This is a genomic window from Gemmatimonadaceae bacterium (assembly GCA_019752115.1).
Taxonomy (GTDB): Bacteria; Gemmatimonadota; Gemmatimonadetes; order Gemmatimonadales; family Gemmatimonadaceae; genus Gemmatimonas.
The window spans coordinates 57,672-112,986 of record JAIEMN010000023.1 but is presented as its reverse complement, the minus strand read 5'-3'; the positions used below and the strand labels follow the sequence as shown (position 1 = coordinate 112,986).

Genomic DNA, 55,315 nt, shown 5'->3' with positions numbered 1-55,315 from the left:
CTGGTGTAGCCCTCGCCGGGCGTGAACGTGGCGGCGTGGTCGCCCTGGGTGATGCGCATCGTGGTCTCCGGAGATGGTTACGCGGGAAGGAGCAACACGTCCTGGCCGGGTGCCGGACGCTGGCGAACGCCGGGGCGCACGTGACGGATGAACGTCACGCATCGGCAGTTCGGGTGAAGCGGGGGCGAGGGGACCGCCCCGAGCGGCGTGATGAACTCGCCATCGAGCTCGATCCCATCGCGGTTGAGGTCCGGCACCGGCGCGCAAATCGGGCAGAGTCGCTCGTCGCGCGCGACCACCCAGAACTGGCGCAGCTCGGTGGCGGGCACCGTGCCTTGCTCGATCGCGGCGCGCCAGCTGGCCTTCGTCGCCTCGTTGACCGCTTGGATGGCGTTGGTGCGCGCGAAGGTCTCGGCGCGCCACGCGGCGAGCTTCCGCTGATACGCTTGCACCATCTTCTCGATCTGCGCCGGCGTCAGCGTGCCGCCATCGCGCAGCAGCCGCTCGAGCGTGCGGTCCGAGCGCAGATCGCGGAGGGTGCGGCCCAGCGCGTCGCGGAAGCGACCCTCCTCAAGCGCCGCGCGAAAGCTGCGGATGATCTTGAGGTCGTAGGGCGTGAGCCCACCACCCGCCACGCCGGCCTTGAGGCGTACGGCGACCTGTCGCGGGCCGACGCCCCGCGTGAGCTCCTCGGCCACGATGTCGCGCAGGCCCCCTTGCACGTCGAGCTTCACGCGCGCGAAGGCGCCGTTCTCCCACCGGCGCACGGCCTCGATCAGCGGCGGCGAGACCACCGGGGCGGCCACGCGGATGCGGAGGGTCGCGCTGAGGCTTGCCGCCTCGGAGGCCGCCAGCCGTACCACTCCCTCGGCATATAGTCCGCGGACGGCGGCCAGCGCCGCGGTCACGGCGGGTTGGGCCATCAGCCAGCCCGCGACCTCCTCGGGCGACCCGCTGGTGAGCCGGCGCACGAGCTCGGCGGCGTCCGCCGCGCCGAGGGCGGCCACGGCCGCGAGGAAGGCCGCCCGCAGGCGGGGCTCAAGGCGCGCCGCGAGCGCGTCCAGACGGGCTTGGGCCAGCTCGGCGGAGGTCACGAGGCCCCCACGCGGGCCCTATTCGCCCAACGTGGCCCGGATGTCGCCCAAGAGGACCCGGAGGAACTCGCCGGTGAGGCCCCGCGCCTCGTCGGGCGTGAGGCCTTCTTCGCGCAGGGCGCGGTAGAAGGTGGCCGCCGGATGGGCGGCACTGCGCGCGACGCCGCCAAGGATCTCGACGGCGTTCCGGCGCTGGCCCTCATTGGGGCCGATGGGACGGGGCATGGGTTCACGGTGTCACGCCCCGCCCGAATGCGCAACCACGCGGACCGCGGCGTTTCACGCGGCCGCCGCCGTCGGTACGCTGTCCGCCCCATCGGCGGCCAACTGGCCTGCGTTCCCCGTCTGCGCAGCCTGCTCGGCCGCGGCCGCGGCATCGGCTTCTGCCGCTGCCAGCAGGGCGCTCGAGGTCATCGCCATCGAGGCGCTGTCGGGCAGCTTGCCGGTGCGGAGATACGCGACCCAGTCCGACACCTCGAGCACGCCCTTGAGCACCGCCTGCCACACAAGCGCGGCGAGCTGCGGGTCGACGTCCGGCGAGGCGTAGGCGGTGTGCATCTCGATCTCCGGTGGCTGGACGCCGCGGTAGGCCGCGTGGAACGTGAACGCCTGCTCGAGCAGGTCCTGCAGCCCACGCGCAACGCTCGCGTGCGACTGGTTCTCGGCTGCCATGTCGAGCGACCTCCCCTTCGCCGTCTCGGTGCTCGTGCGTCGGTCCTTGGCGAGGAACGAGAGGCCGAGCGCGGCGATCTGGCGGACGATCTCGTCGCGTTCCTGGCGGCTCTCGGCGAGCGCGTTCGGATCGGCCGCAACCCACGACATCTTCGCCTGAGCGTCCGTGGCGCGGACCACCGAATTGGGGCCCACCTCGAGCGGCCGCTCGTTGCCGTCGTCGTCGCGGTCCACGCCCACGCCGGCGAGGAAGAGCGTCGGCGCGTGCGTGAGGCGCATGAGGTAGCGGCGGTCCGCCGTGAGCACGTAGTGGTCGAGGTTGAGCTCGGCGATCGCGAGCAGCTTGGGCTCCGACACGAACGGCGCCGACGGCCGCCCGGGATAGCCGATGGCGAGCGGGATCGCGGTGAGCGGCGCGTTCTTCGCGCCGCGCATCGCGCCGGTGCTGATCAGTGCGAAGTGCTCGCCCGACGCGCCTTCGGCCTCCCGATGCTCCCACACCGCGAAGGTGACGCCGGCGGCGGTGAGCTGCAGCACGCGATAGCGATCTGCCGTGCGCATTCCGAACGTGCCGGCGGCGACATCGGTCGGCTCGTGAATCACGACCTGCCGCACGATCGCCTGCTTGGCGAGCGCCTTCACCTGGTCGGCCGTGAGCGTCCCCGCCGCGTAGGCTTGGATCAGCTCCGGCCACTGCGGCGCCTCGACCACCCAGCTCAGGATCTGGTCCGCCGTGACGAGCACCCAGTACGGACGCAGACCGAGCGCCTGCTCGCTCGCGAGCGTGAGCCGGACGCCGTCGGGCACCGGTGGCGCGTCGACGAGGATCCCGACGAAGCCGCCGACGAGCAGCTCCTCGGTGAGCTGGCGCGCGAACACCTCGCCGTGCGTGCCGCGCCCGTCGATGTCCTCCCAGTCCTGCTCGATCACCGGATCGACCGTGTCCGACAACGTCGGTGGCGTGCCGGCGATCATGCCGACCGTCGCCTCGACCGTGCGCGCGTAGTAGCGCGTGACCTGCGCGATCGTCGAGCGCAGCTTGTAAAACGCGGGTCGTTCGGCGGGCCAGCGCGGCAGCGCCGTCTCACCCAGGGAGCGCACGCCGCGCGTGCCGGCCATGAAGGCGCGGGAGAGGGCGCGAGCCCACTCACCCGCTTTGTACTCCGGGCGCTTGAAGTCGGGGCGCTGGTCAGCCGGGGCCTTGCCCGGAATGGTCTGCGAGACAGAGTCGGCCATGCCGGGTTACCCAATCGCAAAGGTGGAGACGCGCATGGCGCCGTGCCCGAGCCGGTTGAACTCCTGCCAGAGCAGGTAGCCCAGCGCGTCGTTCGGGTGGTCGTAGCCGTCCGTCTTGTCCGGAATGTTCGTGTCCGGCTTGTAGGTCTGGCCCCCGAGCGCCTCGATGAGGTGCTTGGCGCGCGGGTGAATGCGGAGCCGTCGGCGGTCGCCGTCGTGCAGCATGGCGTTCACGTTGTTGACGCGATCCACCACCGGCGGATGCGCCGAGGGCGCGCGCACTTCGAAGCCGAACGAGCGGATGATGGTGAAGTCGGTCTGTCCCGCGCGCGCGTTGGTGTGTCGCGCGTTGCCCGCCGGATCGGGGCAGAAGACCACGCGCCGGTTTGGGTAGCGGCGCCGCACCTCCTGGCAGACCTCCTCGGTGTTCGAGGTCGGGACCAGCAGGCAGTCGAGCACATGGCACTCGTCCACGGCGCGCACCGCGATGACCGTCGCCATCGGGTTGATGTTGAAGTCCTGCCCGATGAGGATCTCGCCGCCCAGGTCCTTCACGCTCGGATCGACGTTGCCCTCGGGGAACGGCTTCTCAAGGAACTTCGGATAGACCCGCCCCTTCCCGCCGAGATCGTAGGCGCCCTCCCACACGTGCGCGTACTTGTCCGGGTCGGCGCGCCGCAGCTTCTCCGCTTCGCGCCGAAGCGTGGACGGCAGGAACGGGTTGTCGCGGTAAGTCGAATGCACCCGGATGCGGTCGTCGTCTGGCGTCGAGAACATCACGTCGACCGGATCGGTGCGCTTCTGCGGGTTCCAGCTGAACCAAAGCTCGGAGCCTTCGACGCGGATGGTTGGCGTGAGCAGGTCAAGCGAGCGCTGCGAGATGCTTTGCGCCTCCTCGACCCACGCCAGCTCGAACCCTTCCAGCGACTTGATCGAGTCGGCCGTGTGGTCCTGCATCCCTTCGAAGATGCAGATGCCCGATCCGCCGAGCCGTCGGATTTCCGTCGCCGTGGGGTCGAACAGCCCAGCGACGCCAAGTTCCTCGATCTTCGATTCGATCAGCGCCTTGGCCGAGAACTTGAGCGAGCGCTGCACCTCGCGGATGCACACCACGCGCGCCGAGGGTCGCCGCACCATGTGCTCGACGATCTCCTCGGCGAAGAAGTGCGACTTCCCCGACCCGCGGCCACCGCTGGCGCCCTTGAAGCGGCATGGCCGCTGCAGCGGACGCGCCCAGCGCGGGATCCGCCGGCGGATCTCACGCGTCGTCGCCATCGGCCTCACTGGGGTCGATCACCTCATGCACGATGCGCAGCTCCATCGGTCCGCCGCCGTGCCCCGCATGCTCCACCGCCTGCACTGCGCGGCCGTAGCCGAACTCGCACGCCATCTTGTAGGCCGCCATGAAGTGCGGATGCGTGGGCGACTTGAGCACGGCCTCCAACGCCTTGGTCACGTCCGCGCGCGACACCAACGCGCGCATGTGCTCGCGAAACTCGTTAGGCGGCCGACCGGCATTCGGCGCGCCCTTTTTCGGGCCGCGCCCACGCTTCGCCGGATCCGCGGCCGCCCCGCGCAACGGGCGACCGCTTGCGGACTTGCGCACAGACTTTTCCACAGGCGACAACGGCGTGATGGGCATAGTCCGACCCTAGGCCACCGACGGCATCGCCGACACTCCGCGCGCGTGGGAATGTGGTGCCCATGTCCCCACATCAGCGCCCACCGGCGTCGCCAACGCCATCGCCCGCACGCCCTTGAGGTCCGCGTCGCCCTCGAGGACATAGCCCCACTTCACCAGGGCCCGCATCGCCCGGCGTACGGTCTTGCGATCCAGATGCAGCGTCAGCGCGATCGAGGCCTGATAGACCGGCCGGTACGTGCGATCGGCGGGCAATAGCTCCACCAGCTGCACGAGCACGTGAAACGCGTGATGATGGCGGAGGCGCGGATCCGCGATGCCCGCCCGGAGCAGCGGATGAATCAACGGGGAACTCATTGCGGCCTCCGGAGCGCGCGGTGCAGCAGATCAAGCGTCGCGAGGCGCGTCTCTTCGCCGGCGAGCACACGGAGCACACACCACCCCAGCACCGCGGCGGTGTTGAGCTTCTCGTGATCGGCGCGCATGCCGCCCGGGCGGGAGTGGCGACCGTACGACCCCGACGCGCCGTCGACTTCCAACGCCACTTTGCACCGGGGCCACGCATAGTCGAAGCGCCACCGGCGCGGCGGGGCAAAGCAGTGTTCCCGCTCAAAGGCGGGGACATCGAACGCCGACGGATCAGCGATCCACTCCGCCCGCGGGTGCGTGAGCGGGCGGCCGTTCTTGCCGGTGGTGATCACCGGCCACTTCGCATGCAGGCGGCGGTTCATGGGTAAGTCCGCCGCAAGTCGTTGTGCTGCGCGGTAGTGGCAGTTCGGGCAGAAAAAACATAGGCCTTCTCCAGCCCCTTTTCCCCCCCGCACGCGTACGCGGGTGATGTGTGTGCAGTAATGTGTATGGATAGATTCTTTGTCTTTACTGCTATAACTCTGTAAGGCATGGGGTTACGCGGCCTCCTCGGCAGGCTGAATGGTCGTTACTACCAGCGCGTGACGGGGTCTCCCGCCCGTCGGACTGCTGCCGAGCTCGAGCCACCCGGCAAATCCTGCCTCCTGCACCCACTGCACGGTCTCTTCGCGATCGCGCTTGACCACGCCGCGGAACACGCGATGCCGCGTGATCTCCTTGATTGTGAGGCCCCGTTCGCCGGCCTCGCGCAGCGCCTCGAGGAAGCGATTGCGGAGCGCGTGGACCGGGCTGTCGGACAGACGCTCTTGCACGGCGGGGATCAGCTGCTGCAGCTGGTAGCCCGCGACGGCGATGCCCCAGCGCGCATGCGGCTCGTCGACCGTGACCGCGTCGGGATCTTCCGCGAGCGCCGCCAGCAACGCCAAGCGCATGGCCTGCTCCCCAGCGCGCATCGGCAGTTCGCCGAGCTTCTCGGCTTCCAACACGTCGGCGCGCGCGTTGCACTCGCGCTTGAAGGCGCGAAACGCCGCCATCGCCGGATCGGTGATCGCCAGCCGCTGCGCCGGCGGCAGCTCCGTCACTCGTCCAATGACGTCCAGATTGCCCCGAGGCGCGAGCACGCGCCGGATCCAGCCCACGACCTGGGCGGGCGGCTCTTCGTCGCTCCCATCGGCCAAATCGCCGCGCGGCACGGTCGCCTCGAGCACGAGGAAGCGATTGAGAAACCCGCTGCTGATGCGGTTCCCCTTCAGCGACTCATACCACTCGTTCGGCGTGGTCAGCCCGATCACGCTCTTCCCCGGCCGCTCGATTGCCTTCCGCTCGGCGTTCTTCCGCTGCTTCGCCGACAGCGTCAACGTCGAGAACTGCGGGGTGATCGCGACGTCGTCCACACGGGAGAAGAGCTCCATCAGCGCGGTGAGCACGCCGTTCTTCATCGTGGCCCCATCGCTCCCGCCTGACGCCGCGCCCAGGAACTGCCCGAACTCGTCGACGATGGCGAGCGACTGCGGCTGGGAATACAGCGACGACCAGACGGCCGAGCGGGACGTCCACTCGTTCGGGCCGATGAGCGTTGCCGCATCTCCAGCGCGCAGCAGCGCATGCGCCGAGCGGCGGACGTGTTCCTTCCCGGTGCCCGACTTGCCGATCACCAGCAGATAGAGCGTGCTGTAGTTCTGCCGCGACGTCGTGTACCGCCGGGCGCAGACCGTTGACGCGACGCCCAGGGCCGCCGCGACGGAATACATGCGCACCGGGTGCGGGGCCGTGCGCATTGACCACGCGACCATCTCCTCGAGGATGCCGGGGAGCGGCTGCTCGAAGGGATTGGCGAGTGGCACCGGCCGCGTTGGTCGGATCACGCGGGGCGTCACCTGGGCGATCATGAGATGGCGCGCGATCTCGGCGTGCTTGCCTTTCTCTTCCTGGTACGCGTACTCAACGAGCCGCTTGACCTCGTCGGGGTCCTTTGGCGGATCGCACTGCACGGCGTTGGTGTTCAACACCATCCGCAGCGCCATCTCCGGGTCGACCTGCGACGACGCAAGACTGCCGGCGAGCGCGAGCAGGGCGCCATGGCGTTCCCCGGGGCCAATCCGGTCCTGCGTGACCGACAGCCGCACACGCGCGCGGCTGGCTGGTCGCTCGTTCGCTGCCGCGACGGCCGCCAGGGCGATTGGTGGCAACGGGATTGCGGGTGCGTCGTCGGACACCTCATACCGGCTACCCAACGCGTGGAGCGATGGCGGCAGCATGACATGGCCGAGCGCCGAGCGCACAACGATCCCGTGCACCGACGCGCCCGAGGGCAGCGGCGGGTGCGTGTAGTACCGGTGCACGCCCTTGCCGGTGCGCACTTCGAAGGTGGGCTCCGCGAACAGACCGAGCCCGCGGGCCGCCGCGACGGCGTCCTCCGAGTCGATGTCGAACGCGAGCAGCCCGGCTGACGCCGGCACGCCGCCGATGTTGGCATCGGGGAAAACCTTCCACCACGCGCGGATCTGCTCCGGGTTCGTGCTGGCGTCGTCCTTGCCGTTCTTCACAATCGGATGCTTCCCGATCGCGGGGCATTCGTCCTTCTTCACGCACGAACAGCGCACCGGGCGACCCGGCTCCACGATCGGATGATGACAGGGAAAGACCGCCCAGCCCTTCGCCACCCACCCCAACGCTGCGGCGAGCATGTCAGCCACGCGGCTTCCTCCATTGCGTGATGTTGCCGGCTTCCTTCCACAGCGCGTCCCAGTTGTGCACCCAGCCCATGACGGACTCGATGCCGCCGCCGGAGCCGTGCACGAGCTCGAACTCCGTGACGACGGGCGACACGCCGAACAGCGCGGGCGCCGGATCGTAGATGACGGCCAAGCCGGTCATCATCGAGGCGGCGACATGGTCACGAAACTCCTCGAGGCTCGTGTACGGCTTCACCTCGACGTAGAGATCGTGCGTCGGCGGGCATTCGGAATGCCCGCACGGGATCTGCACCAAGAAGTCCGGTGACCAACCGGCGAGGTCGATCGGTTCGTACTGCCACTTCCACTGCGCGAGGTCGAAGAACGCGGCCCAGCGCGCCTCCAGTCGAGAGCGGAAGCGCACGCCGGCGTAGGTCGTAGGATGAGCCTTGATGGTGTAGGGGCGTGGCATGATTAGTCGGCTGGTTTCCATGAGTACCACGCGGGCTCCTCGTAGTGGATCGAGGGATCCTCACGTAGCTTGGTCAGTAGAGATTGCGTCGACCCGCCTTTGCTGAGACCAGTCAGCGTGATCAGGTCGCGCGTCCGAATTCGTTTGTGTGTTCTCACTGCCTCGCGTAACAGGCATAGGCGATCGCTGTTTCGCTGCTTGCCCGCGATCGGATCTCGAAGCACCGTGGTGGGCATGGAGAAGTCTTCGTCTCCGATGTACTGCCGTACCCACCTGTCGAAGCGCATCGCTTGCAACTCTGCGTACTGGCGCCGAAGCAGCTCGATCTGCGCTACTGCCTGCTGATGCAGTGATTGGTAGTACTCTGCGGTCTCCCGCCAACCGCCTCCGTTGATCATGATGTGCCACGGGAGGCGATTAACCGTACTCTGCTCTGCTTGATCACCACGAATCCACGCTTCTGCAGACGCTCTATCCAAAAACGACTTCTGCTTCTGCACGCGTTTCCCATCCTCAACCCACGACCGACGGGCGACATACTTTCCGTCGCGAAACACAACGCTGCCGTCGCCCTTCTTCGCTCGCGTGCGCTGCGGCTCCTGTGAACTCCGCGCCATCGTCAGAAGGGGAGGGGTTCGTCAGCAAGGGACTGGAACGCCTCACACCCGACCGCCCGGACATCGTCCGGCGGCGTGGCATTCCAGTGGGCACAGGTCTGCAGCAGGTCATCCCAGCGCGCGCAAAACACACAGTTCCGATCCGCAGACGGCGCGGCGGGCGCCTCGACGTAGCGCCAATTCACCACGCGCTCGTAGCGCCCATCGCGCTCCAGCGCGATCGCGATCGGGACTTCCAACCCCGGCGCGGCCTCAAGGGCCTCCGCCACCGTGCGCGGGCACGGGCCGCCCAGATGGTCGGCCCACCATGCCGCAGCCTTGTCGCGCGCGAAGCCGACGTGCTCGACGCAGATGTACTCGGACGCGACGAGCTGGAAGTGGAAGAAGTAGTCCACCCGGAGCGTCGGGATCGTCTTCGCGGGATCCTTGGAGCGGTGCAACGCATACTCGACGCGCGTGACGTCGACCCAGCGCGGCGGGAGCTTCTCCGTCGACATCACCGGCGCGAGTAACGCCGCCGGCGCGAGCTGGGGGGGCGCCGGGGGCGGAAACGCGTGGCCACACCGGGGACACGTCCGCGTCGCGGTGCCAACGATCTCCTGGCACGTCGGGCATTCCTTGGCCGGCGCCTCCTGCTTGCCGCGTTTCTTGGGATCGCGGACACGCACGGCATCGACCGGCCCGTGCGTGAGGCAGTTGCCGCTAAAGTCCAAAACCAAGCAGTTGTGCACGAGCAGCCCCGCCGCAGTGAAGCGACGGCGCGGTCCACAGTTCAGGATGTCGTAGACGCGCGCGTAGCGGCCCGCGACTGCTTGCGTGTGTTCCGCTGATTCTGTTCTGGCGTCGCCCACCGGAGATTGCCTGGACCGTATGGCCCTTCGTTGTTGATCCGATCCAGCTGCAAATCCGGATGCAAGCCAAGGTGATCCATCACCCATCGACCCATCGCCGTCGGCGACGCAAACTCGAATCGAATCCCACGTCCCCCATAGTCCGCGAACCGCCGATCCTTTGGATTGGTGCACCGCTGCTTTGCGGCGATCGCTCGCATGAGAAGCCACTTCGGAACGACTCGGGGCTTCGCGCACGACCGACATCCCGCGGTTCCACGCATCAGGCTCGTGTACTCCTTCGTCGCTTCCGTGCCGCATACGGCACATCGAGTGTGCAAGCGTGCCTTCGTCGACTCGCGCAACACCTCTCCGGAAGACACGATCAACTTCCCGAACTGGCGTCCGACCAATTCCGGTAACAGCGATGGCAACTTGTTCGATGGCACACTGCCCAAGGCTCTTCCAGCCTTCCGTCGTCCAGACGCGGTGATCCGGGGTTGCGGTAAGTCCGGCATACTCGATGACCTCCTGTTCGCCGCGAGCGATAACGCCCGCATGGGTGACAAATTCGACGCCATCCCACACCCGCATCTGCGGCGTCACCTGTTCGATGGGTACAAGGCCGCTGTCCGTGAGGATGAGCTGGCCTTCTGCAATGCAGTCCGTCTTCCCCGGCGCGGTGCGAAATCCGCGGCCGAGCATCTGCACGTGCAGGCCCGTCGACGCCGTTGGCCGGCAGAGGGCGAGGAGGTCGATGCTGGGTTCATCATACCCCGTGGTGAGCACGTCGCAGTTCGTGAGCACGCGGAGCGTGCCGTTGCGCAGCGCCCCGAGCCGGGCACTGCGCTCGTGCGCCGAGAGCCCGCCGTGGACGGCGGCCGCGGGGAAGCCCGCCGCGGTAAGCGCCTCCGCCATGTGCTCGGCATGCGCGACGCCGACACAGAACACGAGCCAGCGGCGGCGATCCGCGCCCAGGCGCGCGAGCTCCTCGACGATGGCGGCCGTCGTCGCGGGATCGTCGACGGCCGACTGCAACGCCTCCGCCACGTACTCCCCGCCGCGCATCGCGACGCCGGTGACGTCGTAGCGGGTGAGCGTGGCCTTGGAGATCAGCGGCGCCAGATACCCGCCATCGAGCAGGGTCTGGATGCTGATCTCGTACGCGACCTCGTGGAAGACGCGGCCCTCGCCGGTGTCCAACCGCCCGCTATCCAAGCGGTACGGCGTGGCGGTGAGCCCGATGGTGCGGACGTTCGGGTTCTTCGTGCGGAAGGCCTCGAGCACCTTGCGGTACGCGGTGTCCTCGGAGCGGGGCACGAGATGCGCCTCATCGATCAGCAGTAGGTCAAACGGGCCGTAGTTGAACGGCGCGCGCGCGAGGGTCTGGATCGACGCGACGGTCGCCGGCGTGGCGCGATCTTTCCGGCCGAGCTGGCCGGAAATGATCCCGCAGTCGAGCGCCTTCAGGCCGGCGTGCTGCAGCGCCTTCCAGTTCTGCTCGATGAGTTCCTTGCGGTGCGCGATGACACAGACGCGCGCGCCGCCGCTCACGGCTTCGGCCGCGAGCGTGCCCATGATGAGCGACTTGCCGCCGCCGGTGGGGACCACGAGGAGACAGTTGCCCTCGTTGGTGGCGTGCCACTGGTAGGCGGCGTCGATGGCCAAGCGCTGGTACGGTCGCAGGGCGAGCCGGGGGCGCGTCGGCGCGTCCGCGTCGAGCAACAGTGGCGCGCTCATGCCGACCGCCGGTAGGGATGCCGCCATGGGGCGGGGGCCCAGGGGGCGTCCGGTTGCGGTTCCACCGTGCGCACGATCGCCCCGAACGCATCGCGCAAGGCGACGGCTCGGCTGGTGGGCCTGATCGTGCGCGTCGTCGTCGGCTGGCCGGGTACGCGCCAGCGCTGGATCGCAACGAGCGCTTCCAGCAGGTGGAGATGGTCGACCAGCGTGCGCTGCGGGATCCCAAGCTGCTGCTCGAGCGCGGGCGCCGTGGTGGTGCCCGCGAGGATCGCGTCGAGCAGCGTGTGCAGCGTCCGAATGCGGGCGCGGAAGACGTCGCTGTTCATCACCCGTTCCCCCCGTCGCGCGCGGGCGGGGTGGAGGGAGTGCGCAATCCCCCGCAATGCGCGCAGACCAAACGCGACCCGTCGCCGTTGTCACCAGCGCATGTGCATGGGTCACGGGGCTCCAGCGTGGCCAGTTCTGCGAGCAGAGCATCCCACGTTTCCGAGCGGAACACAACATCGGTCAGCTTCCCACGGTTGAGCGCGCTGTGTTGCAGCGTCAACAGACGAACCTTGGACAGCTTCGCCTCTATCGCTTCGTACTCCTCAAGCGGTACATACTCGCCGTCTGGATCGGGAATGAACCCGTCCTGCGTCCATGCGTAGATGTCGCTCACGCCCCACCCCCCTGCGCGTCGGGCGTCGTGGCGGCGAGCAGCTGTTGCCACTCCCGCACGTCGCAATCGTCGCCCGCGTCACCACGGGCGATCTGTTCGGCGATGTCAAGCCGAATCGTCTGACGGTCGCGCGGCTCCAACATCGGCCAGATACGACGCACGATGCGCGCAACCAGCGACGGCATATAGGTGCGGCGACCGCAAGCGTACCGCACGCTGCACAGCGCCAGTGTTCCGAGTTCGTCCGGAGAAAGATCCACGCTCACCCGTCCCCCTGCGTCGTGGCGGCGAGGGCGCGGACGGCGGCGTGTAGCTCTCCCTCAGCGTCGTTGACTTTCGCAGCCAGTCCGAGCGCTAGGTCGCTCCGTGCGCTCAACTCATCGTGCAAGCGCGTGAACTCCACCGCAGCGGCCACGACAGGGCCGATGCGCGCCTGCATGTCCTGAATCTGTTCTTCGGTCAGCGCCATGCGTTCCAGCGCATGATGCAACCGGCTCTCGCGATGCACCCACACACGGGGGTGCCCGTTGTTCGGCATGTACGACCAGCGGTTGACGCTGCGCCCTTTGCGCCGTTCGTAGGTGCGCCCGTTGATGACGAGCGCCGTAATGCGAAAGCTCATGCGCTGGCCTCCTCAATCAGCGCCACGCGCACAACACGCGCACCACAGCCGGGGAAATTGGCGTTGTCGTCGTCGGCGATTTGCTGCGCTTCTTCCCGAGTCGTTCGCGGGAATCCCTGATTGCCGTTCGCGTAGGTCACGCGCCACTCGTTCAGCTCCACCACCCGCCGCGCGTCGGGGGTGGCAGTGTCAGGCAAACGGCCAACGATGGCCTGACCCGCTTCGCACATACACGCCATGCTGGTCGGCAGCGCGTAGCCGCCGCTCCGGTCGATAACCTTCACGTATCCACGCCCGCCGCACTGTGAACACGGCAACACCACGTCGGGGGTGGCGACGGACGGGGCGGGGGTGTGAGTGTTTGGTGCAAACGACAGGACAGCAAGAATCTCGGCGTCGGTAGCAGGGCGCATCTTGCCTTGCCACCACTCGTCACACTCACGCGCCGCCTCTGGTGAAATACCAAGCTCGTCTAGCTCGTCGTCTGTCAGCTTGCGCGGATCGTAGATAGTCCCTTCCCATACACACAGCGCCCCGACTGGCGAATCACTGGCCATTGCCTCGGGGAGCGAGTCGTCCTCGCAGGTGGTCGTCACAAGACCACGCTCGTCACGGCTGAACGACCGCGCGCCTTCCCACTTGTCGAATAGATAGAGTTTCATCCTTCCTGCTCCGGCTGCGGGGTGGCACGTCCAACGGCACACATGCGCTGCACCAGTTCAACGGCAGACGATTGCAACGTGGCAACGGTAGGGGCAAGAGCCTTGTCCGCAGCGTCCCCCGCAGCGTCCCACGCAGCGGCCCTCGCAGCGGCCCTCGCAGCGGCCACCGCAGCGTCCCACGCAGCGTCCCCCGCAGCGTCCCACGCAGCGGCCCTCGCAGCGGCCCTCGCAGCGGCCCTCGCAGCGGCCACCGCAGCGGCCCACGCAGCGGCCCCCGCAGCGGCCGATTCCTTGCGGGCGGCATCCAACACCGACGCACACGCCGTTGCGATCTCGGCACTCGTCAGCGGTGGCAACGCGCGCAGTGCGTCAGCGTGCGGCTTGAGCCGGTCGGTAAGGTCCATCCATGCGGGCGCCTGCACGCGCACCAACCAATCGGTCGCCATCCACGCGCGCGTTTCCTCATCGGCTGCGGTGGTGCGCGTGCCGATCACCAGCGGCAGCAACGGGCGCAACAACTCCGTGCGCGGCGGTTCCGGCAGTGAATCATTCCAGTTCCGCAGGAACGCCGAGATCACGGGCGATACGCACTGCGGGTGATCGCTCCACGGTTCGCCCGCGATGTACGCGGCGGCTTCCATTACGCACATCGCGCCATCGTCGGCCTTGTGTGCGCCGCTGTCAAACGTCACCGTCTCAAGGAGCGCCGCGCGCTCGGGCAGAATCATCGTCATGGTGGTTACTCCGGCTGCGGGGTGGTGGTTCTCTTGTGAATGGCGATCACTTGCTTGAGCGCGTCCACCATGATCTCGGAAATGCGCTTATTCTGTTCTTCGTCGGCTGTTCGCTCTGGCCACTTGTATTCCACGCGAGCATCGGGAAACGACAGGTCGATGCGACACATGCGCGTTCTAGGCATCATCCTGCTCCGGCTGCGGGGTGGGGGTGGGGAGGGCGGCGTCGATGGCTTCGCGCAACGTCGCACCAGTGGTGGTATCCCATGCGTCGAGTTCCCAACGCGGCGGGTTCTCCAACGGGTAGAACGCCGCCTGAAAAACCTTGGCGGATTCGAGAAAGTCCAACCGCTTCGCATCCACCTCCATCGCCGCCACCTGCGCCCGCGCGGCGGTGAGGTCGGCTTTTGTGTTGTGGAGCATAGCCAACAGACCGCTAACGATTCCGGCGTTCTCCTTGGCAAGCGTTTCCGCCGCCGCGCAGCGCGTGGCGAGGGCGCGATGCGACAACAACAACTCGCGCAAGTCGCTCGTCAGAACCTCAGTAACCGATTCGTCGCATAGTGCATCGTCGGTCAACCTCGCGATCACTTCCGGCTCGGGCGCGGTCAGACCGTACGGCGGCGCGATGGTCACCCGATCAGCCGTCGCGTTCGGGACGCCAATCGAGGCGAGGATTTCGGCGTCGGTGAGATCCTCGACGAGACGGTCGAGGTCATCTGGCTCGGGCGCGGTCATGACGCCACCATCCGAAAGAATCGAGCGGCGAGTACGGCGATCGCGACCCAGCAGCCGACGGCAAGCAGCGACGCGACGATGCAGCCTTCTGGCGTGGCGTTGCCGTCCTCGCGGTTCCTGGCGCGCGCGAGCGCGTCGATGTCTCGGGCTTCGTCAGGGCGCACGACGCACCTCCGTCGGCACCGCGTAGAAGTTCAGTCCATCGCCTTCATAGTTCAGGCGAGCAACGGTCACGAATCCGAGGCGCGCGCTCGTGCGGAGAATGTCTCGGAGCGCATCGTTTGGGACGGTGCGACATACCCACGTGCCCAAGTAGTCGGTTCCGAGCGAACGCCGCAGCGCCGCCTCGCGCTCCTCGAGCTCGCGCACACGCCGCTTCAGCGCGCGCGCCTCGCGCTGGGAGATGGGCTTATTCATGCTCGTCCTCCCAGGTCGCGACGGGTGTCGAGATGGCCAACGCGAACGCGTAGAAGGCCACGAAGAGGCAGGCGTAGCACAACGCCAGCACCGCCGGGGAATACGGCTGCAAGGGATTGCGCCACATCATCGGGCACCCTCCCGCACGAGCTTGTCGCGGTGTGTGCTGATCTTTTCGCACGCAAAGCCGCACCCGATGGCGACCACCATGCAGATGGCCGCGAGGTTGAAGTCACTCGCCGCGTACGCCTTCCCAAAGCGCACGGACGTCGCCACGAGCAGGATCAGGGACGCCTGATCGAGTAACCGCATGACATCGATTCGGTTCATCGTGTACGCTCCATGGCACGGAGCGCCGCGCGTACTTCTGCTGCCCCGCGCCGCGCAGCGGCAGAGTCGATGCGCACCCGAGGACGACGGCTCGTAGACGCGACATACCGCGTGGCGCGATAGCGGGTGGAGCGCAGGCGCAGCGCCTCGAGCAGGAAGGCGAGGATCGCGCGTGAGGTCAGTGCGATGGTCACGGGCTTGGACAGGCGGCTCATCCGCGGAACTCCCGCGTTTCGCCGACGAGGCGCACGTACTGCGCGCGGCCCGTCCGTTGAATGGCCCCGAGCCCCAAGAGCTGCGCCAGCAGCACGCCCAGGTGCGCGCGCGAGATGTCCGGCACCGCCGCGTGGAGCGCCGTCAACGGCGTGGGCGCGTCGGCGTCCGCGCTCATCGCGAACAGCACCCGCGCCTTGTAGGAGTCCCGCCGGACGGTGAACGTCGGCGGCGCCGGCGTCGCGGTCAGCCCCATGGCTGGAGCCTCCGCGCCCAGGCGGCGAGGGCGAACGCGGCGAGGAGTTCGGGTGGACACACCGTGGCACGCACCCCCGCGGGCGCGGCCGGTCGGCCCCGAGGGGTGGCGGGCGCCGTCCCCTTAGCGCGGCCCGTCGCGTCCGACGGCGCGCCCGCCTGCCTCCTCTCTTTTAATCCGTAGGTCGTGGGTTCGATCCCCACCCCGGTCATTAGATTGTGGCGCATGTGGAGACACATGTGGACTGCCGCCCTCGCCGTGGGGCTCACCGCGGCGACGGCTCAGGCACAGCTCGGGCTCGCCCCGCGCCGCCCCATCGCCGACACCGCTGCCGTGGCGGTGTCGCCCGCCTCCCCGCGCGCGGCCGTGCAGGCGTACCTGCGCCTCGCCGAGGCCAATGACTGGACCGGCGCCGCGGATTTCCTGGCGGTTCCGGCGTCGGAGCGCGAGCGGGCCCCCGCGCTCGCCAAGCGCCTCAAATCCGTCATCGATCAGCGCCTCGCGCTCGATGTGCGCACCCTCTCGCCGCTCGCGGCGGGTGATACCACCGACGGCGATCTTACCGGCGACCGTCTCGGCGTGATCCTCAGCCCCAATGGCCGCGAGGATGTCCTGCGCCTCGTGCGCATCGGGGCAGATCCCTCGCGCTGGGTGCTCGCCAGCACCAGTGTGGGCAACATCGACGCCTGGTACGAATCGCTTGGCGCGCCGTGGCTGCGCGATCGGCTCCCGCGCTCGCTGCAGCGCGAAGGGCCGCTCAACGTGTATTACTGGCAGTGGCTCGGGCTGGCCATCATCATCCCCACGCTGGTGTTGCTCGCGTGGCTGCTGGGGGCGGTGCTGCGCAACGTGCTCGGGCGCCTCGCGGCCCGCACGGTCACCGATTGGGATGATCTGCTGCTCGAGAATCTGCGCGGGCCCTTCCGGTTGTGGGCCGCGGCGCTGGTCGCCGAGCCGCTCCTCTCGCTCTTGCAGCTCAATCCGCGCGTCGCCGCCTTTGTGTCGGCGTCCACGCGCGGCCTGCTGCTCATCGCGCTCTTCTGGGCCCTGCTCCGGATCATCCGGCTCGCGCAGCTGCGCATCGAACGCGCGGCCGATGCGAGCGGGCAGGGGGCGCAGGCCCGCACGCTGGTGCCGCTGTTCGGCAACATCCTGCGCGTGACGGTCGCCGTCATCGCGCTGCTCGTGGCGCTCGCGCAGTTCGGGTATCCCGTGGGTACGCTACTCGCCGGTCTCGGGATCGGCGGTATCGCCGTGGCCCTCGCCGCGCAGAAGACCGTCGAGCACCTCTTTGGCAGCGTAAGCCTCGCCGCCGACCACGCCTTCCGCGTGGGGGACTGGGTGCGCGCCGGCACCACCGAAGGCGAAGTGCAACGCATCGGGTTGCGCAGCACGAGCATTCGGACGATCGATCGCACCGTCGTGCGCGTCCCGAATGGGCGACTCGCCGACGAACGCATCGAGACGTTTGGTGAACGCGACCGCATTCTGTTCCGTACCGATCTCGACGTGCCCTACGATACGACGCCGGAGCAGCTCGCGCAGATTCGCGATGACATTGAAGCGGCGCTGCGCGCTCAGCCGCTCATCTGGCCGGACACCGTGCGCGTGCACATCGTGGCGTTCACCGATTCGGCCGTGCGCTTCAATATCGTGAGCTGGTTCCGCACCACCGAATGGAACCAGTTCCTCCGCATCCGCCATGACCTGTTTCTGGAGTTCATGCGGATTGTCCGCGGGCGCGGTACCACCTTCGCCTTCCCATCGCGCGTGGTCTACCACGTGACCGGCAAGGATGGCGATGGTCGCGTGCCCAGCGTCTCGCCGGTGGACGGCTAGCGGTGAGCGTTCTCAGTTCGCTGCTCCCGGCGCTGCTGCAGATCGATACCGAGCTGCGCGCGCCCAGTCTCATCAATCCCGACCTCTCGGCCACGCTGCTGCAGGGAGCGGTGACGAGCGGCGTGGCAGCGTTGTGTGCGCACTTGTGGGTGCGCTACCGACGCCCGTGGTTCGGGCTGTTCGCCGTGGCGTGGAGTGTGTACGTCGCGCGGTTGTTCTGCATTCTGTCGTTCCTGCTGTCGGGGCAGCGCGTGTGGCTGTACTGGCATCAGGTCACGACCGGCTGGACGGCACTGGCGTTGCTATGGGCGGCGCTGGTCTTTCTGCGCCAGCCGCGCCCGCGCGCGATCTACCTGGCGGTGGCGCTCTTCCCGCCACTCTGGTCGTATCTCGCGATCTATGTGCTGCAGCAGTTCATCTGGGCCGCGCTGCCGGCCGTGCTCTTCTTGAGCGCGGCCACGATCTGGACCGGGTGGGTCTTCTGGCGGCACCATCGTCTCGTCGGCTCGAGTGGCGCCAAGCTGCTCGCGTTTTCCTTTGGGCTCTGGGGACTGCACCACCTCGACTACCCCTTCCTGCGCGCGCAGGGCGCGTGGACGCCCTGGGGCTACTATCTCGATATCGCCTTCGAGCTGCTCGTCGCGGCGGGGTTGATGCTCCTCGTGCTCGACGACCTCGGGCGCGGCGTGCGCGCGCTCTCGGCGCTCTCCGGTGACTTGCAGCGGCGTGAGCGCGGCGCCGATCCGCTCGATGTGCTGCTGACGCGTCCGCTTGGTCTGCCGGGCGTGAATGGCACGGCCATGTATCTGTACGACGTGCCCGCTGGCACCGCCGAACCGGATGACGAAGCCGGCGATGCGCTCGAGCGCGTGCTCCAGGCGGGGCGTGCCGCGCGGGCGGCGGCCGAGCCGATCGATCTCGGTGCGCCCGGGCACTTCGTGCGCGGCGCGGGCGTGGCGGCGTCGTGGGTGGGTGAAGAACCCACGCCGGCGGTGCTCGCCGCGTTGCGACGGGTGCGACAGACACGGCAGCCGCAGGTCGTGGCCGCCAGTGGCCGCCAGCCATTCATCGCGGCGCTCCCGGTGGGGTCGGGCACGCACCTCGTGGGTGCCCTCGTGATGGCCGGTGAGGTGCGCAATCCGTTCACCGCGCTCGACGATGACTTCCTCATGGCGCTCGGTCAGCAGGTGGGCGCCGCGCTCGAGCAGTGGGCGCTTGATCGACAGCTCGCCGACCGCACGCGCGACCTCGAGCAGCTCTCGGTGCGCATGGTGCGGCATCACGAGGAAGAGCGTCGCCGTCTGTCGCGCGAATTGCACGACGAAACGGCCCAGGTGTTTTCGGCGGTGAAGATGCAGATCGGGGCACTGCGCGCACAGCTGGTGGAGGGCGCCGGTCCGCGCATCGATCGCCTGCTGACGCTCGTGGACACCGGCATCGCCAGCATCCGGCAGGTCACGAGTGCGTTGCGCCCCACGCTGCTCGATGATCTGGGGCTGCGCCCAGCGCTGCACTCGCTGGTCACCGATTTTGCTGAACGCAGCGGCCTGCAGACCGCCTTCGATTGCCCGGCCACCTTGCCAGCGCTCAGCAGCGATGCCGAGCTGGCCATCTTCCGCGCCCTGCAGGAGGCGCTGTCGAACGTGGCCCGTCATGCCGACGCGAAGGCGGTGCAGGTCTGGGTGCAGGTCCAGGCGGAGCAGCTCGTGCTCCTCGTGCGCGATGACGGCAAGGGCTTCGCCGCCCTCCGGAACGGTCGCGTGGTGGGCGCCGAACATCGGATGGGGGTCGCCGGCATGCGCGAGCGCCTCCTTGCGGTGGGGGGCGATATTCAATTGTCCAATCGCACTCCGGGTGCCGAAGTGCGGATTTCCGTCCCCATCCCAGTGAGCGTCCCGGCATGACCAGCGCCGAGGGCCCAGCCCGCATTCGTGTCCTGATCGCCGACGACCACGCCCTCGTGCGCGAGGGGCTGCGGTACGTCCTCGATGCCGATCCGAACATCGAGGTGGTGGCGGAAGCATCGAACGGACGGGCCGCCGTGGACCTCGCGGTGCAGCATCGCCCCGATGTCATCGTGCTCGACATCACCATGCCCGAGGAGACGGGGCTCAAGGCGGCCGAGCGGCTCCGGGAGCTGCTCCCCACCGCCAAGATCCTGCTGTTGTCGATGCATGATCAGGGCGAGTACGTGCGCGAAGGGATGCGCATCGGGACGAACGGCTACCTGCTCAAGGACTCGGCGGGTGAGGAGCTGCGCGCCGCCATCCGGGCGGTGCAGGCGGGGGGCACCTTCTTCTCGCCGGCGGTGGTACGCAAGCTCACCTCGGTCGAGCCGGCGGCCGAGGCCGAACCCACGGCCCAGCAGCTCGAGCTGCTGACGCCTCGCGAGCGCGATGTGCTGGCCGGCGTGGCCCGAGGGCTCACGAACAAGGCCATCGCCGCCGAGCTTGGGATCAGCCGCCGGACGGTGGAGGCGCACCGCGAAAGCCTCATGCGAAAGCTGTCGATCCACTCGGTGGCCGGGCTGACGCGTTTCGCGCTCGAGACGGGCGTCGTCGCCGACGCCTAGCCGATTGGCCTGGCCACTGTGCGGTTCGTCACGCGCTGGTGCGCAGAACCCGTGACCGGCGCGTGTTACCGCTCGTCCGCGGGGTGTAGCGGTTGATCCGCACTGTCGGGTCCTCTTTCCGGTCGCGCTTCCCGCATGATCCTGCCCACCCCGCACTTCGGCGACTTCTCGTCCGACGCCTCCACGGTCGGTGATCCGACCGGTGGCGCGCGCCTGCGGTTGTTGGCGTCGCGTCTCGAACGGGCGCCGGCAGGGGTCTCCCGGGTCGTGGTTGAGTTCGCGCACGTGCGCAGCGACGACGTGGTCGTCGGGCGGCAGGAAGGCACGGCGTGCCCCGGCGGTGATCTGCGCCTGGCGGCGCTGGCGACGTTTGAAGCGCTCACCCGGGCCGCCGACGGCGCGATCGCCTTCGACCTGATCGGCGTGAAGCCGGTGCGCGCCTTCGATACGACGGTCATGATGGTGGCCGCGGTGGTCCGTCAGGACGGCACCGCGACGCGCGTGGTGGGCGCCGCCATTGCCGACGGCAGCGAGATCGAGGCGACCGTTCGCGCGTCGCTGCACGCGGTGAATCGGCTGGTGTCGCCGCTCCTGGGCCCGCTCCCAGTTCGCGACTGAGCACGCGCGGTGCACCGGCGGTGCGCACACCCTGATGCACCCGACGTGATGTACACTGCACTTCGGGTCGCGCGCGCCGCACGGCATCGGTAGGTTGTCCCCGTGCGCTTCACCCTGCCTCCCGTGCGCGTGCCTCGCGCTTCGCTGCTGACGGCGGTCGTCGCGATCGTATCGGCCTGCCGCTCGCACCCCACGCCGGTCGCGGCGCCAGCCCCAACACCGGCGTCGTCGGCGCCGGCCCCGACGAAGCCAGTCACCACGCCTGCATCGGCGCCGCGTCAGGATCCAGCGACGCGCGACGAGGTGGTCAAGACGGCGGTGTCCGTCTTTGGCGATTCCGCCGTGGTGGCGGTCGCCGATTCCATGAACCCCGAGGAGCCGGTCTGGGACCTCGATGTGCGCTCCTACGAGACGCATGATCGGGTGGAGTACTACGTCGACCTGTTCACCAACCGGGCGCGCGAACGCTTCGTACAGCGCCTGTCGCGTGGGACGCGGTACGAGCCCATGATCCGCGCCAAGCTGCGCGCGAGCGGGATGCCGGAGGACCTCACCTATCTGGCGCTCATTGAAAGCGGCTACGATCCGCACGCCTACTCCCGCGCCGCGGCGGTCGGGATGTGGCAGTTCATGAGCAGCACCGCGCGCGACGTCGGGCTCCGGGTGGACTGGTGGATGGACGAGCGCCGCGATCCGGCTCGCGCCACCGACGGCGCCATCCGTTTCATCGGGTTCCTGCAGAAGCAGTTCGGTTCGTACTACCTCGCCGCGGCGGCATACAACGGCGGCCCGGGGCGGGTCTCCCGCGGGCTGACCCGCTTCGCCGACGAGCTGGAGGGGAAGGAGGGAGAGGACCGGTTCTTCGCCCTGGCCGAGCAGGACTATCTGCGTGCCGAAACCAAGAACTACGTCCCGCAGCTCATCGCGGCCGCCCTCGTGGCCAAGATGCCGGGCAAGTACGGGATCCAGCTCGATTCCTTGCCGCTATATGCCTACGACTCGGTCGAGGTCGCGCCGGGGACGTCGCTTCAGGCGCTGGCGGCGGCATCCGGGCTGGCGGGGAGCGATCTCAAGGAGCTCAACCCGGCGATCCTGCGCGGGGTGACGCCCCCCGAGGGCCGCGTCTGGCTGCGGGTGCCCACCGGTCACGCCGAGGCGGTACAGACGGCGATGACCGCCGCCGACGCGCGAAGCCTGCGCGGCTGGGAGACCGTCGAAGTGGCCGGCAGCACGACTACCGCCGCGGGCTTCGCGGAGCGTCATGGCGTCACGCTCAAGCAACTCCGGTGGTACAACCCCGCGCTCAAGACCACGAAGAAGGGGCGGCTGGTCGCCGGCCAGACGGTGCGGGTGCCTAATCGCGAGTCGATCGCGCTGGCCCGTGAACTCCCCGATCCGTCGATCGAGCGATATGGTCCGAATGGCGGCGCATCGCTCTCGGCGCGCGGGGTGCACGTGGTACGCCGGGGCGAGAGTCTGGGGAGCATTGCCCGAAAGTATGGGCTGACGGAGGCGCGGCTCCGGTCGCTCAATGGCCTCAAGGGGAGCCGTGTGCTGGCCGGTCAGACGCTGGTAATTCGCAGCGGCAAGCGGCCCGCCAGCAAGGTCACAATGAACACGAAGTCAGCTAAGGCAAGTGCTTCCAAGAAAAAGAGTTCGAAGTCTGGCGCGAAGTCATCATCGAGGTCGGCGACGTCCAAGTCTAAAGCCAATTCGACGTCCAAATCCAAGGCGACCTCGAAGAAAGCGCCGACCAAGAAAAAGCGGTGAGCCACTGGCTCACCGCTTTTGTTTACAGCGCAGAATTGTGATTGGCGCTCAGTCCAGCGTGCCCCGGCCGCGATAGCCGCGGAGCATCAGGCTTTCGTACCCGTTGGCCGGGCTGACCCCCATGCTGAGGGCGCTCTGCACCGCGGCGGGGCCGCGGTTGTAGACCAGCAGGGCGAGCTTGAGGTCGCCCTTGTACTCCCGGATCAGCGTCCGCAGGTACTTGAAGCCGATCCGCAGGTTCACATCCGGGTCCATCAGCTGCTCGCGGGTCACGCCGGGCTCGAACTCGCGGGCGGTGCCGAGCATGAGCTGGGTGAGCCCCACGGCGCCCACCGGGCTCTGGGCACGCGGGTTGAAGACACTCTCGACCCGGACGAGGCGGAAGCCCAGCTCCGGTTCGATGCCGGCGGTGACCGACGCATCGTAGATGCGGCGGGCCAGGTCGGCCTTGATGCGATACTGCGTGCTGAACGTATAGATGCGGTGCCAGCGGGAGAGCGACTCACGATGGACCGTGTCGTGTGACTCGCTGAAGCCGATGGCGGCGATGCCGTTCGGGGCCACGGTCTTGCGGCGGAGCACTTCCCCGGCCGGCTTCCAGATCGGCTGCACGGCCAGCGGCGTGGCGGACTGGCGGGCCAGGGGGCGACCGAGCCAGCGGCTTGGCGCCGTGGTGGTCGTGGTGTCGCTCATGATCCCCGTCGTGGCGACCCGGTCGGGGCGCACCAGCGACGCGGCGGCAAAAACAATCGCGGCGGTTACCGCGACCCGCGACAGCCGACGGCGCGCATGGCGGCGATGCATCCGCTTCCGGCGAGCCACCGCATCGCGGCTGGGTACTCTATCACTTCGATCGCTTGGGTCGTACATGGGCCCTCGCTTACTGCAGGTCAGTCAAGGACTCCGGGTGAAATCCCCCGTCGTGCCGCCGCGCTTTTCGCGCAGCACGATGCCGGAAATCTCCATCGTCCGATCGACCGCTTTGGCCATGTCATAAATCGTCAGCAACGACACAGACGCCGCGGTCAACGCTTCCATCTCCACCCCGGTTTGGGCGGTGGTTCTGGCGAATGCCTCTACCCGACAACCAGGTAGCGACTCATCGAGACTAACCGTGACCTCGACCCCGGACAACGGGAGCGGGTGGCACAGCGGAACGAGCTCAGCCGTTTTCTTGGCTGCCTGAATTCCGGCCAGTCTGGCGACTGGAATGACATCGCCTTTCTTCAAACTGTTGTCCCGTATGGCGTTGAATGTTTCCATCTTCATGGAAATATTCCCCGTCGCGACTGCCGATCGTACGGAAATCGGCTTCTCGCTGACGTCGACCATGCGGAAAATTCCCTGGCCATCGATGTGAGAAAAGTCACGCGCGACTCCCGATTCGGGCTCGGGAGTCGAGGCAAGCGGCTCGGTCATGTCCGTCAGGGATGCAGGGTGCGATGCAGCGTCGTGAGCAGATGGGCGCTGAGGAGTTGCGGGCTCACGTTGCCTTGCGCCTTGGCTTTGGCGGTCTCGATATGAATGAGCGCCGCCGCGGTGCGACGCGCATCCGCCTCACGACCCGCATGCACCAACTGCGTGGTGCGCGCGTGCAGCAGATGCGTGAGGGCATCAAGTGTATCGCTGAAGGAGCCGCGCGCGCCGGCCACGCCCTGTCGGGCCGCCGCCTTCACGCGCTCCACGGTGCCATCGGGGGTCGACGGGGCGAGGGCGGCTTCGAGCAGTTTGCGCGCCGCGGCAAACGCGGCGGACATCGACTCGCCGGCAAACAGCTCGCCCGGGGCGCCGTTCGCGCGGGCCAGGGCTTCCTCGGCGGGGACGCGCGCGAGCTTCCGCGCCACCACCGCATCGGCGAGGAATGCCTCCATATCCGCCCGCCCCAGCGGCGGCACCCGCACCGACACCACCCGCGACTTGATCGTCGGGAGCAGGGCGCCCGGTTCGCTCGTGGTCAGGATCAGCGTCGTCCCCGGAGGTGGCTCCTCGAGCAGCTTGAGAAAGGCATTGGCCGCCTGATCGGCGCCTTCCTGGCTCACCATCCGCTCGGCGTCGCCAACCACGAATACCGCCCGCTTGGCCATCGCCGGCCGGAGCGACGCGAGGTGCACCAGCGCCCGCACGGTCGCGACGTAGAGCCCCTCGGTCCCGGGGGGCGGCGCCCACAGCCCCTCCGCTTCCATGCGTTCGGTGATGGCTTCGCCAAGATCGCCCTTCACCTCGTCAGCGCTGGCGTCACCGTCCTTGAGCCGCGGGCGCGGAAAGAACCAGTGCAGGTCGGGATGCATCCCGCGTTCGGCGTACCGGCAGTGCTGGCAGGCCCCGCACGGTTCGGGCAGGTGTTCGGCGACCGCGCGCTCACAGAGGAGATACTGCCCGAGCCACAGCGCAAACCGTTGCTTGCCCACGCCACGCCGCCCCTGAAAGAGCAGACTCGCCGGCAGGCGCCCGTCGGCTGCCGCCGAGGTCAGCCGCGCGCGCAGAGCGTGATGTCCATAGAGAGGGCGATGCGCCATGCGGGGAATGTAAAGCGTCGGGCAGTATCTTAGGCGGCATGCGCCTCCTCCTCGTGCTCCTCCTCCTCTCGCCGCTGGCCCTTCCGGCCGCGTTGCCGGCTCAGGTCCGCGCCCGTACCCTCGGCCTCGCCCCTGGGATCTTCGTGCCCGGCCCCAAGAACGCCATTACGGATGTCGCCGGGGTGCGCGTCGGGCACGCGACCGTCTCGATGGGTGACTCCATCCGCACCGGGGTCACCGCGATCATTCCTCATGGCGGGGACCTCTTCCGCGACCGTGTCCCGGCGGCGCTCCACGTGGGCAACGGGTTCGGCAAGCTGCTGGGCGTCACGCAGCTCCGCGAACTGGGGGAAATCGAAACCCCCATTCTGCTCACGTGCACGCTGTGCATCTGGCAGGCGGGCGATGCGCTCGCGCAGTGGATGCTCGCCCGGCCGGAGAACGCCCAGGTCCGTTCGATCAACCCGGTGGTTGGCGAGACCAACGATGGCGGGCTGAACGCCACGCGGGCCCGGCCCGGCATCGCCGCTGCGGTGCAGCAGGCGCTCGCCGCCGCGGACACGGGCGCGGTGGCTGAGGGGAGTGTCGGGGCCGCGCATGGCACCATCATGTTTGGCTGGAAGGGCGGCATCGGGACGAGCTCCCGCCGCCTGCCGGCGTCGCTCGGTGGCTACACCGTGGGCGTCCTGGTGCAGGGCAACTATGGCGGCGTCCTGCAGATGGCCGGCGTGCCCATTGGCCAGCTGCTGGGGCGCTACAGCTTCCAGCGCGACGTGGAGCCGGCCACCGGTGCCCGTCGCCCGCCCGGTGATCCCAACGCCGAACGCGGCGACGGCTCGTGCATGATCGTCATCGCCACCGACGCGCCGCTCCTCTCGCGCAACCTCGAACGCGTGGCGGCGCGCGCGGTGATGGGGCTCGCGCGCACCGGCTCCAGCGCCTCGAATGGGTCCGGCGACTACGTGCTCGCCTTCAGCACCAACGCCCGCGTGCGCCGGAATCCCGACGCCACGCTCAATACGAACGACGAGCTGGGCAACGAGGCGATGTCGGCGCTCTTTCAGGCGGTGACCGAAGCCACCGAGGAGTCACTCTACAACGCCCTGCTCATGGCCACGCCGGTCAGCACGCGCACACAGCGGGTCGCGCCGCTGCCGGTGGACTCGGTGCGGCTGCTGCTCCGGGCGCGCGGAATCGGGACGGGGCGCTAGACGGCCGTCAACGCGCCAACACGTCCGACAACACCGCTCCCGCGGTCGCGAGTCCACCCGCGCCCGGCCCCTGAAACACAATCGAGCCGGCCGACGCACTCTCGATCACAATGCGGTTGAAGGGCCCCTTCACCTGCGCCCACGCGTCGTCACCGGCGACCCGCGTGGGTTCGATGCGCGCGACGAGTTGCCCATCGATCAGCGTGCACGACGCGAGCAGTTTGACCTGATCCCCGTCGCGCGCCACGCTCGTCGCCCAGCGAGCCACCTCGGCATCGAGCCCGCGGCGATACACGAAGAGCGAGGCCGGCTCCACCCCGAACGCCAGCCACGCCAGAATGCGCAGCTTGTCTTCAGCATCCTGTCCGCTCAGATCACGCGTCGGATCGGCCTCGGCGTAGCCCAGCCGCTGCGCGGTGGCGACGGCATCGGCGAATGACGCGCCGGCGGTGATCTGTTCGAGGACGAAGTTGCTCGTGCCGTTGAGAATGCCACTGACCTTGGTGATGCCAACGCCAGCCGCACCGTTGCGGACACACCGCACGATCGGAATGGCGCCGCATACCGCGCCCTCAAAGTCGAGCCGCGTCTGGTGCGCCGCCGCCAGCGCGACGAGTTCGGCGCCGCGCTCGCCGAGCAGTGCCTTGTTGGCGGTCACCACGCGAATGCCACGACGGAGCGCGGTTTCCACGAGTCCGGCGGCCGTGGTCGTGCCACCGATCACTTCCACGAGCAGGTCCACATCGTCACCGAGCAGCGCGTCGGGGTCGGTGATGCATGCGGTCGCCGAGGTGAGGTGGCTCTCGACGGCGGCGCGCAGGGCAGGGCGCTCGCGCGCGGGATCGCGCACGAGCACGCGTTGCACCTGCACGTCCACGTCCGAACCTTCGCGCTCGCGCAGGAGGTCCAGCAGCGCACCGCCCACGTGGCCGCAGCCGGCAAGGGCAATGCGCAGCGTCTTGCGAGGCGTGATGACGGCATTGCGCGCGGGGGTCGCAGTCGCATTCGCATGTGCGGTTGCGTTCGCGAGCGCCACGGCGGGGCGTTGACGCCGGACCGGACGCGCTTCGGCGGCTGCGACGGCCGACGCGAGAATGCGGGCCACCCGTTCCGTCTCCAGCAGAAACGCGTCATGGCCGTGGATGCTCGGCAGGTCCGCGTAAGCCGCGTTCGCCGCATTCGTCCACTCGCGCACCGACTCGGCGGGGTAGAGCAGGTCGCCCGGAATTCCCACACCCGTGAGGCGATCGCGTACGGGGGCGAGCGCCGCCGAGATGCCACCGCGCCCACGGCCGATGTCGTGTGTATCCATGGCATCGATGAGGGCGCCATAGCTCGTGGCATCGAAACGCGCGACGAGCTTTTCGCCATGGATGTCCAGCCACTCGTTCACGCGAAAGCCACCGGCATCGCCCTTGGTGCGCCCGAAGCGGCGTTCGAGGCCCTCGGGCGTGCGATAGCTCAGCATGCCGACCATGCGCGCCAGCGCGAGGCCTTCGTGCGCGCCGCCCAGCGCCAGGGCGCGGCGCATGATGGCGTTCCACGCGAGCCCCTGCGCGGTCTGCGCAGCGGGCGCCGCGAGGGCCACGGCGCCCCGCACGCGGTCGGGGAAACTGGCGGCGAACTCCAGCGTGACCATCCCACCCAGGGAACCGCCACAGATCAGCAGCGGCGTGTCGATGTCCAGCGCGTCGAGCAGCTGGGCGAGGACCGCCGCCTGATCGCGCGTGCTGAATGGCGGCAGCGCATCCGGATCGTGGTTGCTGGGGCCGGTGGTGCCATCGCAGCCGCCCAGAAGATTCGGGCACAGGATGGCGTGCTTCGTGGGGTCGATGGCGGCGCCTTCGCCAATCACGCCCTTCCACCACTCGCTCGCGCGAGTCGTGCCGGTGAGGGCGTGCACCACCAGCACCACGTTGTCGCGCGCCGCATTGAGCGTGCCTTCGAGGCGATAGTGTACCGAGATCTGCTCGAGGCGCTCCCCGCTTTCGAGGGTGATACCGCGCAGCGTGGTGACCGCATCGTGGACGGGCCACGCCGGCGTGGAGACGCGCGCCGAGGCCGCGACCGGCGGACGCACGGCAGCGCGCGTGGCGCGCGGAGAGAGCAGGGAGGGCGGAACGGTGCTCATGCGGCGCTCGTCGTACGCTGCGGACCGGCAGCGGTGGTGCGGGTGGAATCGGTGGCGACCGCGGCGGCCAGCGCACGTGACAGGTCGGCAATCAGATCATCGGCGTCTTCGAGGCCCACCGACAGGCGTACCAGGTCGGGGGTGACACCGGCTGCCGTCCGTTCGCTTTCGGTGAGCTGCTCGTGCGTCGTGGTCCACGGGTGAATCACGAGGCTCTTGGCGTCGCCCACGTTGGCGAGGAGCGAGAACAGCTTCGTTTCCTTGATGAAGCGCCGCGCCGCCGCTTCACCGCCACGCACGCCAAAGGTGAGCACGCCGCCAAAGCCGCCGGTGAGATATCGGGTCGCATTGCCATGCGTGGCGTGCGTGGACAACCCGGGATACTTCACCCACGACACCGCCGGATGCGCCGCGAGGAACTCGGCGACGCGCAGCGTGTTCGCGCTGTGCTGGCGAATCCGGAGCGGCAGCGTCTCGAGCCCCTGCAGGAACAGGAAGCTGTTGAACGGCGAGAGCGCGGCGCCGATATCGCGCAGCAGGAGCACGCGCAGCCGCACCGCGAAGGCGATGTTGGCGCCGCCCACGTTGCCGAACGCCTCGCTGAACCGGAGGCCATGATACGCCGGCTCCGGGTCCGCGTAGAACTTGCGAAAGCGCGCCGTGGCGCCCCAGTCGAAGCGCCCGGCGTCGACGATGACGCCGCCGATGCTCGTCCCGTGGCCGCCGATCCACTTGGTTGCGCTGTGAAGCACGATGTCCGCGCCATGCTGAATGGGCTTGGAGAGCAGCGGCGCGAACGTGTTGTCCACCACGAGCGGCAGACTGAACTCATGCGCGAGGCGAGCCAGTGCTTCGAGGTCCGGCACGTCGAGCGCCGGATTGCCCACCGTCTCCACGTACACCGCGCGCGTGTTCTCGTCGATCGCGGCCGCCACGGCTTTGAGATCGTGCACGTCCACGAAGCGTGTGCGGATCCCGAGGCGGGGCAGGGTGTGCGTGAAGAGCGCCACCGTACCGCCATAGAGCGACTGCGACGCCACGATGTTCTGCCCCGCTTCGGCGAGGTTCAGAATGGCGAGCGTCTGCGCCGCCTGACCGCTGGCAACGGCCACCGCGGCCACCCCGCCTTCGAGTGCGGCGATGCGCTTCTCGAAGACGTCGGTCGTGGGGTTGTTGATGCGGGTGTAAATGTTGCCGAACGCCTTGAGACCGAAGAGATCGGCGGCGTGTTCGGGGCTGTCGAACACGAACGAGCTGGTGGCGTAGATCGGCACGGCGCGCGCGCCGGTGGCGCTATCGGCGGCCTCCTGGCCCACATGCAGGGCCAGCGTGTCATCCGCGAGCGGACGGTCGAACGACAGCGAATTCGCGTGCGTGGGGGTAGCAGACATCGGGCACTCTCCAAAGGAGCAGGTGAGTGCCGCCCTTCAACAACGAAGCGCCCAGCGACAAGGCCGCCGGGCGCTCGCGGTTTAGCTCTTTGTTTAACGTGGCGGCAATCGGCGGCAAATCACCACGGACCCGTCAGGGGGTCGATCTTCAGTTGTGCACAGCGGCTTCCCCCATCACGCCGACGCGGGGGCCGGAAACGCCAACGGCCCGCGTCGATTGTGTCGTCGCGGGCCGTCGGACCACGACTTAGACGGATGTTCAACGCCGTTGGCGTTGAGCACGCGGCCCGTCAAATCGGGGGAAATCGCCGCGCACACTTGAGTATCGGCAGACCCGGTGGGAAAAACAAGTAGGGGTTCGCCGGACAACGACCGCGCGGCGTCGGCGCGCTTACTGCCGCAGCCAGGCGATATAGGGGCAGGTCATGCCACTGCCCCCGTTTCCACGCGGCGTCATACCGTTGAGCGACGTGCGCGTGTTGCGCGCCGGGCGGGCGATGTTCGCCTCCAGAAACTCGATGTCATCGATCGGAATGCTCCAGAGCGGCGCCCAGGCCGGACCGCCGTTGATCTTCACACAGACGTCCGGATCGAGCGGTTGAGCCGTCAGCTGCGCGAGAATGCGCACCGGATCGTCGATGCCCAGGCGGCGAAGATCGTCGCGCGTGAACACCTTGTTGTACACGGCGCTGGCCACGAGCAGGCGCTCATGGAGGTTGCCAAGATTCCACTGACGCATGATCTCGATCGCGTCCATGCGGCGCATCTCCGGGAGCAGCGCGGTGATCTTGCGACCCGCGTCGGGCGCGATGCTGACGCCCACGGCCTGTCCGCGGAATCCCTTCGCCTCGATGCGCACCATGTAGCTGCCGGGCTTCAGCGGCAAGCGAAACTGCCCGAGCGAATCGGTGAACGCCACCAATCCGGTGCCCAGCACTTGCACCTTGGCGCCGAGAATGGCGCGATACGTGGTGTCTCCCACGATGCCGGACAGGCCGAGCTCGCTGGCCACGCTGGTCATCGCCGGAAGGACCACGGCGAACTGCAGCAATTCGAGGCGTGTCGAAGACGTGGAATCGGCGCGCACGAAGAGATCGATACCAACGGAGACGTAGCCGATCGCGCGGGCCGTGATGCGGACGGCGCCCGTCTTGACGCTATCGAGGAGGAACGTGCCGTCGTCGCGGGTCCGCACCTGACGACGTTCGCCGAGCAGGAGGACCGTCGCGTTCGCCATGGGGTTGCCGGTGGTGTCCACGACGACGCCGGCGATGCGACCGAATCCCGCCGGTGTCCGCTGGGCGAACATCGGCGCAGCCCACAGCGCGATCGCGAGCGCGAGCATCGAGCGCAACCCGGCGACGACACGTCGTGTCGTTGCGCGCGCCGCTTCGTCACATCGGCAGCGGAATCCCCGCCACCACGCGGTACGTGTCCCGGGCAATCAGCAATTCCTCGTCGGTGGGCACCACCCACGCCTCGAGCCGCGAGCCCGTCGTGGAGAAGCGCCCCTCCTTGCCACCGACCAACGCGGCATTGGCGCCAACATCCAGCTCAAGCCCGGCCCACGCAAGCCCGTCGCAGATCCGCGCCCGGATCTCCGCCGAGTTCTCGCCCACGCCGCCGGCAAAGACCACCGCATCGGCGCCGCCCATCGCGGCCAGGTACGCCCCGATGTATTTCCGCGCGCGGTAGCAGAAGATCTCGATCGCGAGGCGGGCGCGCCGATCGTCGTGCTCGTGCGCTTCCGCCAGCAGGTCGCGCATGTCGTTGGTGAGCCCGGAGAGCCCAAGCAGCCCCGACTGGTTGTTGAGCAGGGCTTCCACCTGCGGCAGGCTCAGCCCTTCCTTGGCGGCGATATAGTCGAGGAGCGCGGCGTCGATATCGCCGGCGCGCGTGCCCATCACCAGCCCTTCGAGTGGCGTGAAGCCCATGCTGGTGTCGATCGACTCGCCCCCCTTGATCGCACACGCCGAACAACCGTTGCCGAGGTGCAGCGTGACGATGTTCACCGCCTCACGCGAGCGGCCGGTGAGCTTGCGGAAGCGATAGGCAATCGAGCGATGCGACGTGCCGTGGAAGCCGTACCGGCGCACCTGATGCCGGCGGTAGAGCGGGTAGGGAATGGCGTAGAGAAACGCGTGCTCGGGGAGCGTGTGATGGAACGCCGTGTCGAACACCGCGACCTGCGGCACGCCCGTGCCAAGCGCCGCCCGCACCGCCTCGATGCCGCGCAGGTTGTGCGGGTTGTGCAGCGGCGCGAGTTCGATGGTGTCTTCGATGCCGTGCATCACGGCGTCGTCGATCAGCACGCTCGACCGAAAGCGCTCGGCGCCGTGCACCACGCGATGTCCCACGGCGTGCAGGTCGCCGCGGCTGGTGAGACCCGTCCCCGCCTCCGGCGAGGTGACAAAGCCCACGAGCCAATCCACCGCCGTCCGCAGGTCACGCAACGTCGCCGTGCGTTTGCGCACCGTGCCGTCGGCGTTGCGCAGCGTGATGACCGACTCCCCGCCAATCCGCTCGATCTGCCCGCGCACGAGCTTTTCGTCGCAGTCCTGCGCGATGCGGTCGCTGTCGGTGACCACGACCTGAAACTTGAGCGTCGCCGAACCGGCGTTGAGGACGAGGATGTTCACAGGATCGCGGGTGGCGTCAGAAGGGCTTGTAGAGCGCCATGTAGACGGCCACGCCGGCCAGGAGCGGCAGCCCCACAAACAACGGACGCGCGAGTGCGGGCCGCCGGTACGGGAGCAGCACCACTCCGCTCAGGATCACCCAGATGATGAGCTTGGTCCAGAGCCAGCCGGGGAAGTTGCCGCCGTGCTGAAAGCCGATGCGCGCCAGCATGCCAAAGCCACCCACGAGAATGAGCAGGGCACCCACGCCATGCACGCTCGTCACGAGCTTGCGGGTGTCGCTGCTGGCCTTCGTGCCGCCGTTGGCGGCATGCACCGTCACGCCACCAATGGCGACGAACAGCATGGCAATGCCAATCAGATGGACCACTTCGTAGAAATCGCGTGGAAACATGCGGATTAACGGGTGAGACTGGCGAGCACGGGTTCGTGCACGTCAAAGCTGTTCACGGTACCGGGCGACAGGCGGCGATAGCTCTCCAGCACGCGGCCAAGGGCTTCCTGCGACGTTGCCCCAACGGCCGAGAGGTGGCCCATCTTGCGACCGGCGCGCGCCCCGGCCTTGCCATACAGATGCAGGCGCGAGCCCGGCACCTCGAGGGCCGCGGTGACCTGTGGCGCGCCATCCTGCACCCACACATCGCCCAGCACGTTCACAATGGCCGACGGGGCGTACACCTGCGCGTCACCCAGCGGCAGATCGCAGATCGCGCGCACCAGCTGCTCGAACTGGCTCGTGCCCACGCCCCGCTCGCTGTGGTGATACGTATTGTGCGGCCGCGGCGCGAGCTCGTTCACGAGCAGCTCACCGCTTGTCGTGACGAAGCACTCCACGGCCAGCAGTCCCACAATGCCAATGCGCTCGGCGATCCCGCGCGCCAGCGCCTGCGCCTTGGTCGTGAGGTCGTCGGAGATCACCGCCGGAATCACGGCCCACGTGAGGATGCCGTTCGTGTGGTGATTGCGACTCGGCGGATACACCACGACCTCGCCACCGGGGCGGCGCGCCACGAGGACCGAGATCTCGAAGGCGATGTCCACCATCTTCTCGACGAGGCACGTGCGCCCGCCCAGCGCCTCCCAGGCCTCGGCGGCCTGCTCCGGCTCACGCAGCCGCACCTGGCCGCGGCCGTCGTAGCCACCGTGCGTGCTCTTGGCGATGCACCGGCCGTGCGTGCGCACCGCGTCGGCCACATCGTCGGCGCTCTCAGCCGCCACGAACGCGCCCAACGGGAATCCTTCGCGCGCGAGCCACTGCTTCTGGCGGATGCGGTCCTGAATGACGTAGACGGCATCGCGCCCCGGTCGCAGCGGCACGCGGGCGGCCACCGCATCGAGCACGTCCGGATGGATCTGCTCGATCTCGAGCGTCACCACATCGCATTCGGAGGCCAGCGCAATGGCGGCCTCCACATCGCTGAACTTGGCGGTGATGGTGCGCGAGGCGACCGGTCGGCTCGCGCACTGCGCCTCCGGATCGAGTACCTGAATGTCGTAGCCCATCGAGCGCGCGGCGTAGGCCGTCATGCGCCCCAGCTGGCCACCGCCCAGAAAGCCAATCGTCGCGCCCGGTCCGATGAGGCCTGGCGTATGGGTGGTGCGTGGTGTCACGCCGTCACTCACGGCTGAATGGCGTTGGGCGCCGGCAGCGGGCGGGCGAGCGCTTCGGCGGCCTTCACGCGGCGGCGGTTGGTGAGGCGCTCGTGCAGCGCCGGATCGTGCGCCGCGAGCATCTGCGCCGCATAGAGCGCCGCATTGGAGGCGCCCGGCTTGCCCACCGCGAAGGTGGCGACCGGCACACCGGCCGGCATCTGCACGATGGAGAGCAGGGCATCGAGCCCGTTCAGCGCGGTGGCCACCACCGGCACACCGAGGATCGGCACCAGCGTCTTGGCGGCGAGCATGCCCGGCAGATGCGCCGCCCCGCCGGCGCCGGCGATGATGGCGCGGATGCCGCGGCCATGCGCCTGCTCGGCGTATTCAAAGAGCCAGTCCGGCGTGCGATGCGCCGAGACGACCCGCGCTTCGTACGGGATCTCGAGTTCGGCGAGGATTTCGCACGCCGGCGCCAGCGTGTCATAGTCGCTCGCACTGCCCATCACGACGCCAACGAGAGGCGTCGTGGCGGTGGCGAGTGCATCGGGGGCGTCGGGCACAGCAGCTCCGGATGAGGGTTCGGGGGCGTCTTCCCGGTGCGAAAACGCCCCCGCGCGTCCCCCAAGTTACCGGAGCCGGGACGCCCCTCCAACCCGCGGCCCGAGGAGGGCCTCGAGGAACGCGAGATCGGTGAACTGCCGCCCGCCCGTGATGGGCCCCATCCGCACCACGATCAGCTCCATCGAGGGGATCACGTAGAGGCGCTGCTTGCCCATCCCGGCGGCCATGAAGAGGTCCGCGGGCATCCACGCGGGCATTGGCGCGCCCGGCCCGGTGCCAATGCGGCTGCCCTCCTCGCCGCCACCGCCGCCGCCACGGCGGGCTGCCCGGGCGCGCCGTAACGCCCCGAGGCGGCCGCCGAGGCCACCCGCGCGGCCACCGGCGCGGCCTTTTCCACCGGCCCCGCCCATGCGGCCACCTCCGATTCCGCCGCCATCGGCCTGCTCAATGCCCATGGCCGGATTGCGTTGCAGCGCCGCCCCCACGAGCCACCAGCTCATGCCGTAGTTCGGATTGGCGCCCGATGGCTGATAGAGCTCGCGCACCAGTCCTGGCGGGAGGATACGGCGTCCGTTGTACTCGCCATCGCGCCGGACGAACTCGCCGAACACCGCCCAGTCGCGCGCCGTCGTGCTGGCGCCACCCGCCAGCTGCGGCTTGCCGTCGCCGCACTTGAGCACCCAGTCCACACGGATTCCGAGCGGCTTGAGAATGCGCCGCTCGAGGTAGTCCTCAAAGCGCTCACCGGTGACCTTCTCGATCACCGCGCCGCCCACGATGAACGGATACGGGCCATAGCGGAACTGTTCCCCCGGCGCGGCAAACGTGCCCGCGTTGATCGCATCAGTCCACGTCTTGCCCGGGCCGCCGCACCCTGTGCCGGGGTTGCCGCTCTGCATCCCGCTTTCGAGCGAGAGCACCTGCCGCACGGTGATGCGCTGCTTCGCCGGATCGTTCCGCCATTCGGGGAGATAGTCGCCGACCGGCCGATCCAGATTGAGCTTCCCATCAGCCACCGCCGCGAGCGCGGCGACGCCGACAAAGCTCTTGCTTCCACTGGCGAGCCCGGAGCGCTTCGACGCGCTCCCGCCGGCCATGTAGGTCTCGTACACAGTGCGCCCCCGATGCATCACGAGGACGGCCTGCCCATCGGTGGACGCCGCATAGTTCGCCGCCCGCGCAAACGCCGCCGAGTCCGGCACCTGCAGCAGCAGCGCAAAGAGAGTGGAAATGGCAATCATGCCCCAATAGACGAAACGGCGGGCCCCGCGTTAAGCGAGCCCGCCGTTCGTAGTTCCTCGTCGTCCAGCTTCCGCCGTTCAGCTTCCGCCGTTCAGGCTTCCGCCGTCCCCGCCATCAACCCCCCGGCGGCGGCTTCGGCCCCACCACCGGCAAATCCGCCCGCCCGCTCCACTCCTGGAACGACCCGTCAAACATCCGCGCGTCGTACCCCAGCAGAGTCGCCACGAACCACAGCACTGTGGCCTGCTGCCCGATGTGGCAGTACGTGATCACCGGCTTGTCGCCGGTCACGCCGGCATTCACGAACAGCGTCTTGAGTTCGGCCGCCGGCTTCACGAACCCGCCCGCACTCACCGTGTTGAGCGGGATGTTCACCGCATTCGGGATATGCCCCGGACGCGGATAGCCGCCCCCCTGACCGTTGTAGAAGTTGGCCAGTCGGGCATCCACCAGCGCCCGCGAGCCGTCCTTCGAGACGCGCTCGACCTCGGCGATGTACGCAATGAGATCGGCGCGGAGGCGCGGCGTGAACGTCGCGGCGGCCGCGGGCGCCGGCGCGGCGGTGCTCACGGCCCGCTTGTCGCTCTTCCAGCCCAGAAATCCGCCATCGAGCAGTGACGTGCGGTCACCGGCGCCCAGATAACTCAGCGTGAAGAACACGCGCGTGGCCGACTGGATGTTCGCATCGTGCGCGATCACCACGATGCGGGTCTTGTCGCCAATGCCGTTCTTCTCGGCCCACGCCTTGAGCTGCGCCTCGCCGGCCATCTGCAGCGAGAGGCCGCCTGGCGTGGTGGGCAGCGAGATCTCATCGAGCGCCACATGACGCGCGCCGGCCACGTGGCCGCTGTCGTACTGCGCCTTGGAACCGACATGCAGCGCGACGACATCCTTGTCGTTCAGGTGTTCGGCGAGCCACGCGCCGCTCACCAGCATGGGCGCGGCGTTGGCGGCGCGCGCGTTCGGGCGCGCACCGACCCGCGCCGCCGGCGTCGGCGCCGCACCAGTGCCGCTCGTACCGCCGGCACAGGCGCCGAGCAGGGCCAGCGACGCGCACACCATCGCGCGACGGGTCATGGGCATGGCGGCGCTCACGGCGTGATCACCGGACGCCCACGGGCATCGCGCACTTCCACCGGCGCGATCTTCGTGGCCTTGAGACCCGCTTCGATGCTCGCCCGGTCACCGGCAATGACGATCGTGAGGTGATCGGGATCGAGATACTTGTTCGCCACCCGCTGCACGTCCGCCGCGGTGACGTTGCCGATGCCACCGTTGAACGCCGTGAGCGTGCTGAGCGGCAGGCCGTACGGAATGAGCGAGGCAATCTGGTTGGCAATGTCGCCCGTGCTCTCGAACCGATCGGCGTACCCGAGCTGCAGGTACCGCTTGGTCTTGGCCAGCTCCGTCGCCGGCAGCGGCTTCCGAATGGCCTTGAGTTCGTTCATGAACTCGATCATCGCTGAGTCGGTCTTGGCCGAGACGACTTCGGAGCTCGCCACGAACGGGCCGGCTTCACGTCGCATGGTGAAGCGCGAGCTCGCCCCGTAGGTATAGCCCTTCTTTTCCCGCAACGTGTTGTTGAGGCGCGCCGTGAACGAGCCACCGAGCGCGGTGTTGAGCACGGTGAGCGGGAAGTAGTCGGGGGTGCTGCGCGCCACCCCGATCGCCCCCACGCGGAACGAGCTCTGCGCGGCCTTGGGCTTGTCCACGATGTAGATGGTCGTGGGCTTGGGAGCCATCTTGTTCGACGCATACACCGGGCGGGGCGGCAACGGCGCCTGCTGCCAGCTGCCGAAGGCGCGCGTTGCGAGCGCCTGTGCCTCCGCAAACGAGAGATCGCCCACAATCACCAGCGTGGCGTTGTTCGGGCGGTACCACGCCTTCCAGAAGGCCTTGGCATCGTCGAGCGCGACGGCCTGCGCCGACTCGGTCGTGCCGCGCGTGCTGCGGCCGTACGGATGCTGCTCGGTGTAGAGCAGGGCGGCGAAGGCGCGGTCGGCGAGCGCCGGACCGCGATCCTGCTCCTGCAGCAGCGAGGTGCGCCACTGGTCGCGGAGTCGCGTGAACTCCTTCTCCGGGAAGGTGGGCCGCAGGACCACGTCGGCCATCAGCGCCATGCCGCTGTCGAGCGTGGCGCGCGCCGCGTGGAGGAATACCTGGCTCTGCTCGAAACCGGCGGTGGTCCCGAGGCCAATCGCGAGATAGCCGATCTGGTCGGCGAGGCCCAAGGCATCACGCGACCCGGCTCCTTCGTCGAGCAGGTCGGCGGTCAGCGTGGCCACGCCTTCCTTGCCCTTGGGGTCCGCTTCCGAGCCGGTGCGGATCACGAGCTGCGCATCGACCACCGGAATCTCGTGCTGCTCCACGAACACCAGCTTGAGCCCGTTGGGGAGCGTGTGCTCCATGGCCTTGGGCAACGTGAGCGCCTTGGGGGCCGCCAGCTTGGGCGGCGTCGTGCTCGCCGCCTGCACGGTGGCCTGCGCCGCGAGCGCCACCGGCGCGCTGACCATCGTGCCGATCGCGAACGAGCGGAGGATCTGGGAACGCGTCATTACTTGGCCCCTCCGGCGGGCGTGGTGAGCGCGAGGTCCTTCTTCCCCTCGGGCACAACGGTGAGCACGATCTTGGGCTGCTGCACGAGGTACTGCTGGGCCGCGCGCTGAATGTCGGCCGCGGTGAGCGCCTCGTAGCGCGCGAGGTCCTGGGCCATGTAATCCGGCGTGCCGGTGAAGTAGTTGTAGTAGCTGAGCTGCGACGCCTTGCCGAGCACACTGGACAGGCGATCGAGCATCGACGCCCGCACGCCGTTCTTGACGCGCGTCAGCTCCCGATCGGTGATGCCGTTGGTGGCAATGTCGCGAATGGTCTTCGCGATCTCCGCATCGAGCTCCCGCGGATGCACATTGGGCTTGGCGGTGGCGCTCAGCAGCAGCAGGCCGTCCAGCTTGTTCGACTGGTTGCCGTAGTTCACACTCGCCGCGATCTGCTTTTCGTACACGAGCGTCTTGTACAGGCGCGAGCTCTTGCCGTTGGCGAGAATCTCCCCAAGGGCCTCGAGCGCCGCATCATCCTTCGAAAAGGCCTTCACGCCGTGCCACGCATAGTACACGCGCGGCAGCTGCACGCGGTCCTCCATCACCAGCACCGTGTCCTTCGTGAGGCGCACCGCCGGCACCGTGGGGCGCACCGGCGCCTCGACGCGCGGAATCCGGCTGAAGTACTTCGATACCCACGCCTTGGCCGAATCGGGGTTGAAGTCACCGGCGATGGTGATGGTGGCGTTGTTGGGCGCGTAGTAGCGGCGGAAGAAGTCCTTCACATCGTCGAGCGCGGCGGCGCTCAGATCGGACATCGACCCGATCACCGGCCACGAGTACGGGTGATCGGCGGGGAACATCACCGGCAGCAGCGTTTCGAAGGCGCGCCCGTACGGGACGTTGTCGTAGCTCTGGCGGCGTTCGTTCTTCACGACGTCGCGCTGCAGGTCGAGCTTGGCCTGATCCATCGTGGGGAGCAGCCACCCCATGCGATCGGCATCGAGCCAGAGCATGAGGGGCAGGGCATTCGATGGGCCGGTCTCGTAGTAGTTGGTGCGGTCTTCGGTGGTCGAGCCGTTGTTGCTCGCGCCCGCGGCCTCGAGCCATTCGTCGAACTTGCCGACAGGCACGTTCTGCGACCCCATGAACATCACGTGTTCGAACAGATGGGCGAAGCCGGTCCGCCCCTTCTTCTCGTCGCCCGAGCCCACCTTGTAGAACTGCTCGACGGCCACGATCGGGACCGAGCGATCCACATGCAGAATGACCTCGAGGCCGTTGGGCAGGGTGTACTTCTCGTGGGGAATGCTCGGCGCTTTCTGCGCGACCAGCGCGAGGGGGCGCACGGCCAACGCGATCGCCAGCAGGGTATGGCCGACGGCGCGCCCCAGCGGGCGGCGCGGGCGCTGGGCAGGACGACGGATCAGGTCGACGGACATTGGGAAACGGAAGAAGTGGGACGGGCTGGAGCCACCGGCGACTGAAACCGCTGGTAGCGCCTGAAATGTACATGGGACACTTTGGGCCCCATGTCCGTTCACTACGCCGCCAAGCTCGGCACGTTTTCAGGCACCATGCTGGTCGTCGGTGGCATCATCGGGGCGGGCATTTTCCTGTCGCCGGCCGTGGTGGCCCAGCGGGTCGGCACCGCCCCGCTCACCCTCGGGGCGTGGGGGCTTGGCGCCCTCGTGGCCATCATCGGCGGCTTTGTGTACGCCGAGCTGGGGGCGCGCCGCCCGCAGGCCGGCGGCACCTACGTGTACCTGCGTGACGCCTACGGCACCCTCCCCGCCTTCCTGTACGGGTGGGCGCTGTTCCTGATCATGGCCACCGGCGCCATCGCGGCCGTGGCCATGACCGGCGCCAACTATCTCGCCGACCTCCTCGGGCTGGGCGCGGGCGCCGGTCGCCCCATCGCGATCACGCTCATCGCGGTGCTCACCCTGCTCAACGTGCTCGGCGTGCGCATCGGGGCCACCACCGGCAATGTGCTCACGGTGCTCAAGCTGGCCGCGATCGCGGTGCTCGTCGTGGCCGCCCTCTCCTTCACGCCGCAACACCCCTCGCCGGTGGTGATCGACCCGGCAGCCGTCCCGCAGCCCCCGGCCGGCGCGTGGGCCACGGTCGTGGCGATGGGCGCCGCGCTCGTCCCCGTGCTCTTCTCCTTCGGGGGATGGCAGCAGACGAACGCCGTGGCCGAGGAACTGATCGACCCGGCCCGCACGCTGCCACGCGCCCTCATTCTGGGCGTGCTGATCGTGGCGGCGACGTACCTGCTGGTGAATCTCGCGTACTTGCGCGCGCTGGGGCTCGACGGGCTCGCCGCCAGCCGCGCGCCGGCCGCCGACACGATGTTCGTGTATCTCGGTGCGACCGGTCGCACGCTCATCACGGCGGGCATCGTGACATCCACCGTGGGCTTTCTGGGGATGGTCATTCTCATGTCGGCGCGCGTGTACCAGGCCATGGCGGCCGACGGGCTCTTCTTCCGCAGCATGGCCACGTTGCACCCCCGCGCGCAGACGCCGGTGGCGGCGCTGCTCGCGCAGGGCGCGGTTGCGCTGGCGTTGCTCCTCACCGGCACGTATGGCCAGCTGCTGGACTATGTGGTGTTTGCGGACTGGATCTTCTTTGGCTCCACGGCGGCGTCGCTCTTTGTGCTTCGCGCGCGCGATGGCGCCGGCCAGCAGCCCTCGGTGAAGGCGTGGCTCCACCCGGTGAGTACGGCCATCTTCGTGGCGGCCGCGATCTACGTGGTGATTGGCTCGATCGTCTCCAATCCGGGCAATGCGCTGCGCGGCGCCATCCTGCTGGCGCTGGGGCTCCCGGTGTACGCGTACTGGAATCGCCAGCGCACGGCGGCCGGCCGCGCATGACGCCCGTGCCGCGGGTCGCCGCCCTCACGATCTATCCGCTCAAGTCGGCGGCGGGGATCGAGGTGAGTGCGATGGAGCTCGACGCGTGGGGCGCGGTGGGCGATCGTCGGTGGCTGCTCGTCGACGACGCCGGGCAGGCCATCACCGCCCGCACCGTACCGGCGCTGCTCACCATCGCCCCGCAGGTCGTGGACACGGCGCGCGATGGGACGATGACGCTCACCGCGCCCGGGCGCTCGCCCATGGTGGTCCCGGTGCCGGAGGCGAGCGCGCCGCTCGTGCCGGTGCAGATCTGGGATGATGCCGTCGTGGCGCGGGCCGCGAGCCACGAGGCCAGTGCGTGGTGCGCCGATGTGCTCGGGCAATCGTGTCGGCTGGTACGGGTGAGCCGCGAGACCCAGCGCCCGTTGGCGCCGCGCTTTGCCGGCCCGCTCCCGTTTGCCGGGCGGCATGTCACGTTCACCGACGGGGCCCCGCTGCTCGTGCTGGGGCTCGCCAGCATCGAGGCACTCAATGCGCGACTCGTGGAGCAGGGGGCCTTCGCCCTGATGGACCGGCGGCGCTTCCGGGCCAATATCTGGCTCGACGGCCTGGCGCCGCATGCCGAAGACACGTGGCGCGCCGTGCGCATCGGCGACGTGGCGCTGGGCCTCGGCTCACGCTGTCCACGCTGTGTGCTGACCACGATCGACCCGGACACCCTTGAACGCGGCGCCGAACCGCTGCGCACCATGGCGACCTATCGCCGAGAGGGCGGGGGCGTGGTGTTCGGGATCAATACGACGCACGCGGACCCGGGATGGATCCGCGTGCGTGATGAGGTCACCGTGGATGCGATGCGTGAGGACGCACCACCCGCTCAGTAGATCTGCGCCCAGCTGCGTTCTCGGGTGCGGGTCAGGATCGCCGAGCCGCGCAGCGCGGATTCCACCGCGCACTTGGACCACTGGAAGTTCGAGTTACCGGTGATGGAGTTCGGGTCGGTCACGTCGGCGTTGCGCGACATGACCGAGCCCCACATGTCGAATGTGCCATTGCCCTTCACGATGTCGTCACGGGCGATGATCAGGCCGTACCACTGAAAGTTGCCGTTCAGTCGCACGTCGCCATTCACGAGCAGGATGCCCTGGCCGCGGCCCTTGCTGAGCCCAATGCTGCCGGACGCGTAAATGATCGGGAAGTAGTCCTTGCAGCCAGCGACATAGGTCACGCCGCCGCCGCCGACGCGCAACGGTTCGCCCCAGTTCTCAATGCCCGAATAGTCACACGTCGTCGCCGTGCCGACCGGCTCGGGCCCGTACGTACCGCCCGGGAGCGTGATGTCCGCGTTGGCGACGAGCGTGTTCCAGCTTTCCGTGCCGTATCGGACATACGTGTTCGAGTCACCGGCCGCCACATCGGCGTTGATGCCGTTGGTGACCATGTTGGCCTTCTGAATCGACACCGACTTGCCCGGTGCATAGCTGATCGCGAAGGTGTCGCGCCCGGCGATGTTGGCGCACTGGGTCCAGCCGGCGGGGTTGGTGTTGATCCCCGTGATGGCGGCCGATCCCTTGACGTCGATGTTGCCGGCGGTGGTGATGGCCCCGCCCGGATTGATGGTCGGATACGCAATACGCACGATCACCTGCGTCTGCCGCTGCGCTTCCATCTGGTCGATGCCAATCGAGGCACGGCCCACCGAGCGCACGGCGAACGTGTTCTGCGTCAGCCGCTGGATGTACACCTTGGCGGTGTCGAGGTTGGCGACGAACACGTTCGACGAATCGATCGCGCCAATCGCCATGCCCGTCGGCGGCGGCAGGTTGCGGCTGCGGTTCCAGTTGGAGATTTCGGAGTTGAGCCCGAACTCGGCCACCGCAAACGCGCGCTGTTCGACCAGCGAATTGCGACCGCCGCGGAACTCCTGCATCGCGGTGAAGATCGCGCCGGTCGAAAGCACACCGAGCACGACGATGATCAGGGCGATCACCATGGCGATGCCCTGTCGGGCCCGCAGTCGAACCGCTGGGGTGGGATACGCCGGTCGCGCGGTGTCGCCGTCGGTGGCTCGGCGGCGGGTGAACATGAGACGAAGGGTGCGCTGGATCATTGCCGGTTCCTCAGGGCGATGCGGAAGAGGACGGAATCCGTGTTCGACGTGTTCGTCACCCCGAAGGTGCCCGAACTGTTGAGGCCCGTGGCGCGCAGTCGCAGATCGATGCGCGCGATGCGTCGGCTTTGCGCGACATCGGTGACGGCGGCGCCGGTACTGTCGTACATCGCGAGGCGGATGCCACTCGACCCCAGGTTCGTCGGCGCCGCGTACGGCCCGCTGACCCAGGTGGCCGCGCTCCAGGCGCCGTTGACGTATTCACTGCGGGCCAGATAGTAGCGACTGGTCGAGCCCTGCTGCTGCAGTTCGTACTTGGTGGAGCGCGTGAAGCGAAGCGCGGCACCGGCCACCACCGAGTCCGGTACGTTGGGCGTGACGGTAAAGCGCCACCGCGCCTTGTTCACATCGAGCGCGGCATCGGTATAGGGCGACCCGGCGCAGTACCCGGTCGAGGACTGCACCGCGGTGATGCGAAGCGGCGTCCACACATCGTCTTCGGCACCGCGCGACAGACTGTCGTTGAACGCCCAGATCGTGTCGCCGATCGCGGGCTGCGAGTACCACCCGGACAGCGAGTTCCGCGCCATGTTCGTGGGCGGGATATCGATGGAGTTGTTCGTGCGGGCGCACACCACGCCAATCCCCAGCACCGAGCGGAAGGTGATGGAGTTCGCGTCAAACGTCCGGATGTCGCCTCCGGAGGAGGAGATCGAGCGCAACTCGGCGGGCAGCAGGCTCAGCGCCGTGCGCAATTCGCGGCGCATGCCCATCTGCTCGTTGGTCCGCTGGTAGAAGCGCTGCTGCCCGAGCATGAGGCGCGAGGCCACCAGGCCAATGACGCCCATCATGACGAGCGCAATGAGCAGCTCCACGATCGAGAAGCCGCGCCGGCCGCGCGGCAGGGCGGTCGACCTCAATCGCGGCATGGGACCACCATCCGGTAGCGGAGCTGGTTCGTGCGACGGGGCACGGTGATGCGCACGTCGAGCGTCTTGATGTTGCGCCCATCGGTGACCGTCCAGACTTCCTGGACGCCACGGAAGGTGCGCGAGCCGCCGGAGGCCTGCAGCTGCGTGCAGGCGAGGCTGGTCAGCGAGTCCAGACGCGCCTGTGCCATGGTAGCGGCGAGGGTCTGCGCATTGCCGCCGCCCACCTCCCGTGCCACGGCACCGGAGGAGCCGAGGAGCGCCGAGACGGCGACGAGGAGCATCACGCACGACACCAGGACTTCGATGATCGTGAAGCCGCCACGGGTGGTGCGCCGTCGCGGCGCGCGCGCCGCGGTCTGCGGTGGGCAGGTGGTCATAGCGTGCACCCCTTCTGCATGATCACACCGGCCCGGCTGACGCAGAGCGTGTCGGCATAGCCCGGCATGGACAACTCGTACTTGAGAATTTCCGCCGGCACGGGCGACAGCAGCCCGCGCGCGTCGTAAACCAGCGCCGCCGGCGCATTGCCCAGCGGCGTGAGCGTCAGCCCCGTGTCGTCAAAGCGAACCGGCCCGGCGACGCGCACCCAGTTGCCGGCGAGGCCGGTCTGAGCCCACACGGTCGCGATGTTGGAGCCGGTCACGAGCACCGCCGACTTTCCCTTGAGCAGTGCCGCCGCGCGCGCGCTGGCCACCACGCTCGAAAGCTGCTGTCGGCCGGCGCGCAGCGTGGTGCCGTACTTGATGGTCGAGAAACGGGGCAGCGTGATCGCGAACAGCACGCCCGTCACGACCACCACCATGATCAATTCGATCGTGGTGTACCCCGCCTGCCGTCGGCGTCGCGTGAATCGGAGCATATCGATTGGGCTCAGTGAACAACGGTCGTGAGCACCCGCGGCTCCGTTCGAGTCGCGCGGCTCAACGCCTGCAATGCTTCACTGACACGACGCCTCACGCGATAGCACGTCATCACCGATGCTCGCTTTGCACGAACACCGTGATGACGTTGTCCGCGCGCGAAACACGCGGCGGCATAGATGTTGAGATGTTCATGAACATGCATTCATTCAGCGCGCGTTCGCGCCATCGGGGCTCCGCCAGATCCGCCGCCCGCGTCGCGCCCGGCACAACAAAAACGCCCGCGGCCGATGTGGCCACGGGCGTTCCTGTGTATCGACTTGTGTTGACAGCTCCCGGGGAGGGACTCGAACCCCCGACAGGGTGATTAACAGTCACCTGCTCTACCACCTGAGCTACCCGGGAATAGCACCCCGGCTCGGCCATGCCAACCGGCCGCACCAGAGCCTCGTATTATCACCGGGCCGATTGCCGGAGTCAAGCCGCACGAGGCAATCGCTTGCGGGACCGCCGTTTACGACGTGGGCAGCACCGTCGCCAGCCACTTGCCGGTATGCGAACCCGCGTGCCGCACGATCTCCTCGGGGCGCCCCGCGACCACCACGCGCCCGCCGCCGTCGCCGCCATCGGGGCCCAGGTCCACGATCCAGTCGGCGAGCTTGATCACATCCAGATGATGCTCGATCAGCAGCAGGGTATGGCCCTGATCCAGCAGGCGCTCAAACACCTGGGCCAACCGGCGGATGTCCTCGAGATGGAGGCCGGTGGTGGGCTCATCCAGGACGTACAGTTTGCGCGCGGCGCCTTTCGCGGTGAGCGCCAGCTCGCGCGCGATCTTGAGGCGCTGCGCCTCGCCGCCGCTGAGCGTCGTCGCCGGTTGGCCCAGGCGCAGATACCCCAGGCCGACCTGCTGCACATGCCAGAGCGCCTGCGCGAGTTTGTCTTCGCGGGGGAAGAAGCGAATGGCTTCGTCGACCGTCAGCTCGAGCACGTCGGCGATCGTTTTGTTCTTGACGCGGACCTCCAGCACCTCGGGCTTGAAGCGCTTGCCGCCGCAGGCGTCGCAGGGCACGAAGACGTCGGCCATGAACACCATCTCCACTTCGATCGCGCCGGCCCCCTCGCAGGTCTCGCATCGCCCGCCCGCCACATTGAAGGAAAAGTGGCCAGGCCCGTAGCCCCGCGTCTTCGACAGCGGCGTTTCGGCGAACAGCTTCCGGATTTCGTCGTACGCCTTCACGTATGTCACCGGATTCGAGCGGGGAGACTTGCCGATCGGGCTCTGGTCCACGAGCACCACATCATCGAGATGCTCGGCACCGGTGAGGCTGGTGTAGCTGCCGACGGTCTCCCCCAGATGCTCCTTGGCCGAATGCTCGCCGTGCAGCGACGACTCCAGCGCGTGAAAGAGCACATCGTGCACGAGTGTGCTCTTGCCCGAGCCTGACACCCCCGTCACTACCGTCATCGCCCCGAGCGGAATGCGCAGGTCCACACCGTGCACGTTGTGCGCGCGGGCGCCGGTGAGCTCGAGCCAGCGTGGTCCCACCGGGCGGCGGTGCGCCGGCACCGGAATCGTGCGCGCGCCGGTGAGGTACTGACCGGTCAACGGGCTCTGCGCGACGTCGCGCATCGGGCCACTGAACACCACCTGGCCGCCATGCTCGCCTGCGGCCGGGCCCATCTCCACCATGTGGTCGGCGATGCGCATCGCCTCCAGGTCATGCTCCACCATGATGACGGTGTTGCCGAGCTCCCGGAGCCGCACGAGCAGCGTGAGCAGGCGATCGAGATCGCGGGGATGCAGGCCGATGCTCGGCTCGTCGAGCACATAGGTCGCGTCCACGAGCGCGGCCCCAAGCGCATTGGCCAAGGTGATGCGCTGCGCTTCGCCGCCCGAGAGCGTGCGGGTCGCGCGATCGAGCGTGAGGTACGTGAGTCCGACGTCGCTCAGAAAGCGGGTGCGCGCGCGGGCCTCCCGCAGCACCGTGTCGGCGATCTGCGCATCCGCCCCGGTGAGCGACAGGTCGTCCAGCCACGTGCGCAGGTCGCGGACCGGCAGGCGCGCGACATCGGCAATGGTGCGATCGGTCACGCGGACCTGCAGCGCATCCGGTTGCAGCTTGGTGCCGCCGCAGCTGCGGCAGTCGCGGGCACTCTGGTACTGCCGCAGGAAGATGCGGATGTACTGCTTGTACTTCTTCTCCTCCAGCGCGTCGAGGAAGGGATAGATGCCGGTATACGCGCGCGTTTTGGCGTGCAGGAACTGTTCGCGCGCTTTCGCCGGCAACTGCTTCCACGGTGTATCGGGGCTTACCCCGATCGTGCGGGCAAACTCCACCACCAGCCGGCGCTGCTTTTCGTAGCGCGGCGCCGTCCACGGGTCGATGGCGCCCTCGCGCACCGAGCGCTCCTGATTGGGGACGATCAGCGCTTCGTCGTAATCGAGCGTGGCACCGAATCCGTTGCAGGTGGGGCAGGCGCCGCGCGGATTGTTGAACGAGAACAGCTGCGGCGTGGGCAGCGGCGCGCGCGTCCCGTCATTCGGGCACTCGAAGCGTTCGGTGAACGACAGCCGCGGCGTGGGGCGGTCGCCGGCCACGAGTCCGGCCGGCGGCTGCACCGGTTCGGGGAAGAGCAGCACCGCATCGCCGTCCCCCTCGTTGAACGCGGTCTGCACGGCGTCGGCGATGCGTCCGCGGCTCGTGCTCTCCACGCGCAAGCGGTCGATGACCACGAGCACGTCGGCGGCGCTCGCCAGGTCCAGCACCGCCGGCGTGAGCTCATCGAGGTGATGCACGGTCGTCCCCACGGCCACGCGCACGAATCCGCGGGCGCGCAGATTCTCGGCGATCACGGCATGCGTGACCTCGGTGGAGCGCACCAACGGGCAGGCGACCATGAAGCGCGTGCCCTCCGGCAACGCCAGCGCGATATCCGTGACCGACTGCACCGTATCCGGCTTGAGCTCGCGGTTGCAGACCCGGCAGTAGGTGCGCCCCACGCGGGCCCAGAGCAGGCGGAGATAGTCGTAGATCTCGGTCGCGGTTCCCACGGTGGAGCGCGACGTGCGCGTCGGATTCTTCTGCTCGATCGCCACGGCTGGCGAGAGGCCGTCCACCGAGTCGACCGCCGGCTTCTCCATGCGCTCGAGGAACTGGCGCGCGTACGCCGAGAGCGACTCCACGTAGCGCCGCTGTCCTTCGGCATAGATCGTGTCGAACGCCAGCGACGATTTCCCCGACCCCGACACGCCGGTCACCACGGTGATGGCCCGTCGGGGGAGGTCCAGGTCGAAGCCTTTGAGATTGTGCTGCCGGGCCCCGCGGATACGGATCTTGTCCTTCATCCCCGGAAAACTATCGGGACCGCCAACCGGGTCCCGCGAATTCCGGTCCCGCTCCGCTAGATTGCGCCGGGCATGGCTGCCGTAGCTGGATCCGGATCTCCCGACGACGACGCGCTGGGGAAGGCGTACGACGCGCGTCTCGTGCGGCGTCTTCTGGTATACGTGCGTCCATACCGGCCGCTCATGCTGGCAGCGCTCAGCTGCATTGCGGTCGCGGCGGCCATGCAACTGGCGGGCCCCTTCCTGACGCGCTGGGTCATCGACCGGGCGCTCCCCACCCGCGACGGTGGGCTGGTGACGCGGGTCGCCCTCGCGTTCGCCGCGTTGCTGGTGGTCCAGTTTGCCGCCGCCTTCGGCGAGAACTGGTTCACCTCGCTGCTCGGGCAGCGGGTGATGCGCGATCTGCGGGATGCGGTCTTTGCCCGACTGCAGGCGCTGCCCATCAGCTACTTCGACCGGACCCCGGTCGGGCGGCTCGTCACCCGCGTGACCAGCGATGTGGAGGCGCTCAACGAGCTCTTCACCGCGGGCGTCGTCTCGGGCCTGGGGGATCTGTTCACGCTGCTTGCCATCGGCGTGGCCATGCTGGTCGTCAACTGGCGGCTGGCCCTGGCGGCGTTCGTCGTGATCCCGTTCGTGCTGCTGGCGTCGCGCCTCTTCCAGCAGCGGGTGCGAAACGCGTACCGGGAGATCCGCGCGCGCCTGGCCCGGCTGAATGCCTTCCTCGGCGAGCGCCTGGCCGGGCTGCGCATCGTGCAGCTCTTTGGGCGCGAACCACGCGAGATCGCGCGCTTCCAGACTCTCAATCAGGAGCATCTGGATGCGCACCTGCGCTCGATCACGGTCTATGCGCTGTACTTCCCGGTCATCGAGTTTCTGACCACGCTTGCCCTCGCGAGCCTGCTGATGACGGCGGGGGAGCAGGTGGGCTCGGGTGCTCTCACCGTGGGCACCGTCGCGGCATTCCTGCAACTCGTGCGTCGCTTCTTTCAGCCGCTGCAGGACCTCTCGGAGAAGTACAACATCCTGCAGGGCGCCATGGCGGCGGCCGAACGGATCTTCGGCCTGCTCGATACGCCGGAGGCACCGGGGCTCGCGCCCACGGCGAACCGGATGGAGCGCGTCGCCGCGCTGCGGGCGACCGGGGTCACCGTCACCTTCGACGACGTGTGGTTCGCGTATGGCCGGGAGGGGGGCGTGACCGAGGAGAGCGCGACCGATGCCGCGCCGACCCCGGTCGCGACGTCCGACGAGCCCCGGTGGGTGCTGCGGGGCGTGTCGTTCACCGCCGCACCCGGGCAGTCCATCGCGCTGGTGGGGCATACCGGGGCCGGCAAGACGACCATCGTCAACCTGCTCCTGCGCTTCCACGAGCCACAGCGCGGCCGCATTCTGGTCAATGGCACGGACATTCGGGAGCTGCCCGTGGACGTCCTGCGGTCGGTCGTCGGGTATGTCCAACAGGACATCTTCCTCTTTGCCGGCGATATCGCGAGTAATCTCCGGCTCTCTGCCGCCATCGACGACACCGCCTTGGCCGCCGCCGCCGCACGGGTGGGTGCCGACCGGGTGATCGACCGGCTGCCACAGGGATGGCGTCACGAGCTGGGCGAACGCGGTGGCGGCGTCAGCGTCGGAGAGCGTCAGCTGCTCGCCTTCGCCCGCGCTATTGCGGCTGATCCCGCGCTCCTCATCCTGGACGAAGCCACCAGCGCCGTCGATTCGCACATCGAGGCCGAGATCCAGCAGGCCGTGTCGGCGCTCATGGCCGGCCGGACCACGCTCGCGATTGCCCACCGCCTGAGCACCATCGTGCACGCCGACGAGATCCTGGTGCTCCATCACGGCGAGGTCGTCGAGCGCGGCACCCACCGTGCGCTGGTGGCCGCCGGTGGCCTCTATGAGCGGCTCTTTCGGCTGCAGGCCGGCGATTTGCGGCCAGCGACCTCGTCGCCACGCTTGCCAACCGGCGCAACCTTCGGGTAGCTTCGCTCTCGGCTTTCGCCGTACGCGCAGCACGCAGTCCCCCACGAGACGAATCACCCCACCCACGTGCAGCTTTCTGTCGCCGCCGGTACCGATGTCGGACGCATTCGGGCAGGCAACGAAGACAGTCTTTATGCCGATGCCGATCAGGAGCGCGGGCTCTTCATCGTGGCCGATGGCATGGGCGGGCACGCCGCGGGGGAAGTGGCGAGCGAGATGGCTGTCCAGATCGTGGCCCGCGACCTCACCGACGTCCGCGATGTCGCACAGGACGCCGCCGGCCCCCGAATGGCCGAGGCCCTGAAGGCCGCCAATCGCGCGATCTACGAGCGCACGATCGAGGAAGCGGACAAGCAGGGGATGGGCACCACCGCGTCGTGCCTCATGATGGGGCAGGGGCGCTACCTCATCGGCCACATCGGCGACTCCCGCGTCTACCTGCTGCGGGACGGGGTCTTCCGGCAGGTCACCAAGGACCACTCCTACGTACAGGAGCAGGTTGACGCCGGTTTCCTTACGCCGGAACAGGCGCGCTACCACCCCTACAGCAACGTGATCACCCGGTGCGTGGGGGCCAACGCCGCCGTGGAGGCGGACATCCTCACGGGCGAGATCCAGAACGGCGACCTCTTCCTGGTCGCTTCCGACGGTCTCACCGGCATGGTCGAGGATCCGCAGCTCAAGAAGATCATGGAGTCCCAGCAGACGCCGGGTGCCATGGTGGCGGCCATGATCACCGAGGCGAACCGCCGAGGTGGTCTCGACAATATCACGGCCATCGTCGTGCAGGTCCTTCAGGTGCACGGCAACGCCGCCTGAGGCGGCGTTCCTCGCCCGTATGCCCTCGGAGTCCGTAGGCACCCTCGCCGAGCTCTATCTCGGCAACCTCCTGTACGCGATCGAGCGCTGTGCGCTCTCGCTCGACGAGGAGGGGAAGGGCGTCGAGGCCGCCTTCTACCGCGGCCTCGGCCGCAAGCTGGCCGAGGCGCATGGGCGGAGCCGGACCGAGCCCGCGGCCCCGCCGGCTGCTAGCTGAGCAGCGGTCGACCGTCCGCCAGCCGCTCCCGGACGTCGCTGGCCTCCAGACGGAGTACCGACAGCACCCGATCCGCCGGAACGGGGGCCCGATTGGCGGTGAGAACCCGAAGCCGCCGGGCGCTCCGGTAGAGCTCTTCGCTCAGTCGGGGGAGATTGATGGCCCCATCCCAGCCCGCCGCGGTCAGGTGCTCGACGCGACCGTCGCGCCGCAGCATGGGCAGATCGAGCCCAAGCATCTGGGTCTTGGCGGGATAGTCGAGTAGCACCGCCCCGGACGGGAGCGCGAGCTCCCGGGCGAGCGCGTCCTCCACCTGGCGGGTCAGCGCGTAGTCGGAGGCAATCCACTCGCCGACCTCGTCGCCAAGCGTCGCGGCCGGACACTCGTAGGCGCGCTTGTGCAGCTGGCGTACGCGTATGGCATCGAGCAGCTGCCGGGCCTCCGCGCACAGTGACGGTGTGTCGAGGTGGACGAGCAGTCCTTCATCGGTGAAGCGCGCCACAGCTCGCGAATCGACCGCGCCGGTTTCAATCGCCACCGCGACCAGTCGCTTGTACATCGCCGTGGCGCTGCGCACCGCATGGTGCCAGTACACGTTGCGATACATCTGGTACTTGGCGAACAGCAGGGATTCGAGCGCGGAGAGGCCCTTCTCGTGCACCCCAACGGCACGCGCGCCCTCGCTCGTGCTGACCACCACGAGTGAATTGAGCAGCCGATCGACATCGATCTCGCCGTAGGGGACGCCACACATCGTCGCGTCGCGCTTGAGGTACTCGATCTTGTCCAGATCGATCGACCCCGAGATGAGCCCCTGCAGCGGGTGCGCGCTGCGTCCGGCGATGAGGGCGAAGATCTCCTCGGGGGCCGTTGGGCCGAGCGCGGCCTGCAGATGGTCGGCGATGATACCACTCGTGATCAGCGGGCGGGCGACTTCCTCGTGGTCGGTGACACCGATCTCCTCGAGCGCGTGCGAGAACGGGTAGTGGCCCACGTCATGGAGCAGGGCGGCCGCGCGCACGACCTGCTGGTCGCGGACGCTGATGCCGGCGAGTGCGCCGCGCTCTTCGAGGAGGCGCATGGCCATGCCGGCGAGGTGCCAGGCACCGAGCGCATGCTCGAACCGGGAATGGGTGGCGCCCGGGTAGACCAGGAAGGCCAGGCCGAGCTGGCGCACGTAGCGCAGGCGCTGCACCACGGGCGTCTCGAGCAGGGTGAGCGCCAGCGGGTCGAGCCGGATGTTGTTCCATAGCGGATCACGCAGGATTTCCATGCCCCAAAGATATGGGGTGGGGCTGTCACCGGGTCGTCACCGCCTGAATGGACCCATCGGGACGAACCGCACCCGTATCGCGACCACTGGCGTGTGGGTGCTTCGGGCGGAATCGGGCCGGCGGGTCTTAACGCCGCCCCAACGAATCGCCACGGCTCCGCATATGACCCCCAGAAGGCGCACGCCCTCTTTCTCTGCATTTCCAGCGCGATGGCCGCGCTCGATTCCGTTGGTGACCAGCAAGACCGCCTACTCATGTCTTCACTTTCCGCAGTCATCCGTCGCCTCGTCTGTGTGCTGGCGCTGCTTGTCGCAGGACAAGCAACCGCCAGCGCGCAGAACGTCGACATCATTCGAGGTCGCGTGACCGGGACGGACACGTTGCCGATCGCGAATGTGCTCGTGACGGCCACGACCCTGACCGGCAACGTCAGTCGCACGGCGCGCACCGACAAGAACGGCCGGTACACGATCTCCTTCCCGGGCGGTGAAGGCGACTACTGGGTGACGTTCTCGTCGGTCGGCCTCACGCCGCGTCGCATGCAGGTCAAGCGCACGGCCGATCAGGAAATCCTGATCGCCAATGCGCGCCTGTCGCCGGCGGCGATCGAACTCGCGGCGGTGCAGGTGACGGAACGCGTGGCAGCGTCGCGCTCCGACACGGTCTCCGACGTCTCGGGCACGGAAAAGACGGTGGGTGATGACGTCGCGGCGCTGCTCTCCGCCGAGCAGATGGGCGATCTCGCTGCCATGGCGTCGGCCATTCCCGGTGTCCAGCTGCTCGTCGGCACGGACGGCGGGGCCGACCAGTTTTCGGTGCTGGGCCTCGGCGGCGATCAGAACAACACGCAGCTCAACGGCCTGAACTTCGGCGACGCGAACCTGCCGCGCGATGCGATGGTGACGACGTCGCTCGCCACCGCGCCCTACGATGTGTCGCGTGGCGGCTTCTCCGGTGGCCAGCTCCAGGTGCGCACCCGCTCGGGCTCGAACTTCGTCAGCCGCTCGCTGAGCTCCAATCTCATCGCCCCGTCGCTCCAGTTTGCCGACAAGGCGGGGATCGCGACCGGGCAGCAGTACACCAACCTGTCGCTCGGTGGCTCGGCCAGTGGCCCGATCAAGGCCGACCGCGCGTTCTACAATGGGTCGTTCCAGTTCGACCGCCGCATGCAGGATGTGCAGACGCTGCTGAGCGGCAACGATATCGGATTCCAGACGGCCGGTGTCTCGCCGGACTCGGTGTCGCGCCTGCTGAACATTCTGGGCAGCTCGAACATCCCGGTCACGGTGGGCGACTACTCGTCGCAGCGCATCGTGTCCCGTGGGTCGCTCCTCAGCCAGTTCGACTATGTGCCGCAGAATTCGAAGCGCGGCAGCACGTACTCGTTCACCACGTCGGGGAACTTCACGAATACCTCGCCGGTCGGTGCCGGTGGCGGGTTCGGTGGTTTCGGCGGCGGGGCGGCGAGCCTCTTCACGCCGTCGCGTGATGGCACGCGTCTCAACTACAGCGGCTCCACGCAGCTCCGGCACAGCGGGCAGGTCGGCTGGGGCGGCCTCTTCACCGAAACGACGCTCGGCTACAGCGCCAGCAAGAGCCAGTCGGATCCGTACCTCACGCTGCCGTCGGGCATCGTGCGGGTGAACTCCGACCTCAGCGACGGGTCCGCGTCGGTGAGCAACCTGCTCTTCGGCGGCTCGCCGAGCCTCAACGTGGGCAGCGGCAACTCCTCGCTGGCCTTCAACAACACGCTGTCCTGGTTCTCGGCGAGCAACCGCCATCGCGTAAAGCTCACGACCGAGCTGCGCCGTGATGCGTTCTCGCAGGACTTCACGAACAACGAGTGGGGAACGTTCAGCTTCAACTCACTGGCGGATCTGCAGGCGAACAAGCCGGCGTCGTTCACCCGCACGCTGACGCCGCGCACGCGGACCGGCAACCAGATCGTGGGGGCAATGTCGCTGGGTGATGCCTGGCGCCCGACCAACGATCTGCAGGTCCAGTACGGTGTGCGCGTGGACGGCAATCACTTTGGCCGGGCGCCGCAGTACAACGCGGATGTGGAGAGCAAGTTCGGCGTGGACAATGCCTACGCCCCGAACAAGCTCTACGTCAGCCCGCGCATCGGCTTCTCGTGGACGCTCGGTCAGGCCGACCAGATGGCGCTGCTCCCCGGCATGATCCGCGCCCCGCGGGCGGTCATCCGCGGCGGTATCGGTCTGTTCCAGAACATGCCGGGCACGCAGCTCATGTCGAACGCCATCGACAACACCGGTCTGCCGAACGCCCCGCTGCAGCTCA

General features: G+C 68.3%; 59 protein-coding genes, 1 tRNA gene and 1 riboswitch (2 of these 61 only partly in view). Of the genes, 12 read left to right on the top strand and 48 right to left on the bottom strand.

Annotation, left to right across the window (positions count from 1 at the left end; all coding sequences use genetic code 11):
- The 26 genes from K2R93_12320 to K2R93_12195 all read right to left on the bottom strand — a co-directional run.
- Positions 1–59, bottom strand: the beginning of a protein-coding gene (locus tag K2R93_12320; GenBank protein ID MBY0490618.1) for a hypothetical protein. The gene continues 145 nt to the left of window position 1, outside the view; only the first 59 of its 204 coding nucleotides appear in the window; the start codon lies at positions 57–59; its stop codon lies beyond the left edge, outside the window.
- 18 nt (positions 60–77) lie between these two features.
- Positions 78–1,094, bottom strand: coding sequence for a phage head morphogenesis protein (locus K2R93_12315; GenBank protein ID MBY0490617.1), 1,017 nt, complete (start codon positions 1,092–1,094; stop codon positions 78–80).
- 18 nt (positions 1,095–1,112) lie between these two features.
- Positions 1,113–1,319, bottom strand: a complete 207-nt coding sequence (locus tag K2R93_12310; protein MBY0490616.1) for a hypothetical protein — start codon at positions 1,317–1,319, stop codon at positions 1,113–1,115.
- Positions 1,320–1,373: 54 nt separating this feature from the next.
- Positions 1,374–3,002, bottom strand: coding sequence for a DUF4055 domain-containing protein (locus K2R93_12305; protein MBY0490615.1), 1,629 nt, complete (start codon positions 3,000–3,002; stop codon positions 1,374–1,376).
- Between the two features lie 6 nt (positions 3,003–3,008).
- The gene (locus K2R93_12300) at positions 3,009–4,277 is read right to left on the bottom strand and encodes a PBSX family phage terminase large subunit (protein ID MBY0490614.1); all 1,269 of its coding nucleotides are present in this window, start codon (positions 4,275–4,277) and stop codon (positions 3,009–3,011) included.
- Positions 4,261–4,608, bottom strand: a complete 348-nt coding sequence (locus K2R93_12295; protein MBY0490613.1) for a hypothetical protein — start codon at positions 4,606–4,608, stop codon at positions 4,261–4,263. Before K2R93_12295 ends, K2R93_12300 begins: the two co-directional genes overlap by 17 nt.
- Positions 4,609–4,653: 45 nt before the next feature.
- The gene (locus K2R93_12290; GenBank protein MBY0490612.1) at positions 4,654–5,001 is read right to left on the bottom strand and encodes a hypothetical protein; all 348 of its coding nucleotides are present in this window, start codon (positions 4,999–5,001) and stop codon (positions 4,654–4,656) included.
- Positions 4,998–5,375, bottom strand: a complete 378-nt coding sequence (locus K2R93_12285) for a hypothetical protein (GenBank protein MBY0490611.1) — start codon at positions 5,373–5,375, stop codon at positions 4,998–5,000. Before K2R93_12285 ends, K2R93_12290 begins: the two co-directional genes overlap by 4 nt.
- Positions 5,376–5,549: 174 nt before the next feature.
- Positions 5,550–7,709 carry a bifunctional DNA primase/polymerase gene (locus K2R93_12280; protein ID MBY0490610.1) on the bottom strand — a complete coding sequence of 720 codons (2,160 nt, stop codon included), beginning with the start codon at positions 7,707–7,709 and terminating at the stop codon, positions 5,550–5,552.
- On the bottom strand, positions 7,702–8,160 hold the full coding sequence (locus K2R93_12275; protein MBY0490609.1) for a hypothetical protein: 459 nt from the start codon (positions 8,158–8,160) through the stop codon (positions 7,702–7,704). The genes K2R93_12280 and K2R93_12275 overlap by 8 nt, the downstream gene beginning before the upstream one ends.
- A gap of 2 nt (positions 8,161–8,162) precedes the next feature.
- Positions 8,163–8,660, bottom strand: a complete 498-nt coding sequence (locus tag K2R93_12270; protein MBY0490608.1) for a hypothetical protein — start codon at positions 8,658–8,660, stop codon at positions 8,163–8,165.
- Between the two features lie 119 nt (positions 8,661–8,779).
- A complete protein-coding gene (locus K2R93_12265; protein ID MBY0490607.1) occupies positions 8,780–11,347 on the bottom strand; it encodes a DEAD/DEAH box helicase in 2,568 nt (855 codons plus the stop codon).
- Positions 11,344–11,676, bottom strand: a complete 333-nt coding sequence (locus K2R93_12260) for a hypothetical protein (GenBank protein ID MBY0490606.1) — start codon at positions 11,674–11,676, stop codon at positions 11,344–11,346. The genes K2R93_12265 and K2R93_12260 overlap by 4 nt, the downstream gene beginning before the upstream one ends.
- Positions 11,676–12,011, bottom strand: a complete 336-nt coding sequence (locus tag K2R93_12255; GenBank protein ID MBY0490605.1) for a hypothetical protein — start codon at positions 12,009–12,011, stop codon at positions 11,676–11,678. The genes K2R93_12260 and K2R93_12255 overlap by 1 nt, the downstream gene beginning before the upstream one ends.
- Entirely contained in the window at positions 12,008–12,271 is a 264-nt protein-coding gene (locus tag K2R93_12250; protein ID MBY0490604.1) for a hypothetical protein, read from the bottom strand. Before K2R93_12250 ends, K2R93_12255 begins: the two co-directional genes overlap by 4 nt.
- 2 nt (positions 12,272–12,273) lie before the next feature.
- Complete coding sequence (locus tag K2R93_12245) at positions 12,274–12,633, bottom strand: hypothetical protein (protein ID MBY0490603.1); 360 nt, start codon at positions 12,631–12,633, stop codon at positions 12,274–12,276.
- Entirely contained in the window at positions 12,630–13,295 is a 666-nt protein-coding gene (locus K2R93_12240; protein MBY0490602.1) for a hypothetical protein, read from the bottom strand. Before K2R93_12240 ends, K2R93_12245 begins: the two co-directional genes overlap by 4 nt.
- A complete protein-coding gene (locus K2R93_12235; GenBank protein MBY0490601.1) occupies positions 13,292–14,029 on the bottom strand; it encodes a hypothetical protein in 738 nt (245 codons plus the stop codon). The genes K2R93_12240 and K2R93_12235 overlap by 4 nt, the downstream gene beginning before the upstream one ends.
- A 5-nt stretch (positions 14,030–14,034) precedes the next feature.
- Positions 14,035–14,199, bottom strand: a complete 165-nt coding sequence (locus K2R93_12230; protein ID MBY0490600.1) for a hypothetical protein — start codon at positions 14,197–14,199, stop codon at positions 14,035–14,037.
- 7 nt (positions 14,200–14,206) lie between these two features.
- Entirely contained in the window at positions 14,207–14,767 is a 561-nt protein-coding gene (locus K2R93_12225; protein MBY0490599.1) for a hypothetical protein, read from the bottom strand.
- Positions 14,764–14,931 carry a hypothetical protein gene (locus K2R93_12220; GenBank protein MBY0490598.1) on the bottom strand — a complete coding sequence of 56 codons (168 nt, stop codon included), beginning with the start codon at positions 14,929–14,931 and terminating at the stop codon, positions 14,764–14,766. The genes K2R93_12225 and K2R93_12220 overlap by 4 nt, the downstream gene beginning before the upstream one ends.
- Positions 14,921–15,184 carry a hypothetical protein gene (locus K2R93_12215; GenBank protein ID MBY0490597.1) on the bottom strand — a complete coding sequence of 88 codons (264 nt, stop codon included), beginning with the start codon at positions 15,182–15,184 and terminating at the stop codon, positions 14,921–14,923. Before K2R93_12215 ends, K2R93_12220 begins: the two co-directional genes overlap by 11 nt.
- Complete coding sequence (locus K2R93_12210; protein MBY0490596.1) at positions 15,177–15,314, bottom strand: hypothetical protein; 138 nt, start codon at positions 15,312–15,314, stop codon at positions 15,177–15,179. Before K2R93_12210 ends, K2R93_12215 begins: the two co-directional genes overlap by 8 nt.
- On the bottom strand, positions 15,311–15,514 hold the full coding sequence (locus K2R93_12205) for a hypothetical protein (GenBank protein ID MBY0490595.1): 204 nt from the start codon (positions 15,512–15,514) through the stop codon (positions 15,311–15,313). The genes K2R93_12210 and K2R93_12205 overlap by 4 nt, the downstream gene beginning before the upstream one ends.
- A complete protein-coding gene (locus tag K2R93_12200; GenBank protein MBY0490594.1) occupies positions 15,511–15,729 on the bottom strand; it encodes a hypothetical protein in 219 nt (72 codons plus the stop codon). The genes K2R93_12205 and K2R93_12200 overlap by 4 nt, the downstream gene beginning before the upstream one ends.
- Positions 15,726–15,983 (bottom strand): hypothetical protein, encoded by a 258-nt coding sequence (locus tag K2R93_12195; GenBank protein ID MBY0490593.1) that lies wholly within the window; start codon positions 15,981–15,983, stop codon positions 15,726–15,728. Before K2R93_12195 ends, K2R93_12200 begins: the two co-directional genes overlap by 4 nt.
- Before the next feature lie 237 nt (positions 15,984–16,220).
- Between K2R93_12195 and K2R93_12190 the strand changes: the two genes are divergently transcribed.
- The 5 genes from K2R93_12190 to K2R93_12170 all read left to right on the top strand — a co-directional run bounded on the left by K2R93_12190 (position 16,221) and on the right by K2R93_12170 (position 22,782).
- The gene (locus K2R93_12190; GenBank protein MBY0490592.1) at positions 16,221–17,822 is read left to right on the top strand and encodes a mechanosensitive ion channel family protein; all 1,602 of its coding nucleotides are present in this window, start codon (positions 16,221–16,223) and stop codon (positions 17,820–17,822) included.
- A gap of 2 nt (positions 17,823–17,824) precedes the next feature.
- On the top strand, positions 17,825–19,726 hold the full coding sequence (locus K2R93_12185; GenBank protein MBY0490591.1) for a sensor histidine kinase: 1,902 nt from the start codon (positions 17,825–17,827) through the stop codon (positions 19,724–19,726).
- Positions 19,723–20,394 carry a response regulator transcription factor gene (locus K2R93_12180; GenBank protein ID MBY0490590.1) on the top strand — a complete coding sequence of 224 codons (672 nt, stop codon included), beginning with the start codon at positions 19,723–19,725 and terminating at the stop codon, positions 20,392–20,394. The genes K2R93_12185 and K2R93_12180 overlap by 4 nt, the downstream gene beginning before the upstream one ends.
- 135 nt (positions 20,395–20,529) lie before the next feature.
- A complete protein-coding gene (locus K2R93_12175) occupies positions 20,530–21,012 on the top strand; it encodes a hypothetical protein (protein MBY0490589.1) in 483 nt (160 codons plus the stop codon).
- A 102-nt stretch (positions 21,013–21,114) separates the two neighbouring features.
- Positions 21,115–22,782, top strand: a complete 1,668-nt coding sequence (locus tag K2R93_12170; protein MBY0490588.1) for a transglycosylase SLT domain-containing protein — start codon at positions 21,115–21,117, stop codon at positions 22,780–22,782.
- Between the two features lie 48 nt (positions 22,783–22,830).
- On the opposite strand, the gene K2R93_12165 is transcribed toward K2R93_12170, so the two are convergent.
- The 3 genes from K2R93_12165 to K2R93_12155 all read right to left on the bottom strand — a co-directional run bounded on the left by K2R93_12165 (position 22,831) and on the right by K2R93_12155 (position 25,298).
- The gene (locus tag K2R93_12165; protein MBY0490587.1) at positions 22,831–23,586 is read right to left on the bottom strand and encodes a transglycosylase SLT domain-containing protein; all 756 of its coding nucleotides are present in this window, start codon (positions 23,584–23,586) and stop codon (positions 22,831–22,833) included.
- A 90-nt stretch (positions 23,587–23,676) separates the two neighbouring features.
- Positions 23,677–24,201, bottom strand: coding sequence for a cyclic pyranopterin monophosphate synthase MoaC (gene moaC / locus K2R93_12160; GenBank protein ID MBY0490586.1), 525 nt, complete (start codon positions 24,199–24,201; stop codon positions 23,677–23,679).
- 5 nt (positions 24,202–24,206) lie between these two features.
- Complete coding sequence (locus K2R93_12155; GenBank protein ID MBY0490585.1) at positions 24,207–25,298, bottom strand: hypothetical protein; 1,092 nt, start codon at positions 25,296–25,298, stop codon at positions 24,207–24,209.
- Between the two features lie 38 nt (positions 25,299–25,336).
- Between K2R93_12155 and K2R93_12150 the strand changes: the two genes are divergently transcribed.
- A complete protein-coding gene (locus K2R93_12150) occupies positions 25,337–26,509 on the top strand; it encodes a P1 family peptidase (protein ID MBY0490584.1) in 1,173 nt (390 codons plus the stop codon).
- 7 nt (positions 26,510–26,516) lie between these two features.
- On the opposite strand, the gene K2R93_12145 is transcribed toward K2R93_12150, so the two are convergent.
- From K2R93_12145 to K2R93_12095, 11 genes are all read right to left on the bottom strand, one after another.
- Positions 26,517–28,640, bottom strand: coding sequence for a homoserine dehydrogenase (locus K2R93_12145; GenBank protein MBY0490583.1), 2,124 nt, complete (start codon positions 28,638–28,640; stop codon positions 26,517–26,519).
- Positions 28,637–30,031 carry an O-acetylhomoserine aminocarboxypropyltransferase/cysteine synthase gene (locus K2R93_12140; GenBank protein ID MBY0490582.1) on the bottom strand — a complete coding sequence of 465 codons (1,395 nt, stop codon included), beginning with the start codon at positions 30,029–30,031 and terminating at the stop codon, positions 28,637–28,639. The genes K2R93_12145 and K2R93_12140 overlap by 4 nt, the downstream gene beginning before the upstream one ends.
- 64 nt (positions 30,032–30,095) lie before the next feature.
- Positions 30,096–30,167, bottom strand: a riboswitch (SAM riboswitch).
- Between the two features lie 255 nt (positions 30,168–30,422).
- A complete protein-coding gene (locus K2R93_12135; protein MBY0490581.1) occupies positions 30,423–31,376 on the bottom strand; it encodes a carboxypeptidase-like regulatory domain-containing protein in 954 nt (317 codons plus the stop codon).
- A gap of 49 nt (positions 31,377–31,425) precedes the next feature.
- Positions 31,426–32,670: an acetate kinase gene (locus K2R93_12130; protein MBY0490580.1), complete on the bottom strand. Its 1,245-nt coding sequence runs from the start codon at positions 32,668–32,670 to the stop codon at positions 31,426–31,428.
- A 16-nt stretch (positions 32,671–32,686) separates the two neighbouring features.
- Positions 32,687–33,064 (bottom strand): hypothetical protein, encoded by a 378-nt coding sequence (locus tag K2R93_12125; GenBank protein MBY0490579.1) that lies wholly within the window; start codon positions 33,062–33,064, stop codon positions 32,687–32,689.
- A gap of 5 nt (positions 33,065–33,069) precedes the next feature.
- Complete coding sequence (gene purK, locus K2R93_12120; GenBank protein ID MBY0490578.1) at positions 33,070–34,197, bottom strand: 5-(carboxyamino)imidazole ribonucleotide synthase; 1,128 nt, start codon at positions 34,195–34,197, stop codon at positions 33,070–33,072.
- A 92-nt stretch (positions 34,198–34,289) separates the two neighbouring features.
- Entirely contained in the window at positions 34,290–34,769 is a 480-nt protein-coding gene (gene purE, locus K2R93_12115; protein ID MBY0490577.1) for a 5-(carboxyamino)imidazole ribonucleotide mutase, read from the bottom strand.
- A gap of 123 nt (positions 34,770–34,892) precedes the next feature.
- Positions 34,893–36,068 (bottom strand): beta-lactamase family protein, encoded by a 1,176-nt coding sequence (locus K2R93_12110; GenBank protein ID MBY0490576.1) that lies wholly within the window; start codon positions 36,066–36,068, stop codon positions 34,893–34,895.
- A gap of 115 nt (positions 36,069–36,183) precedes the next feature.
- Positions 36,184–37,152, bottom strand: coding sequence for a hypothetical protein (locus K2R93_12105; protein MBY0490575.1), 969 nt, complete (start codon positions 37,150–37,152; stop codon positions 36,184–36,186).
- A gap of 8 nt (positions 37,153–37,160) precedes the next feature.
- Entirely contained in the window at positions 37,161–38,624 is a 1,464-nt protein-coding gene (locus K2R93_12100) for an insulinase family protein (GenBank protein MBY0490574.1), read from the bottom strand.
- Entirely contained in the window at positions 38,624–40,048 is a 1,425-nt protein-coding gene (locus K2R93_12095) for an insulinase family protein (protein ID MBY0490573.1), read from the bottom strand. The genes K2R93_12100 and K2R93_12095 overlap by 1 nt, the downstream gene beginning before the upstream one ends.
- A gap of 90 nt (positions 40,049–40,138) precedes the next feature.
- Here K2R93_12095 and K2R93_12090 point away from each other — a divergent pair, with 90 nt between their 5' ends.
- Both K2R93_12090 and K2R93_12085 read left to right on the top strand, forming a co-directional pair.
- Positions 40,139–41,485, top strand: a complete 1,347-nt coding sequence (locus K2R93_12090; GenBank protein ID MBY0490572.1) for an amino acid permease — start codon at positions 40,139–40,141, stop codon at positions 41,483–41,485.
- Positions 41,482–42,351, top strand: a complete 870-nt coding sequence (locus tag K2R93_12085; protein MBY0490571.1) for an MOSC domain-containing protein — start codon at positions 41,482–41,484, stop codon at positions 42,349–42,351. Before K2R93_12090 ends, K2R93_12085 begins: the two co-directional genes overlap by 4 nt.
- Here K2R93_12085 and K2R93_12080 read toward each other — a convergent pair.
- The 7 genes from K2R93_12080 to uvrA all read right to left on the bottom strand — a co-directional run bounded on the left by K2R93_12080 (position 42,345) and on the right by uvrA (position 48,718).
- Entirely contained in the window at positions 42,345–43,577 is a 1,233-nt protein-coding gene (locus tag K2R93_12080; GenBank protein MBY0490570.1) for a pilus assembly PilX N-terminal domain-containing protein, read from the bottom strand. The two genes, K2R93_12085 and K2R93_12080, sit on opposite strands and share 7 nt — an antisense overlap.
- A complete protein-coding gene (locus K2R93_12075; GenBank protein MBY0490569.1) occupies positions 43,574–44,506 on the bottom strand; it encodes a prepilin-type N-terminal cleavage/methylation domain-containing protein in 933 nt (310 codons plus the stop codon). Before K2R93_12075 ends, K2R93_12080 begins: the two co-directional genes overlap by 4 nt.
- Entirely contained in the window at positions 44,494–44,886 is a 393-nt protein-coding gene (locus tag K2R93_12070; protein MBY0490568.1) for a hypothetical protein, read from the bottom strand. Before K2R93_12070 ends, K2R93_12075 begins: the two co-directional genes overlap by 13 nt.
- Positions 44,883–45,368 carry a hypothetical protein gene (locus tag K2R93_12065; GenBank protein ID MBY0490567.1) on the bottom strand — a complete coding sequence of 162 codons (486 nt, stop codon included), beginning with the start codon at positions 45,366–45,368 and terminating at the stop codon, positions 44,883–44,885. The genes K2R93_12070 and K2R93_12065 overlap by 4 nt, the downstream gene beginning before the upstream one ends.
- Before the next feature lie 112 nt (positions 45,369–45,480).
- Positions 45,481–45,669: a hypothetical protein gene (locus K2R93_12060; protein ID MBY0490566.1), complete on the bottom strand. Its 189-nt coding sequence runs from the start codon at positions 45,667–45,669 to the stop codon at positions 45,481–45,483.
- 32 nt (positions 45,670–45,701) lie between these two features.
- A tRNA-Asn gene (locus K2R93_12055) sits at positions 45,702–45,774 on the bottom strand.
- A gap of 109 nt (positions 45,775–45,883) precedes the next feature.
- Positions 45,884–48,718 (bottom strand): excinuclease ABC subunit UvrA, encoded by a 2,835-nt coding sequence (gene uvrA, locus K2R93_12050; GenBank protein ID MBY0490565.1) that lies wholly within the window; start codon positions 48,716–48,718, stop codon positions 45,884–45,886.
- A 72-nt stretch (positions 48,719–48,790) separates the two neighbouring features.
- Between uvrA and K2R93_12045 the strand changes: the two genes are divergently transcribed.
- The 3 genes from K2R93_12045 to K2R93_12035 all read left to right on the top strand — a co-directional run bounded on the left by K2R93_12045 (position 48,791) and on the right by K2R93_12035 (position 51,740).
- On the top strand, positions 48,791–50,704 hold the full coding sequence (locus tag K2R93_12045) for an ABC transporter ATP-binding protein/permease (protein ID MBY0490564.1): 1,914 nt from the start codon (positions 48,791–48,793) through the stop codon (positions 50,702–50,704).
- A 66-nt stretch (positions 50,705–50,770) separates the two neighbouring features.
- A complete protein-coding gene (locus tag K2R93_12040) occupies positions 50,771–51,523 on the top strand; it encodes a Stp1/IreP family PP2C-type Ser/Thr phosphatase (GenBank protein ID MBY0490563.1) in 753 nt (250 codons plus the stop codon).
- 19 nt (positions 51,524–51,542) lie between these two features.
- On the top strand, positions 51,543–51,740 hold the full coding sequence (locus K2R93_12035; GenBank protein ID MBY0490562.1) for a hypothetical protein: 198 nt from the start codon (positions 51,543–51,545) through the stop codon (positions 51,738–51,740).
- On the opposite strand, the gene K2R93_12030 is transcribed toward K2R93_12035, so the two are convergent.
- Positions 51,733–53,013 carry an HD domain-containing protein gene (locus K2R93_12030; GenBank protein ID MBY0490561.1) on the bottom strand — a complete coding sequence of 427 codons (1,281 nt, stop codon included), beginning with the start codon at positions 53,011–53,013 and terminating at the stop codon, positions 51,733–51,735. The two genes, K2R93_12035 and K2R93_12030, sit on opposite strands and share 8 nt — an antisense overlap.
- 255 nt (positions 53,014–53,268) lie before the next feature.
- Between K2R93_12030 and K2R93_12025 the strand changes: the two genes are divergently transcribed.
- Positions 53,269–55,315: the 5' portion of a carboxypeptidase-like regulatory domain-containing protein gene (locus K2R93_12025; protein ID MBY0490560.1), read on the top strand. Its footprint extends 1,697 nt past the window's final position; the window shows 2,047 of its 3,744 coding nt (coding positions 1–2,047); the start codon lies at positions 53,269–53,271; its stop codon lies off the right edge, out of view.

Excerpts from the sequence above, each read along its gene's own strand:
- K2R93_12245 (MBY0490603.1), bottom strand. The coding sequence starts at position 12,633 with ATGAGCTTTCGCATTACGGCGCTCGTCATCAACGGGCGCACCTACGAA.
- K2R93_12265 (MBY0490607.1), bottom strand. The coding sequence starts at position 11,347 with ATGAGCGCGCCACTGTTGCTCGACGCGGACGCGCCGACGCGCCCCCGG.
- purE (MBY0490577.1), bottom strand. The coding sequence starts at position 34,769 with ATGGGCAGTGCGAGCGACTATGACACGCTGGCGCCGGCGTGCGAAATC.
- K2R93_12305 (MBY0490615.1), bottom strand. The coding sequence starts at position 3,002 with ATGGCCGACTCTGTCTCGCAGACCATTCCGGGCAAGGCCCCGGCTGAC.
- K2R93_12200 (MBY0490594.1), bottom strand. The coding sequence starts at position 15,729 with ATGAGCCGCCTGTCCAAGCCCGTGACCATCGCACTGACCTCACGCGCG.
- K2R93_12155 (MBY0490585.1), bottom strand. The coding sequence starts at position 25,298 with ATGGCGCATCGCCCTCTCTATGGACATCACGCTCTGCGCGCGCGGCTG.
- K2R93_12105 (MBY0490575.1), bottom strand. The coding sequence starts at position 37,152 with ATGCCCATGACCCGTCGCGCGATGGTGTGCGCGTCGCTGGCCCTGCTC.
- K2R93_12205 (MBY0490595.1), bottom strand. The coding sequence starts at position 15,514 with ATGAACCGAATCGATGTCATGCGGTTACTCGATCAGGCGTCCCTGATC.
- K2R93_12230 (MBY0490600.1), bottom strand. The coding sequence starts at position 14,199 with ATGTGTCGCATCGACCTGTCGTTTCCCGATGCTCGCGTGGAATACAAG.
- K2R93_12260 (MBY0490606.1), bottom strand. The coding sequence starts at position 11,676 with ATGAACAGCGACGTCTTCCGCGCCCGCATTCGGACGCTGCACACGCTG.
- K2R93_12140 (MBY0490582.1), bottom strand. The coding sequence starts at position 30,031 with ATGTCTGCTACCCCCACGCACGCGAATTCGCTGTCGTTCGACCGTCCG.
- K2R93_12240 (MBY0490602.1), bottom strand. The coding sequence starts at position 13,295 with ATGAAACTCTATCTATTCGACAAGTGGGAAGGCGCGCGGTCGTTCAGC.
- K2R93_12275 (MBY0490609.1), bottom strand. The coding sequence starts at position 8,160 with ATGCCACGCCCCTACACCATCAAGGCTCATCCTACGACCTACGCCGGC.
- K2R93_12145 (MBY0490583.1), bottom strand. The coding sequence starts at position 28,640 with ATGAGCACCGTTCCGCCCTCCCTGCTCTCTCCGCGCGCCACGCGCGCT.
- purK (MBY0490578.1), bottom strand. The coding sequence starts at position 34,197 with ATGACGGCCTACGCCGCGCGCTCGATGGGCTACGACATTCAGGTACTC.
- K2R93_12080 (MBY0490570.1), bottom strand. The coding sequence starts at position 43,577 with ATGATCCAGCGCACCCTTCGTCTCATGTTCACCCGCCGCCGAGCCACC.
- K2R93_12065 (MBY0490567.1), bottom strand. The coding sequence starts at position 45,368 with ATGCTCCGATTCACGCGACGCCGACGGCAGGCGGGGTACACCACGATC.
- K2R93_12180 (MBY0490590.1), top strand. The coding sequence starts at position 19,723 with ATGACCAGCGCCGAGGGCCCAGCCCGCATTCGTGTCCTGATCGCCGAC.
- K2R93_12090 (MBY0490572.1), top strand. The coding sequence starts at position 40,139 with ATGTCCGTTCACTACGCCGCCAAGCTCGGCACGTTTTCAGGCACCATG.
- K2R93_12095 (MBY0490573.1), bottom strand. The coding sequence starts at position 40,048 with ATGTCCGTCGACCTGATCCGTCGTCCTGCCCAGCGCCCGCGCCGCCCG.
- K2R93_12035 (MBY0490562.1), top strand. The coding sequence starts at position 51,543 with ATGCCCTCGGAGTCCGTAGGCACCCTCGCCGAGCTCTATCTCGGCAAC.
- K2R93_12125 (MBY0490579.1), bottom strand. The coding sequence starts at position 33,064 with ATGTTTCCACGCGATTTCTACGAAGTGGTCCATCTGATTGGCATTGCC.
- K2R93_12195 (MBY0490593.1), bottom strand. The coding sequence starts at position 15,983 with ATGGGGCTGACCGCGACGCCGGCGCCGCCGACGTTCACCGTCCGGCGG.
- K2R93_12165 (MBY0490587.1), bottom strand. The coding sequence starts at position 23,586 with ATGCATCGCCGCCATGCGCGCCGTCGGCTGTCGCGGGTCGCGGTAACC.
- K2R93_12085 (MBY0490571.1), top strand. The coding sequence starts at position 41,482 with ATGACGCCCGTGCCGCGGGTCGCCGCCCTCACGATCTATCCGCTCAAG.
- K2R93_12070 (MBY0490568.1), bottom strand. The coding sequence starts at position 44,886 with ATGACCACCTGCCCACCGCAGACCGCGGCGCGCGCGCCGCGACGGCGC.
- K2R93_12215 (MBY0490597.1), bottom strand. The coding sequence starts at position 15,184 with ATGAATAAGCCCATCTCCCAGCGCGAGGCGCGCGCGCTGAAGCGGCGT.
- K2R93_12075 (MBY0490569.1), bottom strand. The coding sequence starts at position 44,506 with ATGCCGCGATTGAGGTCGACCGCCCTGCCGCGCGGCCGGCGCGGCTTC.
- K2R93_12135 (MBY0490581.1), bottom strand. The coding sequence starts at position 31,376 with ATGCTCGCGCTCGCGATCGCGCTGTGGGCTGCGCCGATGTTCGCCCAG.
- K2R93_12285 (MBY0490611.1), bottom strand. The coding sequence starts at position 5,375 with ATGAACCGCCGCCTGCATGCGAAGTGGCCGGTGATCACCACCGGCAAG.
- K2R93_12235 (MBY0490601.1), bottom strand. The coding sequence starts at position 14,029 with ATGACGATGATTCTGCCCGAGCGCGCGGCGCTCCTTGAGACGGTGACG.
- moaC (MBY0490586.1), bottom strand. The coding sequence starts at position 24,201 with ATGACCGAGCCGCTTGCCTCGACTCCCGAGCCCGAATCGGGAGTCGCG.
- uvrA (MBY0490565.1), bottom strand. The coding sequence starts at position 48,718 with ATGAAGGACAAGATCCGTATCCGCGGGGCCCGGCAGCACAATCTCAAA.
- K2R93_12175 (MBY0490589.1), top strand. The coding sequence starts at position 20,530 with ATGATCCTGCCCACCCCGCACTTCGGCGACTTCTCGTCCGACGCCTCC.
- K2R93_12030 (MBY0490561.1), bottom strand. The coding sequence starts at position 53,013 with ATGGAAATCCTGCGTGATCCGCTATGGAACAACATCCGGCTCGACCCG.
- K2R93_12310 (MBY0490616.1), bottom strand. The coding sequence starts at position 1,319 with ATGCCCCGTCCCATCGGCCCCAATGAGGGCCAGCGCCGGAACGCCGTC.
- K2R93_12150 (MBY0490584.1), top strand. The coding sequence starts at position 25,337 with ATGCGCCTCCTCCTCGTGCTCCTCCTCCTCTCGCCGCTGGCCCTTCCG.
- K2R93_12290 (MBY0490612.1), bottom strand. The coding sequence starts at position 5,001 with ATGAGTTCCCCGTTGATTCATCCGCTGCTCCGGGCGGGCATCGCGGAT.
- K2R93_12300 (MBY0490614.1), bottom strand. The coding sequence starts at position 4,277 with ATGGCGACGACGCGTGAGATCCGCCGGCGGATCCCGCGCTGGGCGCGT.
- K2R93_12045 (MBY0490564.1), top strand. The coding sequence starts at position 48,791 with ATGGCTGCCGTAGCTGGATCCGGATCTCCCGACGACGACGCGCTGGGG.
- K2R93_12110 (MBY0490576.1), bottom strand. The coding sequence starts at position 36,068 with ATGATTGCCATTTCCACTCTCTTTGCGCTGCTGCTGCAGGTGCCGGAC.
- K2R93_12100 (MBY0490574.1), bottom strand. The coding sequence starts at position 38,624 with ATGACGCGTTCCCAGATCCTCCGCTCGTTCGCGATCGGCACGATGGTC.
- K2R93_12225 (MBY0490599.1), bottom strand. The coding sequence starts at position 14,767 with ATGACCGCGCCCGAGCCAGATGACCTCGACCGTCTCGTCGAGGATCTC.
- K2R93_12210 (MBY0490596.1), bottom strand. The coding sequence starts at position 15,314 with ATGATGTGGCGCAATCCCTTGCAGCCGTATTCCCCGGCGGTGCTGGCG.
- K2R93_12190 (MBY0490592.1), top strand. The coding sequence starts at position 16,221 with ATGTGGACTGCCGCCCTCGCCGTGGGGCTCACCGCGGCGACGGCTCAG.